This window comes from Patescibacteria group bacterium, from assembly GCA_018900835.1.
GTDB lineage: Bacteria > Patescibacteriota > Minisyncoccia > Minisyncoccales > PEYH01 > PEYH01.
Window position 1 is genome coordinate 1 of record JAHIFQ010000015.1, and the last position, 57,671, is coordinate 57,671.

Here is a 57,671-nt window from a genome sequence, read left to right on the forward strand (position 1 = left end):
TGTACTATTTTATTCTTTTAGGAATTTGGTACGCATGAGCATATTCTCTTGCCCAAGGGTTAACCCTTAGGCTTTTTTTGTTAATTGGGGACGTGTACTATTTTATTCTTCTTGCCCAAGTAATTGTTAATTGGGGACGTGCACTATTTATCTATTTATTCACAATAAATTGGGGACGTGCACCATTTTATTCTTCTTGCCCAAGGGTTACCCCTTACTTAATTGGTTAATTGCTAATTGGGGACGTGTACGATTTAATTCTATCCGAAAAATTAAATTGGGGACGTGTACCATTGGAAATTGGGGACGTGTACCATTTTATAATTAGCTCAAGTGTTAATTGGGTTAATTGGGTTAATTGGGGACGTGTACCATTTTATTCACTCGCATCTTCTTAGATGAGAGTTTTTTGTTTATAATAATATAATAATAAGAATGTGTTTATATTTAAATTAAATAAGAAAGAATAAACTTATGCCTAGAGGACCACGCGTAATTTTAGATAATTCCATTTTTCATATTATTAATCGAGGAAACGGCCGTCAGGAGGTTTTTCATAATAAAGAAGATTTTAAGACATTTCTTTCCATTGTTGCTTTTTATAAAGACAAGTGGGGGTTCAAGCTTTATCATTTTTGTTTGATGCCTAATCATTTTCATCTTCTCGGAGAAGTGGGAGATGCCAAACTTATTTCCAAAGCAATGCACGACATTACGGCAAGCTATACCCGAAGCCATCATTCAAAACACAGAACAGTTGGATATTTATGGCAGGGGCGTTTTAAAAATATGATTATTGAGAAGGATAATTATTTGTTGGCTTGTGGAGCTTATATTGAGAGAAATCCTAAAAGAGCAGGATTAGTGGAGAATTCGGAAGACTGGCCCTGGTCAAGTTATCAAGTTTATGTTTCTGGGATACCAATTGTGATTCCAATTACTAATATAAAGGGAGAGAAAAAATTGATAAAACTTTTAGATGAAAATCCGTTTTATAAAGAATTTGGTGATACAGAAAAAGAACGTCAAGAAGTTTATAGGAATTTAAGCTTAGAGTTGGGGAAAAATGAAGCGGATAAAAAGTTCGGTTTTAGAGAAAATAAAATCTTGGGAAGCCAAGAATTTAAAATAGGATTACAAAAGGAGGGTATTAGGATAGAACCAGCAAAGAGAGGCCGTCCGTTGGGGAATAATAAAGAATAGTAAATAAAAAAATTAGAGAAAAAATAGTACACGTCCCCGATTTAAAGAATAGAAAATAAATAGAATAAATAGTACACGTCCCCGATTTCGGCATCAACAAACGAGAACTTCCTAAAGTTCTTTTTTGTTGCTATAATATATTCATAATGAAAGCAAAATCTTCAAAAAAGAATCATAGTTTGAAAAACCAAATTATAAGCATCATTATTGGTTTTTGTTTAGGAATAACAATTACTTTGCTGTTCATCTTTTTATTTACTGATAGTTTTTCTTATTTAAAAGTAGATATAGTGGATGTTATAGATGATGAGGCCACATATGATGTTAATGATGCGGAACCAGATGTTCCAGATTCTTCTGTAGATGATATGTCTTGTGAAACAGGATTTGCTGACATTGGAACATATTGTATTCAGATAGATGAAGCAAACTCTGGCGACATTTTAGATTGGTATGCAGCCTGGGATTATTGTGTTGATAATTACGATGGAGCGAGATTATGTGAATTTAACGAGTGGTATCAGTCCTGTCTTGATGGTGTTTTAACAAATGGTATTGATGATTATGAGTGGGTGGATAATTGGTGTGAACACGGAGATGTCAATGTGGTAGGGAGTGGCTCGTGTCAAAATGTTGAAAACTTTGAAAGCGCAACATCTAATTCTCGCGCGTTCCGCTGTTGTAAATAATCCACATTGATTTTTGTTTTTCGTTGTGTTTTATTTATGCTTCATGCTTTGAATAAAAAGCAGGCAGAAAGGAATATCAAAAAATAAAAGGTAGAATAATTAAAATCTTGAAGAAGGGGTTTTTTGTTTTCCACTATTTCTCCACTACTTTTGCTTTGAATTTTTTGAGAATTAGTTTAAAATAGATTTAATAGAATAAAGAACAATTAAAGGCCTGCTTAGGAGTACAGAAAAAATAGTACACGTCCCCGATTTAAGAAAATAAATAGAATAAATAGTACACGTCCCCGATTTGTGCCGATTTGTGCGATTTCCCTGTTGCTTGTGAATATCTTATGGTTGACAGGCGATTTTGCAAGAGATATTATGTAAATATGTGGAGTGTCATTCCATAAATTCTTATAAATTTAAGGATAAGCAAAACTATGATTAAACGTTATTATAATTTAGAAAAGTTAATAAAACCAAACAAAGCTCTGATTATTTATGGTCCTCGTAGAGTGGGTAAAACGACCTTACTTAATGATTTTTTATCATTTACTAAATTGAAATATAAATTGGACTCTGGAGACAATATCCGGATTCAAGAAATTTTCAGCTCTCAAAATTTCTCGCAAATTAAGGAGTATGCTGCTGGTTATCAACTTATCGCAATAGATGAGGCGCAGCAAATTCCCAACATCGGCATAGGATTAAAAATTCTCATTGACCAAGTGCCTGGTTTAAGCATAATCGCTACAGGTTCTTCTTCTTTTGATTTGGCGCAAAAAGTAGGCGAACCACTTACTGGTAGGAAGAAAACACTAATTCTGTATCCTTTTTCTCAAGTGGAGCTTTTGGAAGAATATAATAAATATGAATTAAAAGAGAAACTTGAAGAATTTTTGATTTTTGGTTCTTATCCTGAAATCATTACTGCCAAAAGTAACAAAGAAAAGATATCTTTATTAAACGAATTAGTTAATTCGTATTTATTGAAAGATGTTTTTAGTTTGGATAAAATAAAGGCATCAAAACAATTACTTGATTTATTAAAATTAATTGCTTTCCAAGTGGGCAGCGAGGTTTCTTTAAGCGAGCTGGCTACTCAAGTGAGGTTGGATGTTAAGACAGTGGGCAGATATTTGGATATTTTAGAAAAGGCCTTTGTTTTAAAACGAATCGGGGGATTTAATAGAAATTTACGGAAGGAAGTTTCTGGAAAAGCAAAATATTATTTTTATGATAATGGAGTCCGTAATGCAGTTATTTCTCAGTTTAATAATTTGAGCGATAGAGATGATGTCGGCGCTTTATTTGAGAATTTTGTTGTTATGGAAAGATTGAAAGACAATAGTTATAAAGCGAGGTCGGGAGATAGTTATTTCTGGCGGACTTACGATGGGCAGGAAGTCGATTTAGTAGAAGAAAGAAACGGCAAACTTTATGGATTTGAAATCAAATGGTCGCCTAAAGCAAAAATAAAAGAGCCAAAGGACTGGCTTGGAAGTTATAAGAATGCCCAATATAAAGTAATCAATAAAGAGAATTATTTAGATTTCATTGGTTTAAGAGGTTAAGGCGCTAAAATGGTAAAATAGTGTCAATTCTATTTTATTGAAAGAGGAATTATGATAAGATGAATGAGTATGGGAAGACCTCTAAGAATCGTTGTTCCGAATTTATTATCATTTTATTAGCCATTTTATTAGAAGAGCGAGGGAAAAAAGATTTATTGGGTTGACGGATTAAGGGGCCTCTGGGCGATTGTGAAGTACAGGATTGTAAAATAATCAATAATCAATAATCAATAATTAGTGATTAGTTAGGGCCCCAAGAAGGGGTTTTTTGTTTTCCACTATTTCTCCACTACTTTTGCTTTGAATTTTTTGAGAATTAGTTTAAAATAGATTTAATAGAATAAAGAACAATTAAAGGCCTGCTTAGGAGCAGGGGAGTTATTTGGTATTGTGGTAATATTTAGAAAAAAATATTTATCGCTCGAAGAGGCAAGAAGATATTTGCGAAGAAGGGGCAAGACATATTCCTCTGCTTATTTGAGTTTGTTGGCGAAAAAGGAAAAATTACAAGCGATAAAAATTAATAAGAAATGGATTACTACAAGGGTGTGGTTGAAAGAATTTTTGAGTCAATCAAAGCTTGACCCCCAAAAACTCCAAAAGAATAAGAAAGCCAAAAAACTTGAGGTTCAAAAAGAAGGATTAGTTTTGCCATTATACTTTGGTTGGGCGATTAAACTTGATTTTGTAAAGTTTTATCGCGAAAATCTTGATTGGCATTTAGAGTGGCATCTAAAATTACCGAAATTGCCGATTAAGTTGAATATTAAATTTTTTCACAAAAAATGGCAGAGGATTATGAGCGCATTTTTTGCTGTTTGTATAATCGGGCTTGGAGGATTCCTGTTTTATCACATATATTTTACCTCCAGCGTAACTTATCAATGGGTTCAGACAGATTGGTCAGGAGGAGAGGACCAAGTCAATTATCCTTTACATCCGACAAATCAAACTAATTGGACAAAATACTGGTCTAAGGCGAGTGATATTAAAATATCTGTTGCAGGCGAAGTTAGTTATGAAACAAGCGCAACCCTACCTCCTAAAACCGCCATTTTGCCAACTGCCAGATACGATGCTCCGGCTGTTTACGACACTACTTCTAATAAGTTTTACATTATCGGCGGGTATGATTTAGATGGCTCGGATGACCCGAGATTTTTAACAGAGATAGTGCAATATAATTCATCTACTGATGTTGCTACAACAACAGGCATGGGCTCTCTGCCTGTTCAATTAAGAGGACATTCAGCAGACCTGAATCCTGATAATGGAAAAATATATATCTTTGGCGGATACGACAATACTAATTCTCAATTCAACAGCACTATTTATACTTTTAATCCTGCCAGTCCTTCAGGCGATGCCACGAGCACTGCTTATTCTTTGCCTTCTGGCAGGGAATATGCGCCAGCTGTTTATGCGCCTAATGTTGATAAATTCTACATCTTTGGCGGATTCTATTTAGACGGCTCACTAAACCAGACATATTTAGATGAGATTATTGAATTTAATCCATCCACAGGAGCAACTTCTACAATTACCGCAGGGTCTTTGCCAGCGCTTAAAGGCAGTTCAGCAGTATATTACCCAGTTAACGGGTTGATTTATATCTTCGGCGGTTATGACAATACCGCAGGAGATTATTCGGATAAAATATATTCTTTTAATCCTCTAAATCCAACTGCTGGCGCTTCTGATACAGGGTATATGATGCCGAGTAAAAGAGCTTACACCACAGCAGCTTATTATTATAGTTTCGGCGATGCGAGTATTAAAAAAATGTATATTTTTGGCGGTTATCGTTTAACCGGAGACACTTCGTTTTATCTTAACGAAGTTTTAAAATTTGATGGCACTGCCAGCCCTGCTGCGCAAGCAAATCCTTTGGCAAAAAATTTAAAAAGCGCATCAGCTGTTTTTAATTCTTCGGAAAATAAGATATATGTTTTTGCTGGCTTTGACGGAGACGGGGAGGCATTTTCAGACACAATTTACCATTATCCTCTTACTCCTATGGCCCCATTGGTATCTTCTCCATACAACACTACTGACCCAGCAGTCACCTTGGCCCAGCTTTCTTGGAGCGAGACATTGGCTGGTGGCACAACGATTCTTTTCCAGATAAGAACAGCGAGTAATGATGATAATAGCACGCCAGCTGACCCAAGCGATGATACCCCAAATATTTGGACTGATTGGTGCGGACCTGATAATGGAGCAGCAGGATGCGACACTAACACCTATTTCACTGATAATGCCGGCGGAGAGGCGATTGATGCGATATTTAAAGATGCTGCTGATGACCAATGGATTCAGTACAAAGTTTTCTTAATCACTGACTCTTTGGATCAAACTCCGGTTTTGAGCGATGTAACAATGACTTATGTTGTTAATACTGCGCCCACTGTTTCCGATGTAACAGGTTCACAGGATTCTGTTGGGGCAGTGAATATTAGTTATGGTTGGACAGACGCAGAAGAGGCGACAAGCACGATTTATCTTTTTTACGATTTAGGAATTACTTTGGATGGAGATATTGACGCGGATGTTACTACGATTTCTGTTTCTGACGCCACTTACTTGGCTAATTCAGGGACCATTCAACTTGATTCTGAACAGATTACTTATATTGGGAAAAGCGGAAATGATTTAACAGGGTGCACAAGAGGAGCTAACAATACTGTTTATTATAAGGCGACACATTCGTCAGGCGGAACGGTTTGGATTAAAGCGAATACCGCAACAGGAGATATTGGGTCTGGTATATCAGCTGGCAGCGGAAAGGCGATTGTTTGGACTCCAAAAACAGACATTGACGGTTATTACGCAGCCAGTACAGTCAAAGTTAGGGTGGTGGCAAATGACGGCAATGCTGCCAGACAAGCGGGTTCAGCGGATTCGTCTGTTTTTGAATTTGATACCAAAGACCCAGTAATTGGCTTAACAGCAGTGGGCAGTACAGGCATAGATATAAACGGAAATGCCACTACCAGCAAAGGGATAGAGAAAACTAATGTTTTGAGCAATATTGTTCATCTTGCAAGCACTGATGATACTGCTTTAGAATTTATCTTATCTAATGACGGAACATTTGACACTGAAGTTTATGAGTCATACGCATCTTCAACCAACTGGTCGTTAGATGAGTTTTGCGCAGACCAGGAGTATGGCTGCGTGAAAACAGTTTATGTAAAATTCAAAGATACAAAGGGCAATGAAATCGGACCTTACACTGATACCATTACTTTGGATAATAATCCGCCAGCCATACCATCCAACTCCTTTATTCAGGATGTGTCTAATGCCAGCACAAGCCAGTTCCGGCTGTTTGTTACATGGGACAAGGCCACAGTTTCTGACTGGATAAGGTACGAGATTTATCGCTCAACAAACGGAATCGATTTCGCCTTGTATGACACTATTACTGATATTAATCTTAATTACAAGTTGGAAATTGACCTTGTCCAGGGCAATACATATTATTATAAAATACGGTCTGTTGACGACATTATTAATAATTCCGACTACTCCACAACCGTGTCAATGGAGGCAGGTGGGAATCCTGCTGATAATGTTCCGCCTGCAATATCAGGAGTCGCCACTTCCACACCGACAATCAATTCAGTCATTGTCACCTGGTCAACAGATGAAATATCAACTTCGCAGGTTATTTATTCCACTAATGCCTCGGTTCCCGAGGGCTCTCCAACCCAAGGGGTGAGCGGATATGGTACTGCTCATTCTGTTACGCTTACAGGTTTAGTCCACACAACCACGTATTATTTTAAGGCCCATTCATGCGATGCTTCCAGCAACTGCTCTGATTCAACCATTGGTCAATTTACCACTGCGACCCCTGACCAGACAGGTCCGTTTATTTTCACACCGATTATTGTATCTGATATTAGCGAAAACTCTGCCACAATATCATGGGACACTGATGAATCATCCACTTCCTTTGTGGAATACTCTATTAGTTCGGGATTCAGTTCTGGCACAATACAGGGTGATTTTGCTTATGTGACTTCGCACGAGGTTACTATACATGGATTAAGTCCCTCAACTAATTATTATTTCAAAGTGCGTTCAACTGATTCTTCGGGCAATGAATCAATATCTGCGGAAAATAGTTTTAGCACCAGCGCTTCAAGTGAAGATGTTACTCCGCCGAGCATTTCTGATGTTTCGACTTCCGGCATTGCATATAACACTGCCACAGCAACTTGGACAACTAATGAAAACTCATCTTCTTTTGTTGAATTTGGTTTATCCACTTCTTATGGAAGAATTTACGGACAAGACGATTCAGTGACTTCGCATTCAGTTAATTTGCCCCAAGACCTTTTGCCTGCCACGCTTTACCATTTTAGAGTAAGGTCGGTTGATGGAGCTGGGAATGAAGGCATATCTGGCGACTACACATTTACCACCAGCGGAGACCCGAGTGACAGCACTGCTCCAACTATTTCCAATGTCCAAATAGGCGAGCCAGCCAAAACATCAATTACAATTACCTGGGACACAGACGAAGTAGCTGATTCATATATTGGTTTTTCCGCTGCTACAACCACTTATTCACATGAACAAGGATTGCCGACAATGGCAACAAGCCATTCAGTGACCTTGGTTGGCTTATGGCCTGATACTACTTATTATTTCCAAGTAAAATCAAAAGACCCTTCTGGCAATCAACAAATTGATAGTAATAGTGGACAGGGATACTCTTTTACCACCCTCACTTCTGTATCAGACCCGCCAGTAATTTCCAATGTCCAAATTATTGATACTGGTTCAAACACTGCAACCATTACTTGGAGTACTAATAAAAGCGCTAATTCTTTTGTTGAGTATGGGCTAGATACTGCCTATGGTTATTCGCAAGGGCTATATAATTCTGCGACTTCCCACTCTGTGACTTTAGTAGGGCTTTTGTCTCAAGCCACTTATCATTTCAGAGTAAGGTCCACTGATTCTGACAGCAACGAAGGCGTATCACAGGATTACACTCTTACCACAGAATCAGCAGCGGATATTACTCCACCAGTCATTTCTAGTGTTCAGGCAACCAATATCACCCTAATAACAGCTGATATAACCTGGACTACAAATGAAAATACTGACAATATAGTTACTTACGGTTCTGCTACTTCAAGCTTGGATAGGGTTGCTGGTAGCAATGCCAGTTCAACAACTTCGCATACTGTTTCCTTAACAAATTTAACCCCAGGCACAACTTATTATTATCAGGTTCAATCAAGAGACGCTGCTGGTAATATCACAATAGACAACAATAGCGGAAGTTATTATAGTTTTACTGCCACATCAGACACCACAGCGCCGGTTATCAGCAATGTTGCGGTTCCGGTAAAAGATAGAAATTCTGCCACCATCACTTGGGATACAGATGAAGATGCTACATCGCAGGCAGAATATTCTTTGAACAGCGATTTATCAAGTTCAACTGCTACTACAGAAATTACTAATCTTCGGCAACAACACAGCGTTATCGTATCAGGCCTGACATCTGACACCACTTATTATTACCGGGTAATTTCCAAAGATGCCTACAATAATTCTGCTACTTCAAGTATTTCTTCTTTTGACACCACTGGAGCTAAAGAGGACAGCACTGCGCCAGTCATTTCCAGCGTTTCTTCTGGGTCTATTACTCTTATATCCGCAGTAATTATTTGGACCACTAATGAGAATTCAAATTCAATAGTTGACTATGGCACAACAGTATCGCTTGGCTCTATGGCAGGCCAGATTACTGACTCCGCAACCAGTCACTCGGTAAGTTTGGTTGGATTAGATTCAGGAACCCTTTATTATTATCAGGTGCGGTCCCAGGATTCTTCAGGCAATATTGGCACAGATAATAATTCAGGGAGTTATTATACTTTTACAACAACAGCAGATACTACTGGCCCTGTTATTTCAAGCGTTACTGCTTCCACTATTTCAGACACATCAGCAACCATCACTTGGAATACGGATGAATTATCAACTTCACAGGTTGTTTATGGGGTCTCTACAACATACGGTTCCCAAACAACAGAGGATTCTACTTTGACTTATCAGCATTCAGTAACAGTTACGGGATTAGAGAGGGAGACCACTTATTATTATAAAGTTATTTCAAAAGATTCTGCTGATAATTCCACAACAGATGATAATTCAGGCAGTGGTTACACTTTCACTACCACGAGAGAGCCGGGCCAGACCGTGTATGTCGGCGGAGGCGGAGGCGGAGGAATCAGTTATGAAAGAGCAGACCAAAAACCGCCTACAATCAACGATTTAAAGATAGACGAAATAACTGCCATTTCTGCCAAGGTTTACTGGAAGACAGATGAAAAAGCAAGCGGATTAGTTGAGTATGGGACAACTGCCAGCTATGGCCAATCACAAGGGTTTTACGAAGCAACAGAATTAGAGCATACAGTTGTTGTAGACGGTTTGCTTCCCAATACCACTTATCATTTAAGACCAGTTTCTATTGATGATTGGGGAAATATTGGCAGGGGAACAGACAATAGCATCACAACTATGTCAGGAGTGGCAGAGCTACCAATAGGGGAAATTACAATAGAGCAGATTATGGAAAGAATTGGGGGCATTACCACAAGCGAAGAATTGCAAGACATTTATGCAATAATAGAAGAAACAGCTCAAAGGATTATGGAACCGCCATTTATTGCCGGAGAATATCCTGTGGTAGAGACAACTTCTGATTCAGCAAGGATTATTTGGGTGACTGATCAAAATGCGAATAGTATGGTTGCTTATTCGCCTACTGGACAATATAGCCCTAATTCCCCTGATGCTTACAGGTATGTTGTTGGGAACCGCGAAGAATCGGCAACTTATCACTTTGTTGAGCTTTTGAACTTGAAACCGGACTCCACTTATCATTATCAAATTCGTTCGCAAGGAAAAATAGGACCAGTAGCTAAGAGCGTTGACGCGACATTTAAGACCAAGCCAATTGGAATTGAGATTATTGGTTTAAGAATGACAAAACTTGGCCAGGATTTCGCAGAATTTACTTGGGACACCAATATCCCGGCCAGCTCCATTGTTGAATACACTGATTTGAAAACAGGAAAGACCCTTAGCCAAGGAGACAAGAGTTTAATTAAAGGCCATGTCTTTAAATTAGAAAAACTTGCTCTTAACACCGAGTATTCAGCAGTGGTAATTTGTCGGGATGAAGCTGGTAATGAAGCTAAGAGTACAAATATTGAGTTCACCACAGGCAAAGACAGTGTTGCCCCAACAATCACTCAAGTAAGAGCAAACTCCACGCTTTATCCAGGACAGGAATTAAAAGTTCAGACCATTATTGATTGGCAGACCAACGAACCAGCGACCAGTCAGCTTTTCTGGAAAGAAGGGTCAATGACAAATGCGCAAGTGTTCAGCTCTACTGTGGATACGGCTTTGACCAATAAACATGTGGTGGTGACCACTCGCTTTAAACCATCTACGGTCTACCGATTCTGGGTAGAATCAAAGGATATTGCTGGAAATACTGCCAGGTCAAAGGAATTTACTATCCTTACTCCGCAACGCACAGAGAGCGTGCTTGAAATGATAATTAGGAATTTTGAAGAAATATTCGGATGGACAAAAAGATTAAGATAAAACAATAAAATAATGGAACCCTTAATAAAGGCTCAAGGATTGAGCGTTATTTACAATGCTGGTCGTTCCAATGAGAATCGGGCGTTGGATAATGTGAGCATAGAAATATACCCAAAGGAATATATTGTCTTGTTTGGTCCGTCTGGTTGTGGAAAATCAACTTTACTTTATGTTATTTTAGGACTTAGAAAACCGAGCTTGGGCTCTCTTTTTGTCAATAACAGGAATGTTGCTGATTTTAGTGAGAGCGACTTAGTTGAACATCGCAGAAGAACAATGGGCATAATTTTTCAAGCGTATCATTTGATACCTACTTTGGATATTATGCAGAACGCTGTTCTCCCCAAGATGTTTATAAACGAGGGTGTAGTTGAAAGAGAGTTAAAGGCGGAAATGCTTTTAAGGCGTTTTGAAATTTGGCCCCAAAGTAAAAAATTTCCGTCTGCATTATCTGGCGGTGAGCAGCAGAGAGCTGCCATTGTAAGAGCGCTGATGAACGACCCGCAAATAATTTTAGCTGATGAGCCAGTTGGCAATTTGGACAGTAAGTCAGCGGGGACAGTAATGGAGACATTGAAAGATATCAATGATAAAGATGGGAAAACAATCATTTTAGTCACCCATGACCAGAGATATTTACATTACGCTCACAGAGCTTATTTTATGCAGGATGGTAAAATTATCCGCGAGGTTATTAATCCAGAGAAAAAACAATTTCGCAAAATGACAGAAAGAGAGCATGTCCACGAGGCCTTATTCAGAATGGCGAAAACATATCCGCACGCCTTAGTCGGCGAGCTGAAAGCAAAGGTCTTGGCTGATTATTTGACTAGGGAATTGAGCGAATACCAATGCGAAATTCTTGAAAAATCAATTAAGGATGTGTTGGAAAAAAGGATTAATTTTGATGACCTATATTCTATTTTAGACAAACCCATAGAAGACGGCGGAGTTGGTCTTTACAAGCAGACAGCCCAGAGGTTTGTTGACCAAATAAAAGAACTTTTGAAAGGAGCAGAAACCTTAAGGGTTGAGCTCGGAAAAGAAATACCAGTATCAGAGCAGTTAGAACTGATAATGAAGCTAAGAAGATTATTGCTTGATGATTATAAGGGAGAACTTTCTTATCTTCGAGCCCAAAGAATTGAAGAGGGGATAGAACAGAGAATAAAAGGAACTTGGGATAAAAAGTTATTTCAAGAACTTTTAGATAGACCAGTGAAAGACGGGGGAGTTGGTCTTAAGCGTTCCACAGCAAGGAGATTAGCCAAGAAATTAGAAGTTATTTTATCACAGTCGTAATTATGAAATTTTCTGATTCATTAAAACTTTCATTACGAATGTTTAGAACTAGGCCGTCTAGGACCTGGTTGACTATTTTCGGTATGGGTATTGGGACTGGTGCGGTTTTATTTTTGATAGGTCTTGGATATGGTTTCCAACATTTGATTTTATCTAATATTGTAAGTAGCGACACTTTATTGAGCTTGACTATTTCCAGCACCCAACCTGATGTGATTATAATCAATGACCAGGCGTTAACAGAAATGAGGGAAATAGAGGGCATTAAAGATATTTCGCCAATTGTAAGTTATCCTGCCCAAATTGCGATGGGGGATTTAATCGGGAATATAGTTCTTAAAGGAATAGATGATAACTATTTGAAATACGAAGGAATCAATGTTAAAGATGGTGAGGAAATGGGAAAAGAAAAAAAAGAAGTTCTTGTTTCAGAAGCAGTTGTGATGCTTTTTGGAGCAGAAACTAATAGCGAGATTATAGGCAAAGAAGTCGAGGTTCAGATTTCAGGCGCCTTAGGAGAATCTGCTGTTGGTGGCGAGGAATTTATCCAATTTGACGATAAGTATAAAATTGTGGGAGTAGTTGTTGGAACGGAATCTGTCTTTATATTCTTTCCATTATCGGATTTGCAAAAAAGGGTTGATATCTTTGAATACGAATCAGCTAAGGTAAGAGTTACTAAAGAGGCCAGCATAATTCCTGTAAGCGATGCTTTAATTGATAAAGGTTTTCAAGTCATCTCTTTGTCTGAAACAGTAAATCAGGCAAATCAAATTTTTAGAGGAATACAATTTGCTTTGGGATTTTTTGGCGCCATTGCTTTGTTTGTTGCAGCCATTGGAATGGTCAACACAATGACTGTTACCCTATTAGAGCGCACTAATGAAATAGGAATTATGAGAGCAACAGGCGCTTCAAAAAAAGATATTTTAACAATTTTCATGAGCGAGGCAACAGTAATGGGATTTTTAGGTGGAGTGGCTGGATTGATACTCGGAATTTTGGGTGGCTCTTTATTTAATTTGACAATAAATATAATTGCCGGAGCTTTTGGAGGAAAATCAATTAGTTTATTTTACTATCCAGCTTGGTTTATTATCACTTTGATTGTAGTGTCCACTTCTGTTGGTTTGGCTGCTGGATTTTTCCCAGGCAGGAAAGCAGCTAAACTTGACCCATTGGACGCCTTACGGTATAAATAGTTTTATAGTCCTTCGTCGCCCCTTGCTTCGCTCGGGACTCCTCAGGACATAAGATTTTGTAAAGCTCATTTCATTTGCTAACAAAATCTAATGGGCGCGTAGCTCAGTTGGCAGAGCACGTCACTGATAATGACGGGGTCGATGGTTCAAGTCCATCCGCGCCCACATGCGGGCCGTTAGCTTAGTTTGGTAGAGCGCCTCGTTTGCAACGAGGAGGTCGCCAGTTCGAATCTGGCACGGTCCACGAATTGACTTTGTTATTCTAAGAGTTATAATAAAAATATGAAGAATTCAAATTTGAAATCTATTAATCTTGTTCAAAAATTAAGACCTCATGAAAACAAATGGGTGGCTTTGTCTTTGGACCATAGAGAAGTTTTAGGGACTGGCAAAAACCTGAGGGAGGCAAAACAAAAAGCAGAAAAGAAAAACAAGGAATATGTTTTTATCAAACTGCCCCCATTTGATGTAAATTATATACCCTCTTTTTGATTATGAAATTTTCTTACTTTAAGATTCCTGGCAATGGCCCAACAGGAAAATGGATTAGCAGACCAATAATACCCATTATGTTAATTGGTCCCAAGAAGAGCGTCATGGTCGATGCTCTTATTGATTCCGGGGCAGATAAATGTTTGTTTCATAGCGACATAGGCAGAGAAATTGGATTAGATATAGAAAAAGGCAGAGAGGAGTTTTTTGGCGGAATTGAAGGAGGCAAGATTAAAACCTTTATCCATAAAATTCAACTTCGGATTATAGGAACAGAGAAAGAAATAGAAATTCCAGCAGGATTTGCAGATGTTTCCGGCGTGTTTGCTATTTTGGGGCAAGAGGGATTCTTTGATGCTTATAAAATAAAATTTGAAAAAGATCATAATTCTATTGAAATTACGCCAGTAAATAAATAGAAATAAAACTATGTGGGGAAGCAATCAAATCTTACGAAGTCCACGGACAAAAAACGCCCGTACGCCCGAAAGGGCGTTTTTTGTGGAAGAAAAGTTTTCCACAGCCCATTTACTGGAAAATGAGGTAAAATATTATAATACTAAGTTAAGCCGTCTTGTGTCGGAGGGCATTGTTTTGAACATAAGGTCGGCGAAAAAAAGGTCGGGCAAAAGTTAAACAAAAATTTTAATTAATAAAAATATGGATGCTTGGACAACAATAGCGTGGGCTGGCGTAGAAAATTTTTGGATTGGCTTCTTGGATTTTATTCCTAAGCTGATTATGGCAATTATTGTTTTCATAATCGGTTGGTTGATAGCTGTTTTTATAGGACGGATTATTCAGGAGGTTCTAAAGAGATTGCAGCTTGATAAACTTTTTCAGGCAAGGAAGTGGACAGAGGCATTGGAAAAAGCAGAATTTGAAGCAAAGCCATCCGAGTTTATCGGGTCATTGATAAAGTGGATTCTCGTGATAGTTGTGCTGTCTATTTCAGTAGAGGTATTGGGACTTACTCAATTCAGCGCATTTTTAGGACAAGTGGTTAATTGGCTGCCAAATCTGTTGGCTGCTGTGTTAATCTTTGTTGCCACTGTAATCATTGCTTCAATTTCAGAAAAATTAGTAAGAGCAAGTGTTCACGGAACCAAAGTGGGTTACAGTAAATTGGCAGGGACTATTACCAAGTGGGCTATTTGGACATTCGGTATTTCCGCAATTTTAATCCAATTAGGCATTGGCAGAAGTTTAATCTTGGTTATTTTCCAAGGCATTGTCGCCTTCCTTGCCATTGCAGGAGGATTGGCATTTGGTCTTGGAGGAAAGGAATCAGCTTCTGGTTTTCTGCACGAATTAAAGGGCAAATTCTCAAGGTAGATTAATCCACAGAAAAAACTTGACAAGATTTTAATTTTTGATACACTTCTTTGTAGCTATGATAAATAGTATTACTGATTATATAATGAATAAACAAGGAAGCGGTATGTGATGCATTTTGATTTTGATTATCAAAAAACCGCTTCACTTGAAGCGGTTTTTTGATAGTAAAGATAAAGGGATAGAAAGACAGATGTGTTGGGCAAGAACATTGAAAAATAAATAACAAAAGTTAAGGAAGTTTAGAAAGGAAATCGAGGTAACTTTATTTTTTATGGGCAGATGGTGGATGCCTTGGGACCGGAAGGCGATGAAGGACGTGGCGTGGCTGCGATAAGCTTCGGTGAGGTGCCTAGCAACCTTTGACCCGAAGATCTCCCAATGGGGAAACCTAACATTGTAAACCAATGTTGCGTACTGCTTGCAGTACGAGCAAAACCTGGAGAAGTGAAACATCCCAGTATCCAGAGGAAAAGAAAAAAATGTCATTGTTTATCAATGACGCATTCCTTTAGTAGCGGCGAGCGAAACAGGAAGTAGCCTAAACCGAGTACATAATTTATTATGTGCTTGGGGTTGTAGGGAAATTTCATCAGGATCTTGCCCTTTAGGCGTTGTGCTTCGGCACATGCTTAGAGGGCTGGATTGCTGAGGAAGTAATTCATAAAATTGTTAGTTGAATGCTCTGGAAAGAGCAGCTAAAAAAGGTGATAGCCCTGTAAGCGAAAATGATTTTATGCTTCTTGAAATTTTTCCTGAGTACCGCCGGAAACGATAACTTGGCGGGAATCAAGCTGAACTATCAGCTAAGGCTAAATACTAACCGGTCACCGATAGTGAACCAGTACCGTGAGGGAAAGGTGAAAAGTAGCCCGGTGAGGGCGGTGAAATAGTACCTGAAACCATTATGCCTACAATGAGTCAGAGCCCTTCGCATAACTTTGTTATGCTCAGGGTGATGGCGTGCTTTTTGTAGAACGAGCCAACGAGTTATAGTACACAACCAGGCGAAGCCCCTCTGGGGCACAGCCACAGGGAAACCGAGTATTAATAGTGCGTAGTCGATTTATCGACTTTGTTGTGTGCTATAGACCCGAAGCCAGGCGATTTTGCCCTGGGCAGGATGAACCCCGCCGAAAGGTGGGAGGAGGTCCGAACCCGTAGGTCGTGCAATTCCTTGGGATGACCTGGGGCAGGCAGTGAAAAGCTAATCGAGCTTGGTAATAGCTGGTTCTCCCCGAAATAGCTTTAGGGCTAGCTCTTCATATTTTTCTGGGGGTAGAGCACTGGATGGAATTTCTTGGATTTATCCGGATTTTCCAACCAAACTCCGAATACCAGAATGTATTTTATGGAGAAGTAAGTCTGCGAGGGCTAAGCTTCGTGGACAAAAGGGAAACAGCCCAGATCCTCATCTAAGGTCCCTAAATTTAAACTAAGTGCATCAAAGGAGGTGAGATTCTTTCGACAGCTAGGAGGTTAGCTTAGAGGCAGCTATCCTTTAAAGAGTGCGTAACAGCTCACTAGTCAAAGAGTTTTGCGCCGAAGATTCACGGGGCTAAAGTTTAATACCGAAGATAGGAATGTCAGCGCTTTGCGCTGGCGTGGTAGGGGAGCGTTCTCTCGACACTGAAGCCGAACCGTGAGGTTTGGTGGAGTTGAGAGAAGTGAGAATGTTGGCATGAGTAACCACAATTCCGATGCAAACTCGGAACACCGTAAACCCAAGGTTTCCTTGGCAATGACAATCAGCCAAGGGTTAGGCGGACCTAAGGAAAAGCCGAAAGGCGTATCCGAACGGACAGCCGGTCAATATTCCGGCCCTCCGATTCTTTTTCAAGAGAGTGCGGAATTTAGTAAGCGGGGCGAGTTATTGGATTCACGTTGTTGGCTTGAGCTTTGGCAAGAGCTGACAGGAAGTCCGTCCTCGGACGGGTGAACTCCGCTGAGCAAGTTTCCTAGAAAAGCTCTCAAGAGCTAAAAGAATTGGAACCGTACCAAAAACCGACACAGGTGGGTAGGCGTTAGTGTGCCAAGGTGAACGAGTGAAACCTCGTCAAGGAACTCGGCAATCAAGTGACCGTAACTTCGGGATAAGGTCTCCCTGTGAGGTAGCAATATCTCATGGGGCGCAGCGAAAGTTTCCCTGGCGACTGTTTATCAAAAACACAGGTCCCTGCTCAACTCGCAAGAGGATGTATAGGGGCTGAGGCCTGACCAGTGCTGGAACGTTAACCTCGTCGGTCGCGCACTTTTGTGTGCGGCTAAGCGAGCGAAGCGCCAGTAAACGTCGGCGATAACTATAATCGTCCAAAGGTATCAACGATGCTTTTGTAAAACTCGGCTATATGCTGGAAAGTCTGGAGTATCTGGAGCTACTTATGGTAAAATAATTTAAAGGGGTAGTTGGCCCTTAAATATTATGCCAAGTAAAAATGCTTCCAGTGCAGATAATCAGCAGGAAAGGATAGAAATGTGTGGATGGATAGTCGGCCTTGTAGATGGAGAAGGATCATTTTTGATCAATATATTCCGTTCTCCAAGAGCCAAAATGGGTTGGCAAGTTTTTCCAGAATTTAATGTTTCTCAAGCAAAAAAAGGAATAGATTTGCTCTATGAGCTGAAATCATAGAGACAAGTCAACATTTGAGTATAGACGGCATGAGAAATATTGCTAAAATTGTGGAAGGAATGACCCACAGAAAACCATTTAATCAATCATCCGCTTCAAAATTTCTATCATCCTCAGAGACTATACGCCGAGACCGTTAATTTTTTGTCAAAAACGAAAAATAATAACGGTAAGATATAGTCCGAGCTCTACTGCGAGGTAGAGAGAGTGAGTTTAAATACTCGCTCCGCCCCGCACATAAATTATGTGTTGGGTTAGTACCTGCTTGAAAAAGTTGGGAAAGTAACAGACCTGAGCGTAATCCCTTGCCAGGTAAGAAATTGCCTGTCTAGAGAGTGATCTCTAGAAAAAATTCGGCTAATAACGGTGAAACCCAAGTTATTTCTATGTTATAATAATAGAAGTAACGGGTAATACCGTGGGAAGTCGTCCCGCTCTTTCTATATTTTGAAAACCGTTTTTCTACTTGTTTAGCAGTAGTAGATAATGAAGGCGGTTAAGATTCGAAGTTTAGAAAGAGCGGGATTGACCCCGTAACGACTCTAATTGCTAAGCAATTAGGATGATGGGGAGTTTTCTAAAAGAAAATTTAACCAACATAATATGCCGACTCTTAATAAAGTGAATTTAGAATCCTATATAAGTGGATACGTAGACGGAGAAGGAAGTTTTTGTGTCTCAATGAGACCACGTAAAGGAAATATAGTGGGGTGGGAAGTAGTAGCAAGCTTTTCTGTCTCACAGAACGAAGACAGATCAGAAGTGTTATATCTAATCAGGAATTATTTCAAATGTGGTTTTATTAGGAAAAATGTCAGCGATAAGACGCTGAAATACGAGACAAGAAACTTGAGTGATTTAACTACAAAGATAATCCCTCACTTCGAAATATATCCCCTACAATCTGGCAGACAAAAAGATTTTGAAATCTTTAAGAAAGCTTGTCAGAAAATGAGAAGAGGAGAACATTTGAGGAAGAAGGGGTTAATCGAAATCGCTGAATTAGTCTCTAATATGAATCCTTCTGGAAGACGTCTCTATCAAAAGAATATGATTCTATATTCTCTGAATAAGATGAAGATATAGTCTGTACCATTAGTAATAATGGAGTAATGTGAATTTCTGGCCCGCATGAATGGCTTAACGGCTGGGGAGCTGTCTCGACGAGGTGCTCGGTGAAAATGCAATCCCGGTAAAGATGCCGGATACTTGCGGCTAGACGGAAAGACCCCGGGAGCTTTACTATATCTAGATATTGGTCTTTGGTTTTGGATGCAGAGAATAGCGGGGAGGCTTTGAAGCTTCGCTTTCGGGCGGAGTGGAGCCGACAGTGGAATACCCGTCTTTTAAAATCTTAGTTCTAACCCGCCTTAGGCGGAGACAGTGTCTGGTGGGTAGTTTAAGTGGGGCGCTTTTCTCCTAAAAAGTAACGGAGAAGTTTATAAGGTCAGCTAGCTCCGGATGGAAATCGGAGTGATTGTACAAAGGCATAAGCTGGCTTTACTGCAAGGCGGATATGCCAAGCAGTCTCGAAAGAGGAACTTAGTGAACCGACCTTGGTTCATAGAACCGAGGAAGATCATCAAACAAAAGTTACCCCGGGGATAGACCTAACTATTATGTTATAATAATAGAATAGGGTTGTTGTCCCCCGAGAGAGAGATCTCTTGATTAAAAAATCGGCTTATAACGGAGAACCCCTACAATGTTTTGGGGTAGTAGGGCAACCCCGTGGGAAGTCAAGAAGAAAAACATGGTTTTAAGCAAAAAACAAGAGTCAGCGTTAGTTGGAATGATTTTGGGAGATGGGTTTTTGCAAAAAACTGGGGAAAATAATGCGAGATTGAGATTAGAGCATTCTTCCAAGCAGAAAGAATATCTTAAATGGAAAATGGAATTATTTCCTCAATTTTTTCAGAGCAATGTCAAAGAATTAAGCAGGATACATCCCAAAACCCAAAAAAAATACCATTATGTAAGAGGACAATCTACCGCGTCTCCGCTTCTGGGTAAATTGAGAAGAATATTTTATCCTGGAGGGGGGAAAAGGATACCTGAAAATCTTTCAAGATATTTAAGGCATCCATTAGGATTGGCCATATGGTATTTAGACGATGGTTATTACTATGCCAGAGATAAGGTTATTTATCTTTATCTAGGCAGAGTTGCTTTAAACGATGCAAAAGTTGCTCAAAAGTCAATTGAAGAAAGATTTGAGCTGAAAAGTATTTTAAAGGATAAGAAAGATAAAGGATATGTTCTTTATTTTTCTCCTTCGGAAACACAAAAATTTAATGTCTTGATCAATGAGTTCGTGATTACTCAGATGAGATATAAATTACCTTCTTTGACCCCGTAGAGACTTGCTTGCGATGATTCCATGCTCATAGTGAGCTTGGAAGAGCAGGCGGGGCGTTCAGTAATTGTTTTACTGAATGTCAATACGCCGATCCCCGTTGTAATCTTACAGATATCAATGGGTGAAGATATAGTCCATGTAACCAAAACATGAACAGGCTGGTAGGGCCCGAGAGTCCACATCTACGGCCCTGTTCGGCACCTCAAAAACAAATCGGGGTGCTATGACAGTAATGTCATACCAAATCCTTCGATAAAACTCAGGATAGTCCTAAGTAATTTCGAAGGGCAAAAAACTGGCTAAAAACGGTGAAACCCAAATTCTTTTGTGGCAAGATCGAAAAAGATGGGTAATACCGTGGGAAGTCGTCCCGCACATAAGTTCTTATGTGCTCGATTGACCCTGTAGAGACTTGTTGCATAATTTTATGCAGCTGATAAGGGGAATTCTTTTTTAGAATATCCTTTATAACACGCCAGCCCCTATCAAATATGAAATATAATAATTATTTTATAGGGTGAAGATATAGTCCATACCATTAGAAATAATGGATAATAGCGATGTCGGCTAACAGTGATTGGCCGCTTCTACCGCGAGGTAGATGCCTAAAATCGGCTCATAACGGTGAAGCCCTAATTCTTTTGTGGTAAAATTAAAGAATGGGTAATACCGTGGGAAGTCGTCCCGCACATAAGTTCTTATGTGCTGGATTGACCCCGTAACGACTGAATCTACTTTTAAGATAAGTAGATGAGATAGTGGCGATCTAAGTTGGACAACCATTATCAAACGCCGATCGCCGCCAAGATTTTAAGATATTGGCGGATGGTGGTATAGTCTATTCTACTAGAAATAGTGGGTAAAATGCAACACATCCTGGGGGTGAAGCAGCTCCCAAGGGTATGGCTGTTCGCCATTTAAAGTGTTACGCGAGCTGGGTAAGTGTAAAATGAGCCCAGTCTAAATCGACTAATAACGGTGAAGCCCAACTTCTTTTGTGGTAAAATTAAAGAATGGGTAATACCGTGGGAAGACAATTTTATCTCTCTAAACAGCAAAAAGAGATAATATTCGGATGTCTTTTGGGAGACGGGAGATTAGAATCCAGATCTTTGGATAATACTTCAAGATTAAGGATTCATCATGGATGGAAACAGAGAGATAGGGATAAGTTTCGATTGAGGTTTCCTAAACAGGAAGCAGCTAAATTGATAAATATCATATCTTCTCATATCATCCCGTCAATGAGATACAAAATTGTCCCCGTAGAGACTTCTCAAAAATGAGAGATGGTAGGTAAATTCTTATAAAGAGCTAAACTATCATAATACGTCGATAAAGTGCTTTGAAAAACGCACTTGATAAGTTATAGTCCGTACTTGTAGTAATACAAGAATATACGTCAGACCGTCGTGAGACAGGTTGGTCCCTATCTACCGCAAGCGACGAGGATTGAGGGAAGTTGCAGATAGTACGAGAGGACCTCTGCGAACTAACCTCTGGTGTGCCAGTTGTCCTGCCAAGGGCATTGCTGGGTAGCTAAGTTAGGACAGGATAACCGCTGAAAGCATATAAGCGGGAAGCCCCTCCCAAGATTAATCCTCATAGACAGGTTGGAGATCACAACCTTGATAGGCCTTAGATGTAAGCTCTGTAAAGAGTTTAGTCGAGAGGTACTAATTAGTCATTAATATATTGTGCCTTGATTTCCTTTTTAAGAGTCCTTAACAAAAAAAGAGCGTAGTTACTGTAAGGGGGCTATACTGGAAGTGCTCCACCCGATCCCATACCGAACTCGGAAGTGAAATCTTCCAAGGCCGATGATAGTGCTTTGCGCGAAAGTAGGTAGCTCTCTTACAGTGACTATGCTTTTTAGTTCTTGTGCGATACTTTCAAAAACACTTGATTTTTGTTAGAATAACAAAACGATTATTTTTATGATGTATTGGATTAAGAAAAATCAAAAGTTTTTTTGGTTAGTTGTCGCGATTTTTGTAATAATGATTTTTGTTTTCCTTCACAGACCGATTAGGTCTGTTTTCCATTCTATAAGCAATTCATTGGAATCGTGGTGTTGGGAAAAAGGACAGAACGATTCAAATTTTTGGATTGGCTTTTTTAACGCCACAAACATTAAAATTCAAAATCAGAATCTAAAGCAGGAGAATCAGGCGTTATTGGGAGACCTCTTGGGGTTTAAAGAACTTGAAGAAGAAAATCAGAGATTGCGCAATGCGTTAGAATTGGGGCTTGCTGAAGAATTTAAATTAAAAGAAACAGTTATTCTGGCGAAAGATGCGATGATGGATTATGTGATTATTAATAAAGGCAAACAAGATGGAATAAGCGAAGGTATGGCTGTAATCACTTATGAAAAAGTTTTAGTTGGTAAGGTTGCGGAGGTTTATCAAGATTCTTGTCAGGTGCGCTTAGCTACTGATGCTGGAACAAAATTCGGAGTGAAAATAGCTGATACAAATATCCAAGCGCTTGCTAAGGGCGAGGGTGACGAAAAATTGACTTTAGACCTGATGCCAAAAGATGTAGATATTCCAATTGGAGCGCTCGTCTATACTAGTGGGCCAGAGGGCGGGTATCCAATAGGGCTTTTGATTGGAACCATTAGCGAGACAAGTAATGCTGACGCAGAGCCATTTCAAACAGCTAAAATAGATAATTTTTTCAAAGTCCTAAATGCAACTTTATTATTCGTAATTATTAACTGATGCAGTCAGTCAAAATTATCATTTCGCTTATAGTTTTTTATTTCTTGGCTGTTTTTCAAGCCAGTTATTTAATTCATTTTAAAATAGTAGGCGGAATCTGGAATCCAATTTTAGTCGCCATAATATTTTTGAATTTTTTTGAAAAATATAAAGACAAATCAGGATTAGTAATGGGCGGTTTGGCAGGATTTTATTTGGATTTATTTTCATCATATTTTTTCGGATTCTTTACTTTGATTGGAATATTGGTTGCCTTTGCGATCAAATCCATAAAACCGCTACTTGAAACAAAGAGGTTTATAAGCTTCGCCCTTGTTTTGTTTTCTTGCTTACTTTTTTATGAAATATCCATAACCCTTGCCATGGTGACCCGTGGATTATCTTTTAATGTCTTCAGTATTATCATTAATTTTTTGGCAGGCATAATAATTTATTGGACTTTAAGATTATTCAATGTTCCAAGCAGGAAAAAGATTAGATAAAATCAAGATAAAAAGTTCGGGGTTGGAGATAGAGCCAGAAGAAGTATTCTGGGATGCTTTGGTTCAAAGAAAAGAACAGACGCCTTTTAAAAAGAAGCTGGAGGTGCCTATCAAATCAAGGTCGCTCAAAATTCTGTGGCTGATTTTTTTTGTTTTTGCGATTGTTGTCTTTGTGAAGAATTTTCAATTCCAAATCATTCAGTATGATAAATTTTCCATATTGGCGCAGAAAAATAAATTTGTAGTGAGCAAGCTGGAGGCGCAGAGGGGGATTATTTATGACAAAAATTTTGAGCAGTTGGTCTATAATCGGTCTTCGTATGATTTATTTTTTGACAAATCCGAATTAGGGGCGATAGAGGACTCAAAGCAGACCATTTTTACCAAAATTGCTTGGATTTTAAAAGTAAAACCCGAGGCCATAGAGGAGAAAATCTATAATACTGAAAATGGTTCGGTCTTAATATCTCAAAATCTTGATTACCAAAAACTTATTCTGTTTGAGTCCAACGCAGATGAGCTTAAAGGGTTTAGCATCAAAAATGTGGGGGCAAGAGAATATCCTGATGGTCAAGTATTTTCGCATATTATTGGATACTATAGAGAGAGTGGGCAAAACGCTGGTTTAGAGGATTTTTACAGCGATTATTTGTCTCCAGAGCTTGGCGAAATGAAATCAGAAAGAGATGTTTATGGAGAAATTATGTCGGAAGAAATGGCTAAGTCCCCGGAGCCGGGTGATAACTTAGTGCTTTGGCTGGATGCTGGTTTGCAAAAGAAACTTTATAACACAATGTCCAGCCAGATTAAAAATGCGGGAGTGAAAAGGGCTGCTGGTGTTGCCATAGACCCTAAAACAGGAGGTATATTAGCTTTGGTAAGTTTTCCAGGTTTTGATAATAATCTTTTCAGTGAAGGAATCAGTCAGGACGATTGGAGCGCGTTGTCTAATAACAAAGATATGCCGTTCTTGAATAGGGTGATAGCAGGGCGATATGTGGTTGGTTCAACTATCAAGCCATTAATAGCTGGCGCTGCATTAGAAGAAAATATTATTTCAGAAAATACAATTGTAAATTGTGAAGGGAAAATTGTGATTGATAATCCATGGTATCCGGACCAACCCTTTACCTTCAAGGACTGGATGACCCATGGCATTACAAACATTAAAGACGCAATTGCCCGTTCCTGTAATGTTTTCTTTTACACAATAGGAGGTGGGTACAAAAATTTTCAGGGGCTTGGCGCGGATAAAATTAAAGAATATTTGGAATATTTTGGGTGGGCAGAGAAATTAGGAATTGACTTGCCTGGCGAGATAGCTGGTTTTGTTCCTGACAGGGAATGGAAAAAAGAGAAATTTTCTTCGCCTGACAGCATTTGGATGCCGGGAGATACTTATAATCTTTCTATTGGTCAGGGATTTTTATCCACAACTCCATTGGAAGTTGTTGCGTCTTTTGCCGCGCTTGTTAATGGCGGAACTTTATTCAAACCGCAAATAGCCAAAGAAATAGTGGATAAGGATAAAAATATAATTGAAGAGTTTTTGCCTGTTGTAATAAGAGATAATTTTATTGATAAACACAATTTGGATATTGTCAAAGAGGGAATGAGGGGGACAGTTACTTACGGCTCGGCAACGGTTCTCAACGGTTTGCCAGTAAAAGCGGGAGCAAAAACCGGTACTGCGGAAATTCCGCGGGAGGGATACTACCACAGCTGGATAACCGTGTTTGCGCCCTATGACGACCCGCAAATTGTTTTAACATTGATGGTTGAAGAGGGGTTGGGGATGCATGTGGCAGTAGCGCCGACAGTAAAAGAGGTTTTAGAATGGTATTTCAGAGGAGAAGAAGTTGTTCCAACATTGACAGAATAGTAGCAATATATTATTACCCGCCCGTTATTACGAGGTTATTACGAGGCCGGGCCTCGTAATTTTCGTAAAATGGCGGAACCCTTGCCAGTATTGAGGATTCTCACAACCCGCCCAGGGCTGGTAATTTTTGGGGGAAAGTTATCCACAGACCCGCCAATATCATCCGCCGAGATCCGCCGAGATCGTTTCTCGGCAAGAAAGGTGTGTTGCTTTTTGAGGGTAAATATCGTAAAATTGATTAATAATCAATAATTAGTAATTAATTATATTTTTTAAATGCCACAGATAGATGAAGTCAAAAAAACAAGGATTGAAAAACTAAAAGCAATGCAGAATGCTCGTATTGATGTTTATCCTTTGACCACAAAGAGAACTCATACAATTTCAGATGCTTTAAATAATTTTTCAAAATTAGAACGAGCAAAAAAAGAAATTATTTTAACTGGCAGGATTAAATCGTTCCGCGGGCATGGTGGCGCAACTTTTTCAGACATAGAAGATGGAACGAATAAAATCCAAGTGTTTTTCAAAAAAGATAATTTGGGACCCAGAAAATATGAATTGCTTCATAAATATTTTGATGTTGGTGACTTTATTGAAACAAGAGGAATATTATTTAAAACAAAAGCCCAAGAGAAAACTCTTTTAGTCAATGATTTTAAAATTTTGGCGAAATCAGTCTTGCCTTTGCCTGAAAAATGGCATGGCTTGAAAGATGTTGAAGATCGATTCAGGAAAAGATATCTTGACCTTATTTTTAATAAAGATGTAAGAGAAAAATTCGTTTTAAGGCATAAGATAATAAACGAATTAAGAGTTTTCCTTATTGAACAGGGATTCCTTGAGGTTGAGACCCCGATTCTACAGACAATATATGGCGGAGCCAAGGCCGAGCCATTTACAACCCACCTAAACGCCTTAGATATTGATTTGTACCTGCGAATTGCGCCAGAGCTCTACTTAAAACAACTTCTTGTCGGCGGATTTGAAAAGGTCTTTGAAATAGGCAGAAACTTCAGGAACGAGGGAATGGACAGATACCATAATCCGGAATTTACATTTTTGGAGTTTTATTGGGCTTATGCGGATTATAAGGAATTAATGAAATTCACTGAGCAGATGTTGGAATCAGTTATTAAAAAGGTATTTGGAACTTTAAAATTGGAATATCAAGGAAAAACGATTGATTTTAAAACGCCTTGGAAAAGAGTTGATTTTTATCAGCTTATTAAGAAAGATGCCAAGATTGATTTGGAAACAATCCATCCAGAAGCATTGGCAGATAAGGCAAGGGAAATGAATATAAAAATTGAAAAAGGCGAGGGTTTTGCAGAAATAGCGGATAAAATTTACAAACAATGTTCCAGAGATAAAATTTGGAGCCCAACTTTTGTTATCCATCATCCGCACGGCAATTTTCCGTTAGCAAAAGCCAAAGACGAGAAGCGATTGGCGAATTTTCAATTGATTATCGGAGGATGGGAAATGGTGAACGCTTTTTCAGAGTTAAATGACCCAAGCATCCAGAGGGCAAGATTTGAAGAGCAAGAAGAAATGTGGAAGAAAGGATTTAAAGAAGGAATGAGAATTGACGAAAATTTTATAGAAGCACTGGAGTATGGAATGCCTCCAGCAGCTGGTTTCGGTATGGGAATTGACCGGCTCGTAACACTTCTAACTGATTCTCATTCTCTTCGGGAAGTGATTTTATTCCCGACAATGAAACCAAAAGGAAGTTAAAAATCCAAAGTCCAAAATTAAAAGTTTCAGCATTCAGTCCAAAATATTTTATACTTTTTATTGATACTTTTAATTTTTAACTTTTAATTTATTATCTATGATTGATATAAAATTACTAAGAGAAAATCCGGAATTAATTAAACAAGCCCTTGGAAAAAGAGGAGTGGATATAGATATTGAAAAAATCTTAGGGTTGGAAAAAGAAAGGCGGGTGATTCTTCAGGAAGTGGAGCAATTGCGTTCCCAGAGGAACGAGATTTCTTCCCAGAAAGGCAAGCCAGATGACTTGGATAAAGCCAGAAAAATAAAAGAGGGTTTGAAGACAAAAGAGGACCAGCTCAAGATTATAGAAACAGGATTTGAAGCGCTTTATGCGTTAATACCCAATATTCCTCTTGATGATGTGCCTGTTGGAAAAAATCAGGAGGACAAAAAAGTAATCAAGGAGTGGGGCAAGGTTCCGAAGTTTAATTTTGAACCAAAAGACCATTTGGAAATAGGCAAGGCATTGGACTTGATAGACACAGAAAGAGCAGCTAAGATTTCAGGCGCTCGTTTTGGGATTTTAAAAAATGAAGCAGTTTTATTGGAGTTTGCTTTAATCAGATTGGCTATGGATACGCTTTTGAAGGAAGGATTTATCCCTGTGGTTCCGCCGACCTTGCTTAGACCGGAGATGATGAAAGCAATGGGATATATAGACACAGAGGAGGATAGAGCTGAAAGATATTTCCTAGAAAAAGATAATTTGTATCTTGCTGGCACTGCTGAACAGATGCTTGGGTCTATGCACCAAGGAGAAGTTTTTGATAAAAATGAACTGCCCAAGAGATATATTGGTTTCTCTTCTTGTTTTCGGGAGGAGGCCGGCTCTTATGGGAAAGACACGAAAGGAATATTCAGAGTCCATCAGTTTGATAAGATAGAAATGTTTAGCTTCACCAAACCAGATGATTCTCAATTAGAACATCAATTTTTTATTTCCCTTGAAGAAAAATTGATGCAAAAACTTGAACTGCCTTATAGATTAGTCCATCTTTGCACCGCAGATATGGCTCGGCCGTCTGCTTCAACTTATGATATAGAGGCATGGATTCCTTCTCAAAAGAAATACAGGGAATTAATGTCCAGTTCAAACTGCACTGATTTTCAGGCAAGGCGTCTAGGGATAAGGTATAAAGAAAGCGACAAGACAGGATTCGTCCACACTTTAAATGCCACTGGTTTTGCAATTGGCAGAACTATTATTGCAATTTTAGAGAATTATCAGCAGAAAGATGGGAGTGTCGTAATTCCGAAGGCGCTTAGAAAATATATGGGGAAGAAATATATATTGGGATAAGGTACTCGGATATCCTCGCACAAACCCATCTGTTTCCGGGAGCCGCCCTGAAATCTTATTGCCTCGCGCCTTGTTCTTAAACGATGTTTCAGCATCATGGAAGAAAAATTTGTAGACATTAACGGAATAAAAACTTTTACAAGAATCGGAGGCACAGGAACTCCTTTTTTAATATTGCACGGCTGGGGAGGGAGCTCTGATTCTTGGTTTAAGGTTCAGAAAATTTTGGCAAAGAATTTTCAGGTATTTGTTTTGGATTTGCCAGGGTTTGGGAAAAGTGGGTCTCCGCCAAGACCGTGGGATGTTCAAGATTATATGGAATTCGTCTTGGATTTCTTGGAAACTTATAATATAAAGCAATATTATCTTTTGGGCCATTCTTTTGGTGGAAGAATCTCTATAAAATTATCAGCCCAATTTTCAGACAGCATTATAAAATTAATGCTCGTTGATTCTGCTGGCGCACAGCCAATTAAAAAGAAATTTTTTAAGAGGATTTTGTCTTCAATCGCTTCGTTTGTCAGTATTTTTTCGTTCTTGCCGGGATTTAAGCTATTCCGAAGATTTTTTTACCGATTTATCATCAGAAGTACTGATTATCTTAAAGTTATGGGAGTGATGAAGGAAACATTCTTAAAGGTTATCTCAGAGGACTTGTCTCCATATCTTGAAAAGATAAAAGCTAAAACCATGATTGTCTGGGGAGAAAGAGACAGAATTACACCTCTTAGAGACGGTCATTTTATGAATTCAAAAATACAACATTCGGACTTGGTTATTTTGCCCTGCAATCACAATCCCCACATTGAAATACCCGAGGACTTATCAAAAAGAATTCTGGATTTTTTAAATAAAAATGGAGATTAGAATTATCAATAATGAGCCCTTGCGTCGAGAGTGGAATAAATTTTTATTTGAAAACAATGGAAGTTTTTTACAGTCGTTTGAGTGGGGGAAATTCCAGCAATCTTTAGGCAAACAAATTTGGAGGATACAAGTAATAGATAGACAAATTGTTTTAGCACAGGCATTGCTCATTGAAGAGGCCTTCCCTCTTAGACGAAAATCCTGTCTTTATATCCCTTTCGGTCCCATTATTAGAAAAAAATCATTACCAGAAGAACAAAAAGAAGTCATTGCATCTATTTTAAGACAGATACAAAATATAGCCCAAGAACAAGGGGCAATATTTTTGAAGATAGAGCCACACACAGAATTGATTCTTCCTGACGGGCTGAATGCTGTTATTCCTGATAAAAGAATTCAGCCGCAAAAAACCCTTATTTTGGATTTGCTTCAAGAGGAAGATGAGATTTTCAAGAATTTTTCTTCAAAAACAAGATATAATGTCGGCTTGGCGCAGAGAAAAGGAGTCAAGATAAAATTTGAAGAGCAATATCGTAAAGAATTTTATCATTTGATTAAGGGCACATCAGAGAGAGATAGCTTTACGCCATTTAAAGAAGAGCATTACAAAAAATTATTTGAAATTAGCAGTGATGATTTTGGGGTCAAGCTTTGCTTAGCTGATTATAATAATAAAATTGTTGCTTCATATATTCTGATTCTTTTTAACAAAACCGCTATTGGCCTTCACGGAGCCAATGATTGGCAGTATAGGTCTCTAAAGGCAGCCAATCTTTTGCAGTGGGAAAGGATTAAAATGGTCAAGAATCTTGGTTACGAGAAGTTTGATTTTTGGGGTATAGATGAAAAGAAATGGCAAGGGATTACGGACTTTAAAAAAGGTTTTGGCGGGACAGGGTTTGAATATCCATGTTCTAAAGATATTGTTTTTCAGAAAGCATGGTATAAGCTTTATAGCATAGCAAGGCGAGTAATTTAATTTTATGATTTCCATTGAACATCCATTTATTAAAATCACAATTATCCTTTTATTGTGGTATTTTCATATCTTCCGCAGGAAGGTCTTTTTCCTTTATTTTTGGCAATTAAAAGAATACCGGTTGGACAGATTTCTTGAAGAAGCCAAAAGGAGGAGTGGAATTATATTTTCAAAATTTTTCTTTTTAGCCATAATTACGATTGCAATGTGGTTATTCCTTCCTATCCAAGAGTCATTAAAAGAATGGATAATTTTGGTTCTCTATTTTCTGTTTGCAATGTATTCTTTGCGCCTACTTTTAAAGCAAAAATGGGTTTTTCCGAAATTTACTCAGAAAATGGTTGTTCTTTTCGGCTTTGTTCTCGTGGTTGAAGGGCTGTTGATTTGGCGCTTTATCAGCGACCCATTTTTGTTCATATTGGTCTTTGAAGCGCTTTTGCCTTTATTTATTTTCTTAAACCTTGAAATAATTCAGATTCCGACATTTTTTCTAAAGAAAAGAATTATTATTATGGCTAAAAAGAAAATTTTGAATAATCCCAATATTGTTACAATTGGGATTACCGGCTCTTACGGAAAAACCTCGGTTAAGGAGATTCTATACAGCTTGATTTCTGGTAATAACGAGGTTCTTAAAACAAAAGAACACATTAATACTGAAATGGGCGTTGCTCGGACCGTGCTTGCTGAAATAAATAATTCACAAACCAATTTTATTTGTGAAATGGCTGCCTACAGGAAGGGCGAGATAAAAGCGATTTGCAGGATAACCAAGCCAAGGATAGGGATTATCACAGGCATTAACGCTCAACATATGGCGTTGTTCGGTTCACAGGAAAAAATTGTTGAAGCCAAATACGAATTAATTGAATCATTGCCTGATGATGGAATAGCAATTTTCAACGGAGACAATGAATATTGTCTGGAACTTTACAAGAAAACAAACAAGGCGAAAAGAGTTTATGGGTTGAATAGAAATATGGAAGGCATGGCTTTTGATGTCTGGGCAGACGACATCAAGACAGGAAGTGAATTTACTTTTTTCAAGATTGTTTTTAAAACAGGGGAAACCATAGATTGTAAAACCAATTTATTGGGTAGGCATAATGTTTTAAACATACTCGGAGCTGTTTGTATTGCAAAGGAACTCGGCGTTAAGCCACTTGAACTTTCTAAAGTATGCGCCCACCTTTTTCAGAAAGGAGGGATGAGAGTCCAAAAAGGGATTGATAATTTGGATATTATTGACTCAAGTTATTCTGCCAATCCTGACGGAGTGATAGCGGATTTGGATTATTTAAAAAATTGGGATTCTAAAAAAGTGATTGTTATGCCGAGCTTGATTGAATTGGGCAAGGATGCGAAAAAAATACATCAAGATATCGGGAGGAGAATACAGCAAGTTTGTGATTTGGCAATCATAACCACTGAAGATAATTTTCAGGATATAAAAGAGGGGGCAGGAGGTAAAAATATTTTGCTTATTAAAGACCCGCAGGCGATTATGAGGAAAATAAAAGAATTCTGTAAGCCCGGGGATGTGGTTCTTTTAGAGGGCAGGGCGCCGAAAGGGACAAAAGAATCATTAATCATTAATAAATAATAAATAATCAATAATAAATAATCATTAATAAATAATAAATAATCATTAATAAATAATAAATAATCATTAATAAATAATCATTAATAAATAATAAATAATCACTTACCAATAAATAATTACTTATCCGCCTCGGGTGGGTTAATTACTAAAAATGTTTACGAAGCCCATATTTATATCATTATCTCCTAATGTCCAGAAACATGATTTTTACATGGCTTTTAAATTGATTTTTATGCCATGGAAATGGAAAAAGGGGAGAGAAATTAAAAAACTGGAAGAAAAATTTAGAAATTATTTGGCTGTGAATAATGCTTTTTCCTTTAACAGCGGACGGTCTGCGTTTATGGCTATTCTGAAATCCTTGGAATTAGAAAAGGGAAGCGAGATTTTGGTTCAGGCATTCACCTGCAACGCAGCAGTTAATCCCATTATTTGGTCTGGGTTAAAACCAGCTTTTGTGGATATTCAAAAAGAGTCATTGAACATTGACCCAGCGGATTTGGAAAGAAAAATTACTTCTAATAGCAAGGCCGTCTTGGTCCAGCATACTTTTGGTTTTCCAGCTAAGATTGATAAAATTTTGGAAATTTGTGAAAAGCATAATTTGATTTTAATAGAGGATTGCGCCCATTCTTTGGGCGCGGAATATCGCAATAGGAAAGTTGGGACATTTGGGAAAGCAGCATTTTTCAGTTTTGGCAGAGACAAAGTAATCTCCTCTATTTATGGCGGAATGGCGATTTCTAATGACCCTGTCTTAGCTGAAAAAATAAAAAATATCCAAGGCGATTATCAATATCCATGTTTTTATTGGGTATTCCAACAGCTTTTACATCCAATATTGATTAAAGTTTTAGTAATGCCTTTTTACAATTTTTTCGGGCTTGGAAAAATTTTCTTAATCACATTACAGAAATTAAAAATAATTTCAAAGGCAGTGACAAAATCCGAGAAGCAGGGGATAATGCCGAAATATTTTCCCAAAAGAATGCCGAACGCATTGGCGGTTCTTGGTTTGAAACAATTAAACAAAATTGATGAGTTTAACAAGCATCGTGAAAAAATATCGGAAATATATAGACAAGGGTTAAGCCAGTCAAGCTTTGATTTTTTAGAATTAAAAGACAATGAAAGAAAAAATATTTATATGAGATTTCCGATTCTTTGTAAGAAAAATGAATCAGACAATATTTTAGAATATTTCAAAAAGCAAAATATTTTCTTGGATGATGGATGGAGAAAATCAGCGATTGTCCCTATTGGCACAAATATAGATAAAATGAATTATATCAAAGGTTCTTGCCCTGTTGCGGAAGATGTGAGCCAGAGGATTATAAATCTGCCTACGCATATAAATATCTCGCCTAACACGGCTGAAAAAATAAAAAAACTTTTATTGGATTTCTAAAGATAGTGTTTAAAAATGAATAGGACCTCCGCTTAATGAGTTCTCGCAATGCGAGATCTCTGGCGGAGGTCCTGTTGTGTGTCGTGGTCTCATAGCGTCCTCCTTAAAACCAGAGGAAGATATTGAGGCCAAGACCCCAGACCAGCCCATAATTTTCACAGTCATGGGTTTGGTAACTAGCGCGAATCTCGGTTTGGAACCCGAATGAGAAGCCAGACCTACAAATTCGTGCTGTGCCACCAATAAGCAGGGTATTGCTCTCCACATATCCCAGGAGTTGTGAAAGATGAACGAATCTTTCGGCTCCGAGATATAAGAGCGCTGACATCTGTCCGATAGGCGCACCGAGAACTGGGATACGGAGACCGACTTCTTCGTAGTACAATCCATTGGTCCATTGTGGGAACCAGATGAATCGCGCTATATCAAAGTATGGTCCTGGGTCAGCGAATGAAACGCCGAACTTAGCGTTTACGCCGAATATTGGTTGGTCTCCAATGGCGCCACCAGACAAGCCGATTGCCATATCAAGACCAATCCATCCATTATCTCCAATATTCAGGTTACCGAGTTTTGGTCGCCAATCAAGATTGGCTGCCAGTAACATTGTGTCTGGCCCGAACATACTGAACCCGACTTCGAAGTTTTGGTTCGCGCAAGGCAATGGTTCTTTCTCTATCACCACTGTCTCTGTCACGACAATAGGAACTTCTCTGATTATCGTGGTCGGCGGCGGACAACATTGTGCTCTGCCAGCAAATCCAACTCCGATACAGAGTCCGACGACTATCAATGCGACAGTTGCTATGAACGCCTTCTGTCCAAAAGTAAGCTTTCGCCTACTCACCTTGCTTCCTTCCCGACCCACGAATGGGTTTGGGTCCCACTTGTCTATTCTGGGCATAACACCCTCCTTTTCGTATTGTTATTATACTAAATTATATCGCCAATGTCAATAGCATTGACAAATTCTAAAAATATGATAGTATTATAATCAGTAAAAAGTTAAAAAGTTGTGAGTATTAGCAGTACCTTGGCAATCTATATACTACTTTGATTTAAGGAGGACTGTCCTCTGTTAATTTAGAAAAAGAAAGCGACGCCAAAGGAGGTGTCAGCGATGTTTAAGAGAGTTGCAGTAGCACTATTGGTCGGGGCAGTTATGGTTTTTTTGGCCAGCTGCGCATTGTTTAATCAGGAACCAGTCGCCTCCTTTGATGTGTCAGGCGATGTGAAGTTAGTCGGTCAGGGCTATCAAGTTGAGACAGGAGCAGAGATTGATTTTGACGCTTCTGACTCATTTGACCCGGATGGAGAGATAGGGTCCCATTTATGGGACTTTGGAGACGGTATCAGTGAGGAAATAGATTCTTATCTAACGAGTCATTCTTTTTCGCAGATAGGAATATACTGGGTTACACTTCAAGTTTTTGATGAGTTTGGTAAACCCAGTTGCGCCAACTGTATGGAAAAGAAGTTCGTGGTAACAAACCCAATCCCGCCTCCACCTCCACCTCCGCCTCCACCTCCGCCTCCGCCGCCTCCACCTCCGCCTCCGCCTCCACCTCCACCTCCACCTCCGCCACCTCCTCCGCCACCTCCACCTCCACCGCCTCCGCCACCTCCGCCTCCGACACCGCCTCCGCCACCTCCACCTCCGCCACCACCTCCTCCGCCTCCGCCGCCGGTCTGTGACCAACCGCCAGTTGCGTATGTGCTAATCTCGGCTACGCCGTATCCACAGACAGTGCTGATGTTCCAGCTGGTTGGATACCAAGAGCCGTATCACAGCTCTGGGTATCATCCAGAGGACTTAGACCGGTTCAGGTTGACCTTCCTATCTCCGACTGGAATTCCTCAATCGTTTGATAGTTGGGGGATAGCTGGACAACAAATTCCTTCCAATGGAAGGATTGAGGTCATCCTGAATGAAGCAGGGTCGTGGCAGGCCACTGGTACTGGATGGGGATTCTGTGGAGAGTGTCCAGTTTGCGACTTTTCTCACGCGTTCGAGGTAGTAGCTCCATAATGGAGTAAAAAAGCAAATTACGAGGGCAGTCAGGCGCTTAACAGCAACCTGACTGCCCTCTTTTATTTTTTTGATGGTATTATATCTATAATATGATCAACATCTTTTAGTGTTGACAATATCATCGTCAGATGATATAAAATAGACAGTAGTAGCTTTTTTTACAACCAGACCTGGATTGTTTTTTGCACAGTTGTGGTTTTTGTGTAGTAAAAAAGAAAGCAAAGAGAGAGGAGGACGCAATGAAGAAGTGTGCATGGTTGGCGGTGGTGTTGACGGCGTTGGGGCTGGCGGTTGTTCTGTGTTCCTGTGAGTATATAGGGAATCAGGCGCCGATAGCGATGGTCAATTGCGATACCACGGGAATCGTGGCAGAGTGGCTATGTTTCGACCCTACGAATTCGTGCGATTCGGACGGGACGATCGTATTCTACAGCTGGAACTTCGGAGATGGAAGCAGTTCCCAATCGGGGACCGCGATAGTGGCCGAACATCGGTACGCTGAGGGAGACAGAACCTACCATGGTTTGCTCACCGTAACGGACGATAGGGGCGCAACTGCGTCATGTCCATTCACGGTCAGTGTGGAATGGGAACCTTGCCCCAATGGCGAGAGCGATGGAGAGGCGGATATCGACATCTACCTCATTCAAGGGACGGACGCGGCTTTTCTCCACGACCCCACGCTCTTCACTGTTGAGCTTGACAGCGAATACATAATGGATATCGTGGCTCGTGACGGACAGGCTGGGTCCTCGGCACGCTCGCTCGGCAATCGCAGATTCGCGATTAAGTCGGGGCAAGTTCTGGCCGAGACCGATGGCATTGCGTGGATTCAAGTGGTGGTGAGGAAGCCGAGTGGCGAAATCATCACCTACGATACCCGCAATCAGCCGGGCTCCAAGCCATTGGACTTGGACCATCCTCGACTATCGCTCAAGTGCGATGAGCTGGAGAAAACCACTATCACGATTTATGCCCGCGACAACGATGAGTGCGGAACACAAACCGTGTTCTGTCAGACAATCCAGGTCGGCGAGTGCCCGGTATGTTAACGGGCACGCAACGGGGGCGGGTTCTTTTCGGAATTCGCCCCCACTTCACTTTTATTATAGGAGAAAAAGTATTAATATAGTTTAATGTTTATAAAAGTTAAGGTTTTTCCAAACTCAAAAAAGGAATCAGTTATTCAAAAGGAAACTGATTTTTTTGAAGTTCGGGTCAAAGCAGAAGCAAAACAAGGACAAGCAAATAAATCAGTTATTAATATCTTAGCTGAATTTTTTAATTTGAAAACAGACGATATAAAAATAATTAAAGGAGCGAAAACAAGAAATAAAGTTTTTGAAATAAAAGGAGTTAAAAATCAAATTGAAAAAGCAGTGGAAATTTTAAAAAAAGGAGGCATAATTGCTTATCCCACTGATACGGTTTATGGAATCGGATGTAATGCGCTTGATAATAAAGCAGTAAAGAAGGTTTTAGGCATTAAGGATAGGCCTGCGAATAGCGCACTCTTAATAGCAGTTTCGGATTTTAAGATGATGGAAGATATCGTATTTTTTACAAAAAAAGAACATGGATTTATGGAGAAATTTTTGCCCGGACCAATTACTTTTATTTTGCCCAAAAAATCAAAAATTTCTGATTTGGTCACTGCAGGAAAGAAAACATTGGGAGTCAGGATTCCAGACAGCAAAGAAACAATGGAGATTATAAAACAAGCTGGATTCCCGATTATCACCACTTCTGCCAATGTTTCAGGTAAAAAACCAGCTGTAAAAAGTAGAGATATTGATTTAAAAGTGGATTTTGTGGTAGAAGGAAAGTGTAAATATAAAAAGCCATCAACTATTGTTGATTTAATAAACAAGATAATTATAAGGGAAGGGGAGGAAGCGGAAAAAGTAAGAAAAGCATTAAACGCAGAGTTTTCTCTGCAAAAATATGGTTAAACAAATTCTCTCTATTTTGGTCATTGTTCTAATCGGCATTGTTGCCGGAGCGTTGATTTATTTTTTTTATCCAGAGAATTGGGAAACAACCACTGTGACTCTTTTTTGGGGAAATAAAATTGAAGACCCAGAAGGATTATTCTGTGAAAGAGTTTATCCATTGGAAAGAAAAATAAAAGGCGCTATAGATAATGGTGTTTTGCTCGCTGTTGAAGAGTTGTTAAAAGGCCCGGATGAAGAAGAGATGGAAAAAGGATTTTTCACTGCCATAAACCCTGGCGTGAAAGTTCAGAACCTTATTATTGAAAATAAGAATGCAGTTGTTGATTTTGACGAGACATTGGGAGATGGGGTGGGCGGTTCTTGTATGGTAGGCGCAATCAGGGCCCAGATTACAGAGACATTAAAATATTTTCCAGAGATAGACAATGTCATTATCTCAATAGACAACAGGATAGAAGATATCCTCCAGCCATAAATAATCAATTCAAGATAAAATAACGCTCGGCAATTCCGCCGAATTCCGCCGAGATCGTTTCTCGGCAAGTTCTCACACCGAACAATGCACTCTTTTGGAAACATGGTTTCCAAAATTGCTGGTTTCCAAAATTGTTTTCCAACCACTTTTTTATTATTACGAGGCCCGGCCTCGTAATTTTCGTAAAATGGCGGAAGCCACGCTAGTATTGAGGATTCTCACAACCCGCCCAAGGCGGGTAATTTTTGCATAACAACTGACAAGAATGTATGGTTTTTTTAACAGAAGGAATATGTTAAGATATTGGAATGATTAAAGAGATAGACAACCGGATAGAATGGGAAGGATTTTTAAAGGAGTGCAAAGAAAAAACATTCCTTCATTCTTGGAATTGGGGCGAATTTCAAAAATTAATGGGAAGCAGAATTTGGCGACTTGGTATTTATCAAGATAGCTCTTTGTTGGCAATTTTTTCAGCATCTATAGTAAGGGCCAAAAGAGGGTCTTTTTTGTTGGTTGAACATGGACCGATAATAAATCCAAAAGCCGAAAGCCAAAAGCCGAAAATATTAGAAGAGATTTTGGAATATTTAAAAGAGTTAGGAAAAAAAGAGAAAGTTGGATTTACTAGAGTGTGTCCGATTTGGGAAAGGACGGAAGAGAATGAAAAAGCCTTCAAAGAACTTGGGTTTAGAGATGCGCAGATACATATTAGGCCAGAGGTAAGTTGGGTTTTGAATATTGATAAGTCAGAAGATGAACTTTTGAGAGATATGAGAAAAACTACCCGTTATTTAATCCGTCAGGCAGGCAATAATCCAGACATAGAGATTATAAAGAGCGTAAACCCCTTTGATGTAGAAATTTTTAATAACATTTATCAGCAAACAGGAGAGAGAGCTCATTTCGTGCCGTTTTCGTTGAATTATCTTAAAAAAGAGTTTGAATCGTTTTTAAAAAATGACCAAGCATTATTATTTTTAGGCAAATATAAAGGAGAAGTTGTGGCTGGGGCAATGATAATCTTTTGGCAAGATAGCGCTTTTTATCATCAAGGAGCTTCTTTGAGAAAATATGCCAAAATCCCAGTCAGCTATCTCTTACAATGGGAAGCGATAAAAGAAGCAAAAACAAGAGGGTTGAAAGAGTATAGCTTCTGGGGAATTGCTTCAAACAACAAAACAAATCATCCATGGAAAGGGCTCACCTTATTCAAGCAGGGCTTTGGTGGAGAGAGGAAGGAGTATGTAAAGACACAAGATTATATTATTTCCTCAAAATATTGGCTTAATTATATAGTGGAGAAAGTTAGGAAGAAGAAGAGGGGTTTTTAATACAATGCAGGGGAAAAAACGATATCATCAAAATTATCAGGCAAAAAAGCGCAGCTACACGCGCAAGAAGAAATCAATTTTTAGAAATCGGTTTTTTTGGTATTTTGTTCTATTAGTTATCGCTGGCGCTGGAATATTTTATTTCCTTGTTTTTTCTCCGGTTTTTCAGTTAAGGGAAACAATAATAAATGGCACATCATTTATAAGCGCCAACGAGGTGGGGGATATAATAAGAGAGCAGACAGCAAATAGTGTTTTGTTTTTTCCAACCAAAAGTATTATTGTTTTTAATTCCAAGAACACAGAGTCATTGATTCTGGAAAGATTCTTACAAGCCAAAGAAGCAATAATTAGGAAGCAATTTTTTAATAAATTGATTGTCAATATTTTTGAACGCGAACCAGAGGCAATTTTTTGCTCTTCTGGCAGTTGCTTTTTATTAGATGAACAAGGGCTTATTTTTCAACCCGCAGAAAGGGAAACATATTTCCCAAATAAGGCGGTTATTGTTTCTGATGAGAATATGGAGTTAGGGACGACAGTGACTTCAGAAGAAAATCTTATCTTTATTAATGATGTTTTTAGACAGTTGAAACAAGGGAATATTTTAGTCAACGAGTTTAAGATATCTTCGTCAAAAATAGAGGCGCTAATTTCCGAAAACGGATTATCAATCTATTTTAACCCTCAAAAAGATTCTGAATTGCAAGTTCAGGATTTAATATTGGTGCTTAAAAATCAAAACTCCCCTGACTCTGAAACCAGGGGAGCGCAGGAGTATATTGACCTCCGCTTTGATAAGATTTTTCTAAAATAGCTGGTTATGGAATATTGTAGATGAAGATTGAGTAGCCAGCTCTGCCAACTGGCTCAAAATTGTTTAACCACTCAAATCCGGTAGTATTCTGTTTAAAGCCAGCCACTGCTTTTGCCCGGCCTTCTTGCAGAAAAGTTGCAGAAATTGCTATCCATCCCTTATTATCTGCTGGGTCTTTATATATTGATGTTCCTATCAACTTATCTCCCAATCTGTAGCTCGGGTTGTCTCCGCCAAAATAGGAGACATTTATTCCTTCAATATTATTTTTTTCCACAAAATCAGCGAGCCGTTTCAAATCCTGGCCCCAGTCGTAATTAGAATCAACAGCGTATTTATAGCCATTTTCAGACCCGCCAGCCAGTTCGTTATAATAGGATATGTAGTGTGGGAAGGCAGCCAGAGAAGCGATTATATACCATAGCATTAAGATTGCCATAACTACATTTAAGGCGATTTTTATTTCCCTTTTTCTTAATTCATTTGTAAGCCGGAAAAATCCAACGCTGATAAAAATATACATTATCGGAAAAACAGGGAGAATATGCCTTACCCCTATATTTAAATTACCAATGATAGAAGTGAACCAATATACAATCAGAATAACTAAAAGAGAAAATTCTGCAATATGACCCCTTGTCCATTCGAAAGATCTTTTTATTGATTTCTTAAAAGAACCGAATTTTCTTATAAAAATCAACCAAAGCGCAAGCACAATTAAAGTCAAAATATGAAAGGCCAAAGGCGCTTTCAAGAGATACATTGTGGGGAAATATTCTTTCCATGCTTGATTATTAACTTCGCCCAAGAAATACACAGTGTTGCCTCCAGCGACTCGCTGTGTTGCCATCAACAATCCAAGAGCATATTGGGCAACAGGCCTTAAAATAGGGATTGACGCTGCTTTGGCTGTTATCCTTGCTGGAAGTTGGTCGCCAAGAATGTGTTGGGTATCGCTCACCTGTTTTTCTATAGGATAATTTAATATATGGAATTGGTATATTGGCCAGATAACAAAAACTAATGCGATTATGCCTGCTATTGTGGCTTTCCCGATATAGCTTAATACTGATTTCAGTTTGTTTTTAGAATGATTGTTTCCAGATAGTAAAGCATAGACAATTGTGATTAAAGCAAAAGAAGGTATCAATAGAATAAGGGAAAATTTTAGACACAGGGCTATTCCTAAAATTATGCCAGCGATAAATACATTTTTGCGTGTCGGGTTTTTAAGAAAATTTACCCAAAAATAAGTGGCGATAAGAAATCCTAAAACCGCAGCCACATCAGTAGTCACAAGCCGTCCGTGGGCGAGAAATGTTGGTGAAAATGAGAATAATGCCAAAGCCATTAGCCCGGCTTTATTGCCCCCTATTTTTTTTACCCAGAAAAACAAGAACCAAGCGAGAAATACCAAAAGAATCATCATTGGCAAACGGGTCCAAAATATTATCTGGTCGGGGTCGTTTCCAGAATTGAATATGAATTCAGAGCCAGAATCCCATTGTCCGTTTATATCTTCTGTCCACGATTTGTGTTCAGTGGGGAAATTGAGGTCAAGAAATAACAAAGGAAGCGCAGCCAAATCTTTCGCCAAAGGAGGGTGTTCCGGGTTAAGTCGATAATCCATGAAAGCAAGATAAGAATATCCGGATGGGATATGCGCTTTTTCATCCATTGTAAGCGACATATTCCGGGAGCTTAAGAAAGCCATTAAGAAACAAGCTCCCAATAAAATAATTGCTATAATATTCGTTGTTTTGTTTGTTAGTTTCATATATTTTTAATTATTTATAATTGGATTTATCCAAAATATTTTTACATTATTACTGATTTCCATTTTACCTCCTGGAAAAATGGTTTTAAGCTCGTTCAAAATATCATCATTGAATTTCATAGGCACAATGACTATTTTATTGTTAGCGATTCTAATTTGGTCCAATTGGTTTGGATTGAGATATATTGCTCTTAATTTTCCATACTCCATTCTCTCAATAAACATTATTGTTTGGGCCGATGTAGATACGCCGTCTGGAAATGGCACAGGAGTTCCAGATTCATTGACTACCACATACTTGTCTATTTCATCTGGAAGCGCGTTGATTACCTCGCCTATTTTCACGAAATTTTCTGTAAAAGCGTTTTTAATTTCCGGATTCTGCGCCCAATCAATGAAATATTTTTGAGTTGATGCGACAGATAAACTTAAAAAAATGAAACCAATTATTAGATAGATAAACCATTTTTGCCATTTGTTGTCAGGGACCAATGACGGCAATCGTTTTATTCTTTTAATTTTTTCAAAAACCCAAAGAGCGCCAAAAGCGGCAAAAATCATTGTTACAGGGATTATACCAATAGTCCTCAAAGAATGAGGCATTCCTTCATAAGTAAGAGCGCCGGGTAGAATCATTACAAAAAACCAAGAGAATAACAGCAAATAAACGGATTGCAATTTGGAGTCATTATTCTTAAAAGATAAAAAGAGTTTTTTTATTGAGATAATGAAACCGATAAGGAATAGAATTCCAATCGGCCAAAGTAATTGCGGTGAGCCGGAAAGATTATGCCTCCAGTTAAAATCGCCTGATATGTTAAACATAACAAGGTGCCTCCCCAAACTTTCGGCAAAAGCAATGATAAAATTCGGTTGAGAGAAAATAGATACTGCGCCTAATCGGCCGAAGAAATCAGCAGGATGAGCCATGAAATAGAAAGCCAGAGGCAGGGCGATTATTATAGTAGACATAGCAAAGGCAAAAACAAATAAGAGAAATTTTTTCTGCTGTTTTTCTTTGTAATATGAAATCCAATAAGGAATTAGAGCAAAGGGCAATACCAGAAACACTAAACGGAATGAAGAATAAGTATAGAATCCCAATCCCAAAATAATTCCAGACAAAATCAAGAGAAAAATATTTTTTTTGCGCAATCCTTTGAATAGGAAATAGAAACAGAATATTAGAATAAACGGCAAGAGTATTCCTCTGAATCCGATTCTTGAGAAATTGATATGCCAAAAACAAGTGGCAATAAAAAAGCTTGCCAACAAGGCAAGGCAATCCGCATTTTTGTCGCCTTGGTTAATGTTTTTAAGCAGCTCTTTCATCAAGAGATATAGGCCCAGAACAGAGATTATTCCGATAATCGCAGAAATTAATCGCAAAGAAAATGGGCTTGGTCCAAATATTTTAAAACTCAAAAAAGCAAGATTCATAAACAGTCCTTCACGCCCTCCGTTTTCCGGATAAAATACCTTGCCTGGATTGGTGAAAGCGTCATTGGCGTTCATCGCTTCGTCAGGGTATAGTCCCGGCGGAACACTGTGGAGACCGTATAATCTTAGAAAGCCGGCAATCAAAAGAATCACTAATAGAAAAATAGTTATTTTGATTTTATATGATTTAGACATTAAAACATTATAGCAAAGATTTTGATTGCCAAGTATAGCAATAATCCACAGATATAATTTTTTGAATAATTTTTATCTTGACAAAGGGGATTATTGGTGTAAAATAAGCATATTAAAACTTGAACCAAATTCGTTCTGATGGAAGAAAAAACTAAAAAAAGATCTGCAAAGGATCATTTTTCAGATAAGGAATTAAAACAAATCAGAGAAGAGAGAGACAAGTATTTAGCGGGTTGGCAAAGAAGCCAGGCAGATTTTTTGAATTATAAAAAGGGAGAGGGAGAGAAATTTCAAAGAATATTTGATTATAAAAAAGAAGAATGGATTTTGGAATTATTGGACATACTTGATTTATTTGACCAAGCAGAGAAACAGAACAAACAAGACAAAAAAGAGCAAGGCAAGGCCTATGTTCTTGAGGGATTTCTGCAGATTAAAAAGTATTTTGAAGATTTTTTAAAAAGACACGGAGTGCAAGAAATAATCATTGAGTCAGGCAAAGAATTTAACCCGCATTTTGAGGAAGTGGTGGAAACAGTTGATGGCAAAGAAGACGGGATAATCATAGAGGTTGTGAGAAAGGGATATCAAATAAATGAAAAAGTTATCCGCGTGGCGCAAGTCAAGGTTACAAAGACGAAAAACAGTGAACAATAATTGAATAATAATTAATCATCTAAACAATATGTCTAAAATTTTAGGAATTGATCTTGGAACAACCAATTCAGCAATGGCTATCGTTATCAACAGCGAACCAGAAATTGTAGAAAACAAGGAAGGAGCAAGAACCACGCCTTCCATCGTTACTATAACTAAAAACAACGAGAGAATGGTTGGTGTTTTGGCTAAACGGCAGCAGATTACCAATCCGGAAAATACCATTTTCTCTATCAAAAGATTAATGGGCAGAAAATTCAGCGACCCATCTGTGCAGAAAGATATAAAGCTTCTACCTTATGAGATAAGAGAGAGCCAGGATGCTGGAGTGGAAATCAAGATGGGGGACAAATGGTATCGTCCTTTTGAAATTTCAGCAATGATTCTTCAGAAATTAAAAAATGACGCAGAAGATCGGCTTGGAGAAATAATAGAGGAGGCCATTATCACTTGTCCTGCCTATTTTGACGATTCGCAGAGAAAGGCGACAAAAGTTGCTGGCGAAATTGCCGGCTTTAAGGTTAGGAGAGTTATTAACGAACCAACAGCAGCTGCCTTGGCTTATGGTTTGGCCAAAAAAACTGAACAGCAAATCGTTGTTTATGATTTTGGAGGAGGAACTTTTGATATTTCTATATTAGACATTGGAGAAGATACAGTAGAGGTCAAGGCAACCAACGGCGACACTCATCTGGGTGGAGACGATTTTGACCAGGAAATTATTGATTGGATAGTTAATCAATTTAAAAAAGACCAAGGTATAGATTTGTCTAAAGATAAATTAGCTCTTCAACGCCTGAAAGAAGCAGGAGAGAAAGCAAAAATTGAACTTTCCACTACTTTGGAGAGCGATATAAATCTTCCGTTTATCACATCTGACGCTTCTGGGCCGAAACATCTTAATTACAAATTATCCCGCGCCCAATTTGAAGATATGGTCAAGGATTATATTGATACTTCAATAGAGTTAGTGAGAAAGACCCTCAAAGATGCCAAGCTCGAGACCAAAGACATTGAAGAAATTGTTTTGGTTGGCGGGCAGACAAGGATGCCGAGAATTCAAGAGGAGATAAAAAAGATGTTTGGCAAGGAAGCGAGAAAAGATATTAACCCCGATGAAGTTGTTGCTGTTGGAGCTGCGATTCAGGGGGGCATTCTTCAGGGAGATATGAAAGATGTTTTGCTCTTGGATGTTATTCCTCTGTCTTTAGGCATAGAGACCTTGGGAGGAGTGAACACAATTCTTATTTCCAAAAATACAACCATCCCGACTTCTAAAACACAAGTATTCTCCACAGCTGCTGACAATCAGCCATCAGTGGAAATAAAGATTCTTCAAGGGGAAAGACCAATGTCAAACGACAACAAATCACTGGGGAGATTCATATTAGATGGAATACCTCCATCTCCTCGTGGAGTTCCGCAAATAGAAGTTTCTTTTGAAATTGATGCGAATGGAATTCTTCAAGTTTCCGCTACTGATAAAGCGACAAGCAAAAAACAATCTATAAGAATTGAAGGTTCTTGCGGAGCATCTGATGAAGAAGTTGAAAAAATGAAAAAAGAAGCGGAAGCGCACGCTGAAGAAGACAGAAAAAAGAAGGATTTGATAGAATCAAAAAATCAGGCAGATGCGCTGATTTATAGTTGCGAGAGGACATTGAAAGATTCAAAGGACAAAATTCTTTCTGATGCTGTCAAGGAAATAGAGAATAAAATTTCTGAATTGAAGAAAGTAAAAGATAGTGATAAGATGGAGGAGATAAAACAAAAGAGCGATGAGCTCTCAAGCGCTATCCAAAAAATCGGAGCGGATTTGTATAAGAACCAGCAAGAACAGACAGGTCCTAGTCAACCCGAGGAAGAAAAGAAAGAAGAAGATAAGCCAGAGGAAGGGGAGACCACGGAGAAATAAAAGTTAAATTTTCAATTACCAATTTACGAATTTTCAAGTTTGAAAATTGAGATTTGGGATTTCATTGAAAATTAGAAATTGAAAATTGTAAATTTCGTGATTATGGCTGAAGATTATTACAAAGTTTTGGGAGTTGAGAGGGGCGCTTCACAGGAAGAAATCAAGAAGGCGTATCGTAGGTTAGCGCACCAGCATCATCCTGATAAAGGAGGAGAAGACAAAAAGTTTCACAAAATCAGTGAGGCGTATAATATTTTGTCTGATAAGGAAAAAAGACAGCAATACGACCAATTCGGCTCCGCTTTTGACAATATGGGTGGGCAAGGCGGTTTTAACGGATTTTCTAATTTTGATTTTGGGTCGTTTTGGGAGCAGGCGCAGCAACAGGGCGGAGGAAGAGAGGGTTCTGGTTTTGATAATTTGGGCGATATTTTTGATGAATTTTTTGGAGGAAGGAGAACTAAAGGTGAGGACTTGAGAAGGGGAGATGATATTCAAATAGATGTTGAGATTAATCTGGAGGACACGCTCTCATCTGCAAAAAAAGAATTTAAGATTTATAAAAATGAAATTTGCGGGCGTTGCGCGGGGACTGGCGCTGAACCTGGAACAAAATTAAAGCAATGCCAGACCTGCCGTGGAATTGGACAAGTTCAGGAGATAAAGAGAACGGTTTTTGGAACAATCAGCCACAATACTATTTGCCCCTCATGCCAGGGACAGGGCAATATTCCAGAAAAAATCTGTAATGTCTGTAGGGGTGATGGCAGGATAAAAAAAGAGGAAATAATAGAAATAATTATTCCTGCTGGCGTGGACTCTGGGCAGGTGCTGAAATTTAAAGGAAAAGGAGAGGCAGGCAGGCGAGGTGGAGCCTTTGGAGATTTATATGTAAGAGTTTTTGTGCGTGAGCATAAAGTGTTTGATAGAAAAGGAGATGATTTATTTACTGAAATACCTGCGCAATTTTCCCAAATAGCTTTAGGTGATGACATTGAGGCGCCTATGTTGGAAAAAGGAAAGAAAATATTCCTTAAGGTTCCAGCAGGCGTAGAACCAGGGAAAATATTTAGAATCAGCGGTAAGGGAATACCAAGATTTTCCAGCTATGGAAGGGGTGATTTGTATGTTAAAATACGAGTGGATACGCCGAAAAGATTGACAAGAAAGCAGAAAGAGTTGTTAAACAAATTAAAACAAGAAGGGCTCTAATTATTATTAATCATTAATCATTAATCATTTCTGCCCCCGTAACTCAATTGGTAGAGTAACTCCCTTTTAAGGAGGCGGTTCCAGGTTCGAGTCCTGGTGGGGGCACATAAATTTTTGCCTTTACAAAAATTTGAGTAGTTGGCCCGCCCGATGCGGGCGAGTAATTAGTAATTAGTAATTAGGACAAGAAATCAAACAAGAAGTTAAAACGCGCTATGACAGATTTGCTAAAGAAGGTGGTTCGGCTGAAGGATGTTGCCCCGTAGGGGGAGAAAGTACCGAGAGTTTTGCCTTGGAGCACGGGCTTTACAGCAAAGAATATCTGCTGTTTGATTTTTTCATGTACACATGTTAGTGTTTAATGTTACGAAAATAACTTGGTAGTCCCTGCCACGAGGGTGTCGTGGTGAACGCACATTTGCAAAAGGAGGGTACCATGCCCAAGAGAGCGGTAGTAGCTGTACCGAAGAGCTTAAATGAGGCGGCTCAGTTTTTGGCGGAGATAGGGCAAGAGCAGCGCGCCACCGATAAGATTCGGTCAGGCCTTAATGCCAAGGTGGACGAACTGAAAGCCAAGGCGATGGTCGAAGACGAGCATCATCAGGAAAAGATTTCACAGCTTGTCGAAGGTCTCTTCGCTTTCGCTGAAGCCCATCGCGATGAGCTGACCGATCACGGCAAGAGCAAGACAGTTGAAGTGCCAACGGGTACCTTCGGCTGGCGCATGACACCGCCAGCTGTATCGCTTCGTGATGTCGAAGCAATTCTGGAGTCTCTGAAGTCGCTTAAACTGAAGCGCTTCATCAGAACCAAGGAGGAAATAGACAAGGAAGCGATGCTGAAGGAACCTGACGTAGCCAAAACCGTCAAGGGTGTCTCTATCAGCCAGCGTGAGGAGTTCGTGGCAAAGCCGGCAGAGTTGGAAGTAGAGATAGCGACTCAGGTCGACAAACTCAAGAAAGCTGTGGCTTAAGAAGTTCCTCAATCAACGGACTGAGCAGTCCAACTGCTTCCCGCTATGTCTTCGGACCTCTGGCGGGTTTCCTTTTCTTATGCTTTTATGAAAGAACAATTGTGTGCACTCTGTGCACTCGAAATTTATTTGCAGCCAAAGAAAAACTTGAAATTGTCATTCGTGCGGCTCCGCCGCATTTTCAGAATTTCGTGGGGGGTTTTCCTCGCCGCCGCAGGCGGCGAAATGCGTTCGGACTATTTTCAATATACTGCACATAAATTTTTGCCTTTACAAAAATTTGAGTAGTTGGCCCGCCCGATGCGGGCGAGTAATTAGTAATTAGTAATTAGGACAAGGAAACAAACATTTGCTTCCAAGCAAAAATTTATTCCTAACTACAAATTACTCACACAAAATACAAATTTAATAAAAGATTACGAGGCCCGGCCTCGTTGTTTTTATTCAGTGCGTTTTGTTGTTTTTGGAGTTGGAAAAGTATATAATAGAGTAAGTTAATCAAAATAGAGTAAGTTAATCAGATAATCAAAAGATATGCGTAAAGGGTTTTGGCTTCTAATATTTTTTATTTTGGGAGCGGTTCTTTTTTACTTCACGCTCCGAGGAGTAGGAATTGAAGGCGTAGTTTCCATTTTATCTATGATTAGGGCTTGGCAAACGCTTTTAGCTATTTTCATTTTATTTACAGGCATAGTAATCATTGGTGGCTATAAATGGTGGATGATAATTCATTTAAATAAAAAAGAAGACGCAAAACTGTCTAGAGTAATGATTGCGAAGTTCATTGGCTATAGTATCAGTTATGTGACGCCTTCATCGTTAGTCGGAGGAGAGCCAGCAAAAGTTCTTTACTTAAAAGAAGAAACAAAGCTTTCCACAAGCAGGATTATAAGTTCCATTATATTAGACGAGATAATACTGTTCTTTTTAATAATCATGGTGTTTTTTATGGGCATTTTCTTTCTGTTGATTTATATGCATTTATCATGGTTGGCAGAAATTATCGGACTTGGGTTAATGGCTGGGGCAATATCAGCAATCTTATTGATAATATGCAAGACGAGGAAAATGGCGTCTGGCAAGGGCTTGTTCAAGACATTCGCAGAGCGATTTTATTTAAATAAACTCAAAATAATAAAACAGAATATGGGCGCGTTGGATGAAATAGAAAGAGATATTATAAAATTTTTTCGCAGGCCAAAAAAAGAGCTTATAGAAATTTTCATATTGGCTATAATGGAGCTTTCAGCTCTTTTATTAGCTGCTTGGTTAATATTGGCATTTTTGGGAGTTCGGCTTGATATTACACGATTGTTCGTGGTAAGAAGTATGACAGATGTTTCTGGTTTTTTTCCGCTTCCAGCATCATTGGGCACATTAGAGATTTCACAAGCGTTTGTTTTTGTAGGGCTTGGGATGGATTCTGCTGTTGGGGTCGCATTTAGTTTGATATGGAGAGGGTTAAACCTGATTATGGCCGCTTGCGGACTGATAGTATTTATGTTTATTCAGTTCGGTTTTTTGAAAAAAAGGATTATTGTATTTATAGAAACATTAACGGATAAAATAAAAAAATGAAAAAAACATTTATTTTGAAAATTCTATTTGGCATAATTTTAATTATTATCGGTGTTTTCGTTTTTAGCTTTGGTTATCGCTATGGCTATAACCAGATTCCGCGACCGCCAGTGGGTTTGCCAGCAGACGCTGATTTTACCTTATTATGGGATGTATGGTATAAGCTTGGAGAAAAATATTCGGGCGAATTGGATTATCAGAAAATGATTTATGGCGCTGCCCAAGGACTTGTGAGGGGATTGGGTGACCCTTATACGGTATTTTTTAATCCAGAAGATAGCCAGATATTTAAAGATGATATTGCCGGCTCTTTTGAAGGCGTGGGAATGGAAATAGGTATTAGAAAAGGGGAGTTGACGGTAGTGACTCCGCTTGAGGGTACGCCTGCCCAGAAAGCAGGACTTTTGCCAGGGGATATTATTATGAAGATAGACGATTCATTTTCACGAGACATTGCTACAGACGAAGCGGTCAAGCTGATTCGCGGACCTAAAGGAACTGCAGTCAAGCTTACTATTTTCCGCGAGGGATGGAGTGATACTAAAGTATTTGAAATTTCAAGAGATGTGATAAAAATTCCTAATTTTCAATGGGAAATTATTAATGGAGATATAGCAAAGATTAAAGTTTATCAATTTTCCAGCGGACTGGATTCTGATTTTTCAAAGATAGTTCCAAAGATTTTGGATTCTTCTGCGAAAAAAATTATTCTTGATTTGCGCAGTAATCCAGGAGGTCTTTTGTATGAAGCGCAGTTGATGGCTGGCTGGTTTTTGAATAAGGGTGATATGGTTACCATTGAAAGCTTTGGAGAAGGTAGAGATGAGAAAGAGTATAGGGCAATTGGTAGCGGAGCTTTGTTTGAATATCCGACAGTTATACTTATCAACCAAGGAACAGCATCTGGCGCAGAAATTTTAGCAGCTGCTTTGAGAGATAATAGAGATGATGTAAAATTAATAGGAGAAAAGTCATTCGGCAAGGGCTCTGTTCAGGAGCCAGTGGATTTGCGTGGAGGAGCTCTTCTCAAGGTTACAGTAGCTCACTGGCTTACTCCTAACAGAGAGATGATTAATGAGATTGGGCTTACCCCGGATATAGAAATAAAAATAACTGAAGATGACTATAAGGAAAACAGAGACCCACAATTAGATAAGGCGCTTGAGGAATTGAAATAATAATTAGGTTTTAAAATAGCAGGATAGAAATATGAAAGTAATTCTACTCAAAGACATAGAAAATTTAGGCAAGAAATACGAGGTAAAATCCATTAAAAATGGCTATGCCAGGAATTTTTTGATTCCAAATGGTTTAGCGAAGCTTGCAACCTCTTCAGCCATAACTGAACTCAAGGAGATAAAAAAGAAAGAAGAATTATTAGCAGAAAAACATTTGATTGAAACCCAGGAAATTGCTTCAAAGTTTGATGGTCAGGGAATTGAGTTTTTCGTCAAAACAGGGGAGGACGGACAATTATTTGAATCAATTACGCCTTTGAAGATTTCTAAAAAATTATGCGAAATGGGGTTTGAAATAAAAAAAGACCAGATTATTCTGGAAAAGCCGATAAAAGAATTAGGAGAATTTCCTGTGAAAATAATGCTTGACCACCATTTGGAAGCCAAGATTACTCTTATTGTTGAGCCAGAATCACCAAGAGAGCCATCTGAAGAATAATTATTCCACAGATACTACTTTTGCTCTTCGCTGGGTTCCGTTGAATCTTCTTATCCGTTTGGTTGAAAACTTAACCAAACCTTCTTTGTTTGCGTAGAGAGTGTCATCTTTCCCTTTTCCAACATTTTTACCAGGCACATATTTGGTTCCTCTTTGTCGTATAATAATCATTCCTGGCTTGACGCTTTGGTCGGCGTTAACCTTGACCCCTAAATATTTGGGCCTTGAATCTCTTCCTAAACTTGTTGAACCAGAAGATTTTGTTTTAGACATATTAGAAAAATTTAACGAGTAAACGAGTTTTAATTTTTCTTATACCCGCCTTGGGCGGGTGGCTAAATTAAAAATTAAACGAGAAAAATTAAAAACAAAAAACTATATTTGTATGCTATCAAAAATTGTTAAATTAGTCAATAAAAACAAAGATGTTATCTTGTTGGCTCTGATAATATTTTTGGCAAGTTTATTTATTTTTTCTCTGATTTGGATTTTCATAGAACTTGGGTCAAGCAAACCGATTGAGATATATTAAATCCACTCAATGCGCCTTAGGCGCATTTTGGTTGATAAAAATGCGCAAATATGCCAGAATTTAATCAATATGGATGATTTGTTTGATAAAAATTTAGAAGAGGCGTTAAGGAAAGATGCCCCTTTGGCAGACCGCATTAGGCCTGAGGATTTTGACTATTTTTTCGGCCAAGAAGAATTGGTAGGGGAAAGCAGTCCTTTGCGCCGGGCTATTCAAAATGATAATCTAACTTCTTTGATATTTTGGGGACCACCGGGTTCGGGCAAGACAACTTTGGCAAGGATAATCGCTAAAAAAACAAAAGCAGATTTTGTGAAATTTTCTGCTGTTGTTACTGGGATAAATGATGTTAGGAAGGCGATTGAAAAAGCTAGAGAAAGGTTAAAATTTAAAAGACAAAAAACAATCCTTTTTATTGACGAGATTCATCGTTTTAATAAAGCTCAACAGGACGCTTTTTTACCTTATGTAGAGGATGGCACGATTGTTTTGATAGGAGCTACAACAGAAAACCCTTCTTTTTCAGTGATATCACCGCTCTTATCCCGTTCAGCGGTCTATGTGTTAAAGCCATTATCAAGAGATGCGTTGAAAAGTATTTTATTGCAGGCCTTGAAAAATAAAGATAGGGGATTCGGCAATTCCGAGATAAAAGTTGAAGAAAAGGCGTTTGAACGATTGATTAATTTTGCTGACGGAGATGCGCGGGTTGGATTAAATGGCTTGGAGTTTATAGTTAACCATTTGAAAGCGGAAAAAAAGAATATTATAAAAGCGGATGAGGTTTCTGAAATATTAAAAGAACATGCTCTGCGTTATGACAAAAAAGGAGAAGAGCATTACAATATAATCTCTGCGTTTATAAAAAGTATGAGGGATTCTGACCCAAATGGCGCGCTTTACTGGTTGGCGAGAATGGTGGAGTCAGGGGAAGACCCAAGATTTATTGCGCGTAGAATGGTAATTTTTGCTTCCGAAGATATTGGCAACGCTGACCCGCAGGCGATACAAATGGCAACAGCTATTGCTCACGCTGTTGAATATGTGGGTTTTCCTGAAGCACAAATTAATTTAGCCCATGGAGTGACTTATCTTGCCACTGCTCCTAAAAGCAATGCTTCTTACTCTGCTTTGTTAGAAGCAAAAGAAGATGCTAAAAAAGGCGCTTTTGGGGTACCTCTGTATTTGCGAAATGCAGTCACTAATTTGATGAAAAAAATTGGGTATGGAAAGGGTTATCAATATGCCCACAATGTACCGGGCAAAAAGCCAGAACAAACTCATTTCCCAGAAGAAATAGGGGAAAAACAATATTACCATCCAGAAAAATAGCATTCTTTTTTCTAAGGTGATAGAATATAATAAAGGTCAAAAGATAATTAATAAATTACATTAAAAAAATGATAAATAAATTATTGAAGAATCGTTTGTTTATGTTGTTTATTGTTATAATACTCTTAGCATCAGCAATCTTTATTGCTATTGATTTCATTTGTTGGCCTGAAAAAACAGTTTCACCAACAAGTAGCGAGAACTATATTTTCACCGAGGCAAATGAGGGTGCTGTTCAGGTTTCGGTTGGACATGAATTTGTAGTGTTGCTTGAAACAAACCCAACTACTGGCTTTCAGTGGGGATTACAGCTGGACCCTAATTATATTGATTTTAAGGGGAAAGAATATATTGCAGATGAATCAGCAGAGGAAATAGTCGGAGCCGGAGGTCATGAAAAGTTTACATTTACAGCAATGACCATAGGCCAGTCAGAAATAATCTTTGCTTATACTAGGCCGTGGGAAAGCATAGAGCCGAAAAAGGTTATTACATACAGCATTGTCGCAGTTGAATAATAATATATGGATAACCAATTTATTGATTTAGAATATCAGAGGACTAAAATTGTCCGATATTTGGACAGTTTGGATGATGAAGAGAGGAGAAGGGCATTTCGTGCAATGGATTTGGCAGAGGAACAGCATGCCGGACAATTTCGTTCAAGCGGGATTTCTTACATCATTCATCCTATCCGCGTTGCCCTTATTTTAGTTGAAGAATTAGGGATAGATGATAATGATTTGCTATGTGCCGGTTTTTTGCATGATGTCATAGAAGACGGGGTCTTGACAGTTACACGTCTAAATAATCTATTCGGTCCGGAGGTTAGCCGTATTGTTGAAAAATTAACGCGTTATAAGTCGGTGGGTGAGTCGGAAGAAGAAAAATTAGAAAATAAGAAAAGAAAAGCGCAGGAGATAAGCAAGGCGGACGAAAATGTGCGGATAATAAAACTTTGCGATGTTTTGGATAACGCTCGGTCAAATAACTTTATTCCCGAAACATCTCTGGATTTCCATAAGATTTTCCGTTGGAAGGAAGAAACAAAATCTTATCTTCCGATCGCCGAAAAAACAAATCAAAGGATTTATGAGTTATTAAATCAGCTTGAATAATATTATGATAGAAGAATATCGTTTTGGGAAAATGATGATTGAAGGCGATGAATATAATTATGATGTGGAAGTTGACTGGGAGGGAGAGGTTTTGGAATGGACGAGAAAGAACAGTCATATAATAGATAAGGAAGATATAGAAAGGGCGCTGGAAAAAGAGCCAGAGATAATTGTTGTCGGCACTGGCGAGTCAGGAGTCGCGCAGGTGACAGAGGACGCAAAACAAAAGTGCAAGGAAGCCGGAGTGGAGCTGATAATAGATATCACTGAAGAAGCAGTAAAAACATTTAATGTAATCTGCGCAGAGTCATTGGAAGAAGATGGTGAGCAAGCGGAGGTCATAGGGCTTTTCCATTTGACCTGTTAATCATTAAGCAATTTTAATATGAAGAAAATTATTTTTGAGATATTAATTTTACATTATGTCTGATTATTACAAAGCAAAAAGGGATTATAGGATTTTTAAGCCGGGACAGTCGGGAGCGTTTAAAGTGAGCCGTTCAAAAATTGGCTTATTTATGGAATGTCCAAGGTGTTTTTATATGGATTGTTGCTTGGGCGTAAGCCGTCCGCCGGGATTTCCTTTTACTCTAAACAGCGCAGTTGACAAGCTTTTGAAAAAAGAATTTGATGTCCATCGGATTGCCAAAACCAGCCATCCTTTAATGGAAGAATATGGGATTGACGCAGTGCCGTTTCAAGACAAGCGGATTGACGAGTGGCGGGATACGAGGAGGGGGATTCAATATATCCACGAGCCGACAAATCTTTTGATAATGGGCGCAATTGATGATATCTGGGTTAATCCGCAGGGAGAACTGCATATTGTGGATTACAAGGCAACATCAAAAGCTGGAGAAATAACATTGGATGCAGAGTGGCAGATTGGGTATAAAAGACAGATGGAGGTCTATCAATGGCTTTTTAGACGAAATGAATTTAGTGTTTCTGATACATCATATTTTGTTTATTGTAATGGGAAGACCGATACAGAGGCATTTGATAAAAAGATTGAGTTTGATATTTCAGTAATTCCATACAAAGGAGATGACGCTTGGGTAGAACAAGCTATTCATGATATTAAAGAATGCCTTGAAAAGGACGCGATTCCGGAAATGGCGTCTGATTGCGATTATTGCAGTTATAGAAAAGCAGCTGCTCAAGAAAGCTACAAGTTTTCAAAGAAAAATAAATGATAAAGATTTCGCCTAATTCTTTGAATCTGTATTTTGAATGTCCGTTTTGTTTTTGGCTGGAAAAGAATAGGGGAATCAAAAGACCTGCGCCGTTTCCTTATGAGTTAAACTTGGCGGTTGACCAGGTTTTGAGGCGTGATTTTGACAAACATAGAGCAAAAGATAGAAAGCATCCTTTACTTGAAGCAAACAATATTCCTGCCAAGCTTTTTTCAAACCAAAAACTTTTGAACGAATGGCGGAACAAGTCCAAGGGATTGGAATATTATGACGAAAAAACAGGGGCAGTCATTTTCGGAGTGCTTGATGATGTGTTGGATTTTGGGAAAGGGAAACTGGCGCCGTTTGATTATAAGTCAACAGGAAGCAGTGTGCCCAAGGTCTATGACAGGTTTCAGCTTCAGATGGATGTTTACACTTTTCTTTTGGAGAAGAACGGATACGCCACTCCAAGAAAAGGCGTTTTAGTATTTTATACTGTTGATAAGGACGATTCTTTTGATGACCGATTGCCGTTCAAAAAAGAGATTCATATTATTGATACTGACCCATCATATATTTTAAGAACATTCCGAGAAGCGATTAAGTTTTTGAAAAAACCTGCTCCATTGGCTCACAGCCCGGAATGCGAATTCGGCAGGTGGGCCGAGCTTTTAAAATAATCTTTAGAATCACAATGTTTAGAGGTTCAACCTCTAAACATCGAATGATTTTGGAAACCAGGTTTCCAAAATGGTGGTTTCCAGAATGGCAACAAAAACCATACTTGACACCATTTTTACCATTTTAATTATTTTAATTAAATATTAATATATGAAAACAAAAAGTAAAATCATTATTCTAGTATTTACGTTAATTATTTTAATAATTGGGACAATTGTTTTTATAGAAGACTTTAAATATGAAAAACATGGTAATGGATGGAATGTCAGTCCGGCATTTGGAATAACAGAATTTTTATATAGAAAAATGTGTATCATCCAGAATGGGAGAGGAGTTAGCCTTGGATTTTCTGCTCGTTATTACTGTGATTTTATGTTTGAAGATGCTGGCAAAGAATGCATCAACCATGAACAATGTAAAGGAATATGTACTATGAGTAAAGAGGATGCTGAAATCTATTGCCCCGATTATGCAAGTGCCATTTTTATTACAGAGCCTAATTGTGAGAATGCTAAAGGAATATGTTCCAAGTACCCTAGTCACGGATTTGGTGAGTCTATTTTAGTTAACAATGGGTTTGTGACTAGAAACCTTTTAAATTATGATTAAATTGTCTTAGAAATAGATTAATTTAATTATTATGGAAGAAAAAATGGTGTTAACTCTGGTTTTTAACGCTATTTTTTAATAAATTGCGCCTCGGGAAAACCCGAGGAAAAACCATAATGTTTTTTTGAAATCTGAATAAGCTTAATCCGATAAAATATCATGTTATCAATCATTATTTCATATATATTTTTTATAATCGCTCTAATATTTTTGTTGTCTCTTACGGTTTCCAGTTTTTCGATTGCTCCGTGGGTTCCTTGTAAAAAGAAGGACTTGGAGCGGATTAATCGTTTGGCCGGATTAAAATCCGGTGAGTTATTTTGTGAATTGGGCTGCGGTGATGGGCGAGTTTGTAGATATATTGCCAAAAAGAATCCCGAATCACGAATAGTTGGCATTGAATTATCTCTGCCGATTTTTTTGTGGGCGAAATTGATAGAATTATTTTTTAAGTCAGATAATATGAAAATAAAATTTGGCAATGCTCTTAAGTATAATCTTTCAGAAATGGATGTAATATATACTTATGCTTTAGTACAATCTATTAATGGTAAATTAAAAAATAAATTTGAGAAAGAAATGAAAAATGGGGCAAAAGTTTTGTCTTATGCCTTTATCATTAATGAGTGGAAAGGGAAGACATATTTTGATAGGCCTGATAGCAAAAGCTTGCCGATTTATATTTATGAATTTTAAATTGTTGTATGGAACCAAAAAACGCCCTCCCAGCGT

At 38.6% G+C, this 57,671-nt stretch carries 46 protein-coding genes, 3 tRNA genes and 2 rRNA genes; 47 read left to right on the forward strand and 4 right to left on the reverse strand.

Features of this window, described 5'->3' with window-relative positions:
* Positions 1–474: 474 nt before the first annotated feature.
* The 24 genes from KJ562_02620 (at position 475) to KJ562_02735 (ending at position 33,452) form a co-directional block, all read left to right on the forward strand.
* Positions 475–1,203 carry a transposase gene (locus KJ562_02620; protein ID MBU3964588.1) on the forward strand — a complete coding sequence of 243 codons (729 nt, stop codon included), beginning with the start codon at positions 475–477 and terminating at the stop codon, positions 1,201–1,203.
* Between the two features lie 146 nt (positions 1,204–1,349).
* The gene (locus KJ562_02625; GenBank protein MBU3964589.1) at positions 1,350–1,892 is read left to right on the forward strand and encodes a hypothetical protein; all 543 of its coding nucleotides are present in this window, start codon (positions 1,350–1,352) and stop codon (positions 1,890–1,892) included.
* A gap of 425 nt (positions 1,893–2,317) precedes the next feature.
* On the forward strand, positions 2,318–3,451 hold the full coding sequence (locus KJ562_02630) for an ATP-binding protein (protein ID MBU3964590.1): 1,134 nt from the start codon (positions 2,318–2,320) through the stop codon (positions 3,449–3,451).
* A 390-nt stretch (positions 3,452–3,841) separates the two neighbouring features.
* Positions 3,842–11,101: a fibronectin type III domain-containing protein gene (locus tag KJ562_02635; protein MBU3964591.1), complete on the forward strand. Its 7,260-nt coding sequence runs from the start codon at positions 3,842–3,844 to the stop codon at positions 11,099–11,101.
* A gap of 12 nt (positions 11,102–11,113) precedes the next feature.
* Positions 11,114–12,403 carry an ABC transporter ATP-binding protein gene (locus KJ562_02640; GenBank protein MBU3964592.1) on the forward strand — a complete coding sequence of 430 codons (1,290 nt, stop codon included), beginning with the start codon at positions 11,114–11,116 and terminating at the stop codon, positions 12,401–12,403.
* Positions 12,404–12,405: 2 nt separating this feature from the next.
* Positions 12,406–13,605 (forward strand): ABC transporter permease, encoded by a 1,200-nt coding sequence (locus tag KJ562_02645; GenBank protein MBU3964593.1) that lies wholly within the window; start codon positions 12,406–12,408, stop codon positions 13,603–13,605.
* Positions 13,606–13,697: 92 nt separating this feature from the next.
* Positions 13,698–13,770: transfer RNA gene (locus KJ562_02650), tRNA-Ile, on the forward strand.
* Between the two features lie 5 nt (positions 13,771–13,775).
* Positions 13,776–13,849, forward strand: a tRNA-Ala gene (locus KJ562_02655).
* A gap of 38 nt (positions 13,850–13,887) precedes the next feature.
* The gene (locus KJ562_02660) at positions 13,888–14,097 is read left to right on the forward strand and encodes a hypothetical protein (protein MBU3964594.1); all 210 of its coding nucleotides are present in this window, start codon (positions 13,888–13,890) and stop codon (positions 14,095–14,097) included.
* Between the two features lie 2 nt (positions 14,098–14,099).
* On the forward strand, positions 14,100–14,516 hold the full coding sequence (locus KJ562_02665; GenBank protein MBU3964595.1) for a retroviral-like aspartic protease family protein: 417 nt from the start codon (positions 14,100–14,102) through the stop codon (positions 14,514–14,516).
* 241 nt (positions 14,517–14,757) lie between these two features.
* The gene (locus KJ562_02670; protein ID MBU3964596.1) at positions 14,758–15,432 is read left to right on the forward strand and encodes a hypothetical protein; all 675 of its coding nucleotides are present in this window, start codon (positions 14,758–14,760) and stop codon (positions 15,430–15,432) included.
* 262 nt (positions 15,433–15,694) lie between these two features.
* Positions 15,695–19,744 (forward strand): 23S ribosomal RNA (locus tag KJ562_02675).
* 25 nt (positions 19,745–19,769) lie between these two features.
* Positions 19,770–20,423 carry a hypothetical protein gene (locus KJ562_02680; protein MBU3964597.1) on the forward strand — a complete coding sequence of 218 codons (654 nt, stop codon included), beginning with the start codon at positions 19,770–19,772 and terminating at the stop codon, positions 20,421–20,423.
* A gap of 1,013 nt (positions 20,424–21,436) precedes the next feature.
* Positions 21,437–21,709: a hypothetical protein gene (locus KJ562_02685; GenBank protein MBU3964598.1), complete on the forward strand. Its 273-nt coding sequence runs from the start codon at positions 21,437–21,439 to the stop codon at positions 21,707–21,709.
* A 464-nt stretch (positions 21,710–22,173) separates the two neighbouring features.
* Positions 22,174–22,281: ribosomal RNA gene (rrf, locus tag KJ562_02690) — 5S ribosomal RNA — on the forward strand.
* A 79-nt stretch (positions 22,282–22,360) separates the two neighbouring features.
* Positions 22,361–23,149, forward strand: a complete 789-nt coding sequence (gene mreC / locus KJ562_02695) for a rod shape-determining protein MreC (GenBank protein ID MBU3964599.1) — start codon at positions 22,361–22,363, stop codon at positions 23,147–23,149.
* Positions 23,149–23,631: a hypothetical protein gene (locus KJ562_02700; GenBank protein MBU3964600.1), complete on the forward strand. Its 483-nt coding sequence runs from the start codon at positions 23,149–23,151 to the stop codon at positions 23,629–23,631. Before mreC ends, KJ562_02700 begins: the two co-directional genes overlap by 1 nt.
* Positions 23,603–25,513, forward strand: a complete 1,911-nt coding sequence (locus KJ562_02705) for a hypothetical protein (protein ID MBU3964601.1) — start codon at positions 23,603–23,605, stop codon at positions 25,511–25,513. The genes KJ562_02700 and KJ562_02705 overlap by 29 nt, the downstream gene beginning before the upstream one ends.
* 276 nt (positions 25,514–25,789) lie before the next feature.
* On the forward strand, positions 25,790–27,253 hold the full coding sequence (gene lysS, locus KJ562_02710; GenBank protein MBU3964602.1) for a lysine--tRNA ligase: 1,464 nt from the start codon (positions 25,790–25,792) through the stop codon (positions 27,251–27,253).
* A 97-nt stretch (positions 27,254–27,350) separates the two neighbouring features.
* Complete coding sequence (gene serS / locus KJ562_02715) at positions 27,351–28,595, forward strand: serine--tRNA ligase (protein MBU3964603.1); 1,245 nt, start codon at positions 27,351–27,353, stop codon at positions 28,593–28,595.
* Positions 28,596–28,691: 96 nt separating this feature from the next.
* A complete protein-coding gene (locus tag KJ562_02720) occupies positions 28,692–29,462 on the forward strand; it encodes an alpha/beta hydrolase (protein ID MBU3964604.1) in 771 nt (256 codons plus the stop codon).
* Positions 29,452–30,441 (forward strand): peptidoglycan bridge formation glycyltransferase FemA/FemB family protein, encoded by a 990-nt coding sequence (locus KJ562_02725; protein MBU3964605.1) that lies wholly within the window; start codon positions 29,452–29,454, stop codon positions 30,439–30,441. The genes KJ562_02720 and KJ562_02725 overlap by 11 nt, the downstream gene beginning before the upstream one ends.
* Positions 30,442–30,445: 4 nt before the next feature.
* Positions 30,446–32,044 (forward strand): hypothetical protein, encoded by a 1,599-nt coding sequence (locus tag KJ562_02730; protein ID MBU3964606.1) that lies wholly within the window; start codon positions 30,446–30,448, stop codon positions 32,042–32,044.
* Between the two features lie 232 nt (positions 32,045–32,276).
* Positions 32,277–33,452 carry an aminotransferase class I/II-fold pyridoxal phosphate-dependent enzyme gene (locus KJ562_02735; GenBank protein MBU3964607.1) on the forward strand — a complete coding sequence of 392 codons (1,176 nt, stop codon included), beginning with the start codon at positions 32,277–32,279 and terminating at the stop codon, positions 33,450–33,452.
* A gap of 103 nt (positions 33,453–33,555) precedes the next feature.
* Here the strand turns inward: KJ562_02735 and KJ562_02740 are convergent, their stop codons facing one another.
* Positions 33,556–34,356 carry a hypothetical protein gene (locus tag KJ562_02740; GenBank protein MBU3964608.1) on the reverse strand — a complete coding sequence of 267 codons (801 nt, stop codon included), beginning with the start codon at positions 34,354–34,356 and terminating at the stop codon, positions 33,556–33,558.
* A gap of 216 nt (positions 34,357–34,572) precedes the next feature.
* Between KJ562_02740 and KJ562_02745 the strand changes: the two genes are divergently transcribed.
* The 6 genes from KJ562_02745 (at position 34,573) to KJ562_02770 (ending at position 40,065) form a co-directional block, all read left to right on the forward strand.
* Positions 34,573–35,481 carry a PKD domain-containing protein gene (locus KJ562_02745; protein ID MBU3964609.1) on the forward strand — a complete coding sequence of 303 codons (909 nt, stop codon included), beginning with the start codon at positions 34,573–34,575 and terminating at the stop codon, positions 35,479–35,481.
* Between the two features lie 242 nt (positions 35,482–35,723).
* Positions 35,724–36,536 (forward strand): PKD domain-containing protein, encoded by an 813-nt coding sequence (locus KJ562_02750; GenBank protein MBU3964610.1) that lies wholly within the window; start codon positions 35,724–35,726, stop codon positions 36,534–36,536.
* Positions 36,537–36,620: 84 nt separating this feature from the next.
* Complete coding sequence (locus KJ562_02755; protein ID MBU3964611.1) at positions 36,621–37,436, forward strand: threonylcarbamoyl-AMP synthase; 816 nt, start codon at positions 36,621–36,623, stop codon at positions 37,434–37,436.
* The gene (locus KJ562_02760) at positions 37,429–37,914 is read left to right on the forward strand and encodes a GerMN domain-containing protein (GenBank protein ID MBU3964612.1); all 486 of its coding nucleotides are present in this window, start codon (positions 37,429–37,431) and stop codon (positions 37,912–37,914) included. Before KJ562_02755 ends, KJ562_02760 begins: the two co-directional genes overlap by 8 nt.
* Before the next feature lie 308 nt (positions 37,915–38,222).
* On the forward strand, positions 38,223–39,248 hold the full coding sequence (locus KJ562_02765; protein ID MBU3964613.1) for a peptidoglycan bridge formation glycyltransferase FemA/FemB family protein: 1,026 nt from the start codon (positions 38,223–38,225) through the stop codon (positions 39,246–39,248).
* Positions 39,249–39,252: 4 nt separating this feature from the next.
* Positions 39,253–40,065 (forward strand): hypothetical protein, encoded by an 813-nt coding sequence (locus tag KJ562_02770; GenBank protein ID MBU3964614.1) that lies wholly within the window; start codon positions 39,253–39,255, stop codon positions 40,063–40,065.
* A gap of 4 nt (positions 40,066–40,069) precedes the next feature.
* Here the strand turns inward: KJ562_02770 and KJ562_02775 are convergent, their stop codons facing one another.
* Together KJ562_02775 and KJ562_02780 are read right to left on the reverse strand one after the other, a co-directional pair.
* The gene (locus KJ562_02775; protein ID MBU3964615.1) at positions 40,070–41,842 is read right to left on the reverse strand and encodes a glycosyltransferase family 39 protein; all 1,773 of its coding nucleotides are present in this window, start codon (positions 41,840–41,842) and stop codon (positions 40,070–40,072) included.
* A 6-nt stretch (positions 41,843–41,848) separates the two neighbouring features.
* Positions 41,849–43,477: a glycosyltransferase family 39 protein gene (locus tag KJ562_02780; GenBank protein MBU3964616.1), complete on the reverse strand. Its 1,629-nt coding sequence runs from the start codon at positions 43,475–43,477 to the stop codon at positions 41,849–41,851.
* A 138-nt stretch (positions 43,478–43,615) separates the two neighbouring features.
* Here KJ562_02780 and grpE point away from each other — a divergent pair, with 138 nt between their 5' ends.
* The 8 genes from grpE to rplI all read left to right on the forward strand — a co-directional run bounded on the left by grpE (position 43,616) and on the right by rplI (position 51,489).
* Complete coding sequence (grpE, locus tag KJ562_02785; protein ID MBU3964617.1) at positions 43,616–44,134, forward strand: nucleotide exchange factor GrpE; 519 nt, start codon at positions 43,616–43,618, stop codon at positions 44,132–44,134.
* Positions 44,135–44,162: 28 nt separating this feature from the next.
* The gene (gene dnaK, locus KJ562_02790) at positions 44,163–46,049 is read left to right on the forward strand and encodes a molecular chaperone DnaK (GenBank protein MBU3964618.1); all 1,887 of its coding nucleotides are present in this window, start codon (positions 44,163–44,165) and stop codon (positions 46,047–46,049) included.
* A 102-nt stretch (positions 46,050–46,151) separates the two neighbouring features.
* Positions 46,152–47,261, forward strand: coding sequence for a molecular chaperone DnaJ (gene dnaJ / locus KJ562_02795; GenBank protein MBU3964619.1), 1,110 nt, complete (start codon positions 46,152–46,154; stop codon positions 47,259–47,261).
* A gap of 32 nt (positions 47,262–47,293) precedes the next feature.
* Positions 47,294–47,366: transfer RNA gene (locus tag KJ562_02800), tRNA-Lys, on the forward strand.
* Positions 47,367–47,697: 331 nt separating this feature from the next.
* Positions 47,698–48,234, forward strand: a complete 537-nt coding sequence (locus tag KJ562_02805; protein ID MBU3964620.1) for a host-nuclease inhibitor Gam family protein — start codon at positions 47,698–47,700, stop codon at positions 48,232–48,234.
* A 534-nt stretch (positions 48,235–48,768) separates the two neighbouring features.
* Positions 48,769–49,812, forward strand: a complete 1,044-nt coding sequence (locus KJ562_02810; protein MBU3964621.1) for a flippase-like domain-containing protein — start codon at positions 48,769–48,771, stop codon at positions 49,810–49,812.
* Positions 49,809–50,990 (forward strand): S41 family peptidase, encoded by a 1,182-nt coding sequence (locus KJ562_02815; GenBank protein MBU3964622.1) that lies wholly within the window; start codon positions 49,809–49,811, stop codon positions 50,988–50,990. The genes KJ562_02810 and KJ562_02815 overlap by 4 nt, the downstream gene beginning before the upstream one ends.
* A gap of 31 nt (positions 50,991–51,021) precedes the next feature.
* Positions 51,022–51,489, forward strand: a complete 468-nt coding sequence (gene rplI, locus KJ562_02820; GenBank protein ID MBU3964623.1) for a 50S ribosomal protein L9 — start codon at positions 51,022–51,024, stop codon at positions 51,487–51,489.
* Here rplI and KJ562_02825 read toward each other — a convergent pair whose 3' ends face one another.
* Positions 51,490–51,762: a bL27 family ribosomal protein gene (locus tag KJ562_02825; GenBank protein ID MBU3964624.1), complete on the reverse strand. Its 273-nt coding sequence runs from the start codon at positions 51,760–51,762 to the stop codon at positions 51,490–51,492.
* Positions 51,763–51,874: 112 nt separating this feature from the next.
* On the opposite strand from KJ562_02825, the gene KJ562_02830 reads away from it, so the two are divergent.
* The 9 genes from KJ562_02830 to KJ562_02870 all read left to right on the forward strand — a co-directional run bounded on the left by KJ562_02830 (position 51,875) and on the right by KJ562_02870 (position 57,635).
* Positions 51,875–52,021 carry a hypothetical protein gene (locus KJ562_02830; GenBank protein ID MBU3964625.1) on the forward strand — a complete coding sequence of 49 codons (147 nt, stop codon included), beginning with the start codon at positions 51,875–51,877 and terminating at the stop codon, positions 52,019–52,021.
* A 69-nt stretch (positions 52,022–52,090) separates the two neighbouring features.
* Positions 52,091–53,353 (forward strand): replication-associated recombination protein A, encoded by a 1,263-nt coding sequence (locus KJ562_02835; GenBank protein ID MBU3964626.1) that lies wholly within the window; start codon positions 52,091–52,093, stop codon positions 53,351–53,353.
* A gap of 68 nt (positions 53,354–53,421) precedes the next feature.
* Positions 53,422–53,871 carry a protease inhibitor I42 family protein gene (locus tag KJ562_02840; protein ID MBU3964627.1) on the forward strand — a complete coding sequence of 150 codons (450 nt, stop codon included), beginning with the start codon at positions 53,422–53,424 and terminating at the stop codon, positions 53,869–53,871.
* Between the two features lie 6 nt (positions 53,872–53,877).
* Positions 53,878–54,471, forward strand: coding sequence for an HD domain-containing protein (locus KJ562_02845; protein MBU3964628.1), 594 nt, complete (start codon positions 53,878–53,880; stop codon positions 54,469–54,471).
* 4 nt (positions 54,472–54,475) lie between these two features.
* Positions 54,476–54,838, forward strand: a complete 363-nt coding sequence (locus KJ562_02850) for a hypothetical protein (protein MBU3964629.1) — start codon at positions 54,476–54,478, stop codon at positions 54,836–54,838.
* A 55-nt stretch (positions 54,839–54,893) separates the two neighbouring features.
* Positions 54,894–55,667: a PD-(D/E)XK nuclease family protein gene (locus KJ562_02855; GenBank protein MBU3964630.1), complete on the forward strand. Its 774-nt coding sequence runs from the start codon at positions 54,894–54,896 to the stop codon at positions 55,665–55,667.
* Positions 55,664–56,329 (forward strand): PD-(D/E)XK nuclease family protein, encoded by a 666-nt coding sequence (locus tag KJ562_02860; protein ID MBU3964631.1) that lies wholly within the window; start codon positions 55,664–55,666, stop codon positions 56,327–56,329. Before KJ562_02855 ends, KJ562_02860 begins: the two co-directional genes overlap by 4 nt.
* Before the next feature lie 151 nt (positions 56,330–56,480).
* Positions 56,481–56,939 (forward strand): hypothetical protein, encoded by a 459-nt coding sequence (locus KJ562_02865; protein ID MBU3964632.1) that lies wholly within the window; start codon positions 56,481–56,483, stop codon positions 56,937–56,939.
* Positions 56,940–57,098: 159 nt separating this feature from the next.
* Positions 57,099–57,635 (forward strand): hypothetical protein, encoded by a 537-nt coding sequence (locus KJ562_02870; protein MBU3964633.1) that lies wholly within the window; start codon positions 57,099–57,101, stop codon positions 57,633–57,635.
* The last annotated feature ends 36 nt before the right edge of the window (positions 57,636–57,671 follow it).

Bases quoted from the DNA above. Each gene is read 5' to 3' on its own strand.
- KJ562_02780 (MBU3964616.1), bottom strand. From the start codon at position 43,477: ATGTCTAAATCATATAAAATCAAAATAACTATTTTTCTATTAGTGATT.
- KJ562_02870 (MBU3964633.1), top strand. From the start codon at position 57,099: ATGTTATCAATCATTATTTCATATATATTTTTTATAATCGCTCTAATA.
- KJ562_02830 (MBU3964625.1), top strand. From the start codon at position 51,875: ATGCTATCAAAAATTGTTAAATTAGTCAATAAAAACAAAGATGTTATC.
- KJ562_02625 (MBU3964589.1), top strand. From the start codon at position 1,350: ATGAAAGCAAAATCTTCAAAAAAGAATCATAGTTTGAAAAACCAAATT.
- KJ562_02855 (MBU3964630.1), top strand. From the start codon at position 54,894: ATGTCTGATTATTACAAAGCAAAAAGGGATTATAGGATTTTTAAGCCG.
- KJ562_02660 (MBU3964594.1), top strand. From the start codon at position 13,888: ATGAAGAATTCAAATTTGAAATCTATTAATCTTGTTCAAAAATTAAGA.
- KJ562_02665 (MBU3964595.1), top strand. From the start codon at position 14,100: ATGAAATTTTCTTACTTTAAGATTCCTGGCAATGGCCCAACAGGAAAA.
- KJ562_02770 (MBU3964614.1), top strand. From the start codon at position 39,253: ATGCAGGGGAAAAAACGATATCATCAAAATTATCAGGCAAAAAAGCGC.
- KJ562_02670 (MBU3964596.1), top strand. From the start codon at position 14,758: ATGGATGCTTGGACAACAATAGCGTGGGCTGGCGTAGAAAATTTTTGG.
- KJ562_02755 (MBU3964611.1), top strand. From the start codon at position 36,621: ATGTTTATAAAAGTTAAGGTTTTTCCAAACTCAAAAAAGGAATCAGTT.
- lysS (MBU3964602.1), top strand. From the start codon at position 25,790: ATGCCACAGATAGATGAAGTCAAAAAAACAAGGATTGAAAAACTAAAA.
- KJ562_02745 (MBU3964609.1), top strand. From the start codon at position 34,573: ATGTTTAAGAGAGTTGCAGTAGCACTATTGGTCGGGGCAGTTATGGTT.
- KJ562_02825 (MBU3964624.1), bottom strand. From the start codon at position 51,762: ATGTCTAAAACAAAATCTTCTGGTTCAACAAGTTTAGGAAGAGATTCA.
- rplI (MBU3964623.1), top strand. From the start codon at position 51,022: ATGAAAGTAATTCTACTCAAAGACATAGAAAATTTAGGCAAGAAATAC.
- KJ562_02775 (MBU3964615.1), bottom strand. From the start codon at position 41,842: ATGAAACTAACAAACAAAACAACGAATATTATAGCAATTATTTTATTG.
- dnaJ (MBU3964619.1), top strand. From the start codon at position 46,152: ATGGCTGAAGATTATTACAAAGTTTTGGGAGTTGAGAGGGGCGCTTCA.
- KJ562_02740 (MBU3964608.1), bottom strand. From the start codon at position 34,356: ATGCCCAGAATAGACAAGTGGGACCCAAACCCATTCGTGGGTCGGGAA.
- KJ562_02620 (MBU3964588.1), top strand. From the start codon at position 475: ATGCCTAGAGGACCACGCGTAATTTTAGATAATTCCATTTTTCATATT.
- KJ562_02630 (MBU3964590.1), top strand. From the start codon at position 2,318: ATGATTAAACGTTATTATAATTTAGAAAAGTTAATAAAACCAAACAAA.
- KJ562_02765 (MBU3964613.1), top strand. From the start codon at position 38,223: ATGATTAAAGAGATAGACAACCGGATAGAATGGGAAGGATTTTTAAAG.
- KJ562_02815 (MBU3964622.1), top strand. From the start codon at position 49,809: ATGAAAAAAACATTTATTTTGAAAATTCTATTTGGCATAATTTTAATT.
- KJ562_02640 (MBU3964592.1), top strand. From the start codon at position 11,114: ATGGAACCCTTAATAAAGGCTCAAGGATTGAGCGTTATTTACAATGCT.
- KJ562_02720 (MBU3964604.1), top strand. From the start codon at position 28,692: ATGGAAGAAAAATTTGTAGACATTAACGGAATAAAAACTTTTACAAGA.
- KJ562_02705 (MBU3964601.1), top strand. From the start codon at position 23,603: ATGTTCCAAGCAGGAAAAAGATTAGATAAAATCAAGATAAAAAGTTCG.
- KJ562_02835 (MBU3964626.1), top strand. From the start codon at position 52,091: ATGGATGATTTGTTTGATAAAAATTTAGAAGAGGCGTTAAGGAAAGAT.
- KJ562_02805 (MBU3964620.1), top strand. From the start codon at position 47,698: ATGCCCAAGAGAGCGGTAGTAGCTGTACCGAAGAGCTTAAATGAGGCG.
- KJ562_02860 (MBU3964631.1), top strand. From the start codon at position 55,664: ATGATAAAGATTTCGCCTAATTCTTTGAATCTGTATTTTGAATGTCCG.
- KJ562_02810 (MBU3964621.1), top strand. From the start codon at position 48,769: ATGCGTAAAGGGTTTTGGCTTCTAATATTTTTTATTTTGGGAGCGGTT.
- mreC (MBU3964599.1), top strand. From the start codon at position 22,361: ATGATGTATTGGATTAAGAAAAATCAAAAGTTTTTTTGGTTAGTTGTC.
- KJ562_02750 (MBU3964610.1), top strand. From the start codon at position 35,724: ATGAAGAAGTGTGCATGGTTGGCGGTGGTGTTGACGGCGTTGGGGCTG.
- KJ562_02735 (MBU3964607.1), top strand. From the start codon at position 32,277: ATGCCATGGAAATGGAAAAAGGGGAGAGAAATTAAAAAACTGGAAGAA.
- serS (MBU3964603.1), top strand. From the start codon at position 27,351: ATGATTGATATAAAATTACTAAGAGAAAATCCGGAATTAATTAAACAA.
- KJ562_02865 (MBU3964632.1), top strand. From the start codon at position 56,481: ATGAAAACAAAAAGTAAAATCATTATTCTAGTATTTACGTTAATTATT.
- KJ562_02645 (MBU3964593.1), top strand. From the start codon at position 12,406: ATGAAATTTTCTGATTCATTAAAACTTTCATTACGAATGTTTAGAACT.
- KJ562_02685 (MBU3964598.1), top strand. From the start codon at position 21,437: ATGGGTAATACCGTGGGAAGACAATTTTATCTCTCTAAACAGCAAAAA.
- grpE (MBU3964617.1), top strand. From the start codon at position 43,616: ATGGAAGAAAAAACTAAAAAAAGATCTGCAAAGGATCATTTTTCAGAT.
- KJ562_02760 (MBU3964612.1), top strand. From the start codon at position 37,429: ATGGTTAAACAAATTCTCTCTATTTTGGTCATTGTTCTAATCGGCATT.
- KJ562_02730 (MBU3964606.1), top strand. From the start codon at position 30,446: ATGATTTCCATTGAACATCCATTTATTAAAATCACAATTATCCTTTTA.
- KJ562_02680 (MBU3964597.1), top strand. From the start codon at position 19,770: ATGTTTTGGGGTAGTAGGGCAACCCCGTGGGAAGTCAAGAAGAAAAAC.
- KJ562_02840 (MBU3964627.1), top strand. From the start codon at position 53,422: ATGATAAATAAATTATTGAAGAATCGTTTGTTTATGTTGTTTATTGTT.
- KJ562_02850 (MBU3964629.1), top strand. From the start codon at position 54,476: ATGATAGAAGAATATCGTTTTGGGAAAATGATGATTGAAGGCGATGAA.
- dnaK (MBU3964618.1), top strand. From the start codon at position 44,163: ATGTCTAAAATTTTAGGAATTGATCTTGGAACAACCAATTCAGCAATG.
- KJ562_02845 (MBU3964628.1), top strand. From the start codon at position 53,878: ATGGATAACCAATTTATTGATTTAGAATATCAGAGGACTAAAATTGTC.
- KJ562_02700 (MBU3964600.1), top strand. From the start codon at position 23,149: ATGCAGTCAGTCAAAATTATCATTTCGCTTATAGTTTTTTATTTCTTG.
- KJ562_02725 (MBU3964605.1), top strand. From the start codon at position 29,452: ATGGAGATTAGAATTATCAATAATGAGCCCTTGCGTCGAGAGTGGAAT.